The organism is Pseudomonas sp. P1_C12, assembly GCF_056406435.1.
Genome location: NZ_JBFUAE010000007.1, coordinates 1 through 56,617 on the forward strand (window position 1 = coordinate 1; position 56,617 = coordinate 56,617).

Genomic DNA, 56,617 nt, shown 5'->3' on the forward strand with positions numbered 1-56,617 from the left:
GGAGCAAGCTCCTGTCATCCGCTCGACTTGCATGTGTTAGGCCTGCCGCCAGCGTTCAATCTGAGCCATGATCAAACTCTTCAGTTCAAACATCTTTGGGTTTTGAGAAAACCCTAAACTTGGCTCAGCAATCGTTGGTTACATCYTTGATTTCTCGCGGAGTAACTTGTGATGCTGATAATCTGTTGACTAGCAGTCTGACTCCACAAGCACCCACACGAATTGCTTGATTCAGTTGTTAAAGAGCGGTTGGTTAAGAKCTTTCGTCTCAACCGAGGCGCGCATTCTACAGCAGCCTCATTTGCTGTCAAGTGGTATTTTTCAGAAGTTTTCCAAGTTTCCTTTTCAACTTCAACCACTTGCGCTTCAGATCTCTCGTCAGCGGGAGGCGAATTCTACAGCGTTACACGCTGCTGTCAACACCCCTTTTTCAACTTCCTTTTGGCTTCGATGACCTGAAGCAACCTGCTGCCGAAAACTGCATAACTCATTGTTTACCAAGGAGTTTTCCGTTTCGACTGCGCCGGAAGTGGGGCGAATTATAGGCTTCCAGAATCTGCCGTCAACAGCTATTTTCACAAAACTGTCATATAGCTAAAAAAGCCCCAAAAACAAAAGGCCGACCCGTTGGGTCGGCCTTCTTTACCCTTCTACTTACAAGCTAGGGAAAGCGAACTGCGAAGCCTCATGGCTCGCACGCTGCGGCCAGCGCTGGGTGATGGCCTTGCGGCGGGTGTAGAAACGTACACCATCCGGGCCATAGGCATGCAGGTCGCCGAACAGCGAACGTTTCCAGCCACCAAAACTGTGGTAAGCCACCGGCACCGGCAGCGGTACGTTGACGCCGACCATGCCGACTTCGATCTCGTCGCAGAACAGGCGCGCCGCTTCCCCGTCACGGGTGAAGATGCAGGTGCCGTTGCCATACTCGTGATCGTTGATCAGTTGCATCGCCTCTTCCAGGCTGTTGACCCGGACGACGCACAATACCGGCCCGAAAATCTCTTCCTTATAGATGCGCATTTCTGACGTGACGTTGTCGAACAGGCAGCCACCCAGGAAGAAGCCTTCCTCATGACCGGCCACGGTCAGGCCACGACCGTCCACTACCAGTGTCGCGCCAGCTGCTACGCCGTCTTCCACGTAACCGCTGACCTTGTCCCGCGCTTGACCAGTAACCAGAGGGCCCATGTCCAGACCGCAGGAAGTACCGGCACCGATCTTCAGCGCCTGGATTTGCGGAACCAGTTTGGCCACCAGAGCATCGGCAACCTGGTCGCCGACACACACGGCCACGGAGATCGCCATGCAGCGCTCACCGCAAGAGCCGTAAGCCGCGCCCATCAGTGCGCTGACAGCGTTGTCCAGATCTGCATCCGGCATCAGCACCGCATGGTTCTTCGCACCACCCAGGGCCTGAACGCGTTTACCGCGCTTGGTGCCTTCGCTATAGATGTATTCGGCAATCGGGGTCGAACCGACGAAGCTCAGTGCCTTGACTTCCGGCGCTTCGATCAATGCGTCCACTGCAGTCTTGTCACCGTGCACCACGCTCAGTACGCCTTTGGGCAAACCAGCTTCCAGCAGCAACTGGGCAATCAGCAGCGTCGAGCTCGGATCACGCTCGGACGGTTTGAGGATGAAGCAGTTGCCGCAGACAATGGCCAGCGGGTACATCCACAGCGGCACCATGGCCGGGAAGTTGAACGGCGTGATACCGGCCACCACGCCCAGTGGCTGGAAGTCCGACCATGCATCGATGTTCGGGCCGACGTTGCGGCTGTATTCGCCCTTGAGGATTTCCGGCGCCGCGCAAGCGAACTCGACGTTCTCGATACCGCGCTTAAGTTCACCAGCGGCGTCTTCCAGGGTCTTGCCGTGTTCTTCGCTGATCAATTGCGAGATGCGCGCTTCGTTCTGTTCCAGCAGTTGCTTGAAGCGGAACATCACTTGGGCCCGCTTGGCCGGTGGCGTGTTGCGCCAGGCCGGGAATGCAGCCTTGGCGGCGTCGATGGCGCTCTGGATGGTTTCGCGGGTCGCCAGCGGCAACTTGTGAATAGCCTGGCCGGTAGACGGGTTGAACACATCAACCGCGCGACCGTTCTCAGTCACCAGTTCGCCATTGATCAAATGCGGAATAGCGCTCATGGAAGCTCCTGAAAAGTTGTCCACAGGCGCCCGTTTCGGGACGCCTGTTGTTTGAATACATATATAGAGGGAGAAATCAGTCGATCTTGCTCAGCACTTCGCCGACCGCGTCGAACAGGCGATCCAGGTCCTGCGGCTTGCTGTTGAAGGTTGGGCCGAACTGCAGGGTGTCGCCGCCGAAGCGCACGTAGAACCCGGCTTTCCACAGCGCCATGCCGGCTTCGAACGGACGCACGATCGCATCGCCGTCACGAGGGGCGATCTGGATCGCGCCAGCCAGGCCGAAGTTGCGGATGTCGATGATGTTCTTGGTGCCTTTGAGGCCGTGCAGCGCATTTTCGAAATGCGGTGCGACTTCAGCCACGCTCTGCACCAGGTTTTCCTTTTGCAGCAGGTCGAGTGCTGCCAGGCCCGCGGCGCAAGCCACCGGATGCGCGGAATAGGTGTAGCCATGGGGGAATTCAACCGCGTATTCAGGCGTCGGCTGATTCATGAAGGTCTGGTAGATCTCGGAGCTGGCAATCACCGCGCCCATCGGGATCGCACCGTTGGTGACTTGCTTGGCGATGCACATCAGGTCCGGGGTCACGCCGAAGGTGGTGGCGCCGAACATGGTGCCGGTACGGCCGAAACCGGTGATCACTTCGTCGAACACCAGCAGGATGTTGTGCTGGTCGCAGATTTCACGCAGACGCTTGAGGTAACCCTGTGGTGGAACCAGCACGCCAGCGGAACCGGCCAATGGCTCGACGAAGACCGCCGCGATGTTCGACGCATCGTGCAGTTCGATCAGCTTCAACAGTTCGTCAGCCAGGGCGATACCACCCTGCTCCGGCATGCCACGGGAATAAGCGTTGCTTGCCAGCAAAGTGTGCGGCAGGTGGTCGACGTCCATCATCGCCTGACCGAACAGCTTGCGGTTGCCGTTCACGCCGCCGAGGCTGGTGCCGGCGATGTTCACACCGTGGTAACCACGGGCACGGCCGATCATTTTGGTCTTGGTCGACTGGCCCTTCAGGCGCCAGTAAGCACGGACCATCTTCACAGCGGTGTCAGCACACTCGGAGCCCGAGTCGGTGAAGAACACGTGGTTCAGGTTGCCCGGGGTCAGGTCGGTGATTTTCTCAGCCAGCTGGAAGGACAACGGATGGCCGTACTGGAAACCTGGCGAGTAGTCGAGGGTGCCCAATTGCTTGGAGACCGCTTCCTGGATTTCCTTGCGGGTGTGCCCGGCGCCACAGGTCCACAGACCGGACAGCGAGTCATATACCTTGCGGCCCTTGTCGTCGATCAGCCAGCTGCCTTCGGCGCCAACGATCAGGCGCGGGTCGCGCTGGAAGTTACGGTTGGCGGTGTAAGGCATCCAGTGAGCATCGAGCTTGAGCTGGCTGGCCAGGGAAGTCGGGGCGTTTTCAGGCTGGTTCATGGGCGTAACCTCGCAAGGCAATAAGCGGCGTAAGGATTGAAAACCGTTGTTGCAGCTAAATTGCCACGGGGATAAAGTCGGTGAAATCCAACTTTTCTAATGTTCAGTCAGCCAACCACTAAACTTTGAGTAACCCGCATGAGCACTCGCCGTCCCGATCCGCTGGCCCAGGTCAGCGACTTTGATATCCGCCTGCTGAGGATTTTCCGCAGCGTGGTGGAATGCGGCGGCTTCTCTGCGGCGGAAACCGTGCTGGGCATCGGTCGCTCAGCGATCAGCCAGCAGATGAGCGATCTGGAGCAACGCCTCGGTTTACGCCTGTGCCAACGGGGACGTGCCGGGTTTTCCCTGACCGAAGAAGGCCGCGAGGTCTATCAATCGGTGCTGCAACTGTTAAGTGCGCTGGAAAGCTTCCGCACCGAGGTCAATGGCCTGCACCAGCACTTGCGCGGCGAGTTGATCATTGGCTTGACGGACAACCTGGTCACCCTGCCCCACATGCGCATCACCCATGCCCTCGCGCAATTGAAAGAGCGCGGCCCGGACGTGCAGATCCAGATCCGCATGATCGCGCCCAATGAGGTCGAACAAGGCGTGCTTGACGGTCGCCTGCACGTCGGCGTGGTGCCGCAGGCCAGTGCGCTCTCGGGGCTCGAGTATCAACCGCTGTATAGCGAGCGATCGCTGTTGTACTGCGCGGTCGGCCATCCGCTGTTTTATGTCGATGACAAGCAACTGGACGACGAACGCCTGAACAGTCAGGACGCCATCGCACCCACCTTCCGTTTGCCAGCGGAGATCCAGGCTCACTACCAGGCGCTCAATTGCACCGCCAGTGCCTCGGACCGCGAAGGCATGGCGTTCCTTATCCTGACCGGGCGCTACATCGGTTACCTGCCGGATCACTACGCGAGTCTTTGGGTGCAGCAAGGTCGGTTGCGCGCGTTGAAAGCGAAAACGCGCTTCTATGACCTCAGCCTGGCGTCGGTTACACGCAAGGGGCGTCGCCCGCATCTGGTGCTGGAGAGTTTTCTCGAGAGCCTGGCCGCGACGCGTTAATGATCCTTGCGCCACATAAGGACTTGTCTGAATCCGGTGGGTACGCTATCAACGCACTGGCCGTCCCACCCATCAGTTCGGAAATGCTTATGACCTTTGAAGTCCCAGCCCACGGCGGCAAACCCGTCAGCCGCATTCGTCAGAAAAACGAAGAGACCATCATCAAAGCCGCCGAAGACGAGTTCGCCCGTCACGGGTACAAAGGCACGAGCATGAACACCATCGCCCAGAATGCCGGGTTGCCCAAGGCAAACCTGCATTACTACTTCACCAACAAACTCGGTTTGTACGTGGCGGTGCTAAGCAACATCATCGAGTTGTGGGACAGCACCTTCAACACCCTCACCGCCGAAGACGATCCGAGCGAAGCATTGACTCGTTACATCCGCGCGAAAATGGAGTTCTCCCGACGCCAGCCACAAGCCTCGCGGATTTTCGCCATGGAAGTCATCAGTGGCGGTGAATGCCTGACCGAGTACTTCAACCAGGATTATCGCGCCTGGTTTCAGGGCCGTGCGGGCGTGTTCCAGGCGTGGATCGACGCCGGTAAAATGGACCTGGTCGATCCGGTGCACCTGATCTTCCTGTTGTGGGGCAGCACCCAGCATTACGCCGATTTCGCCACGCAGATCTGCCGCGTAACCGGGCGCACCAGGTTGACTAAACAGGACATGGAAGACGCCGGGGACAACCTGATCCGCATCATTCTCAAGGGCTGCGGCCTGCAACCTGCCATTTAAGTAGCCATTCAGGTACGTATGCCTTTTACCCTCAGCGGTTTTTACGAATACCGCGAAGAGATTCGCAAGAGCCGCTTCATTACCTTCGCCGCGCCAGTCTCCAGCCCGGCCGAGGCCCAGGCGTTCATTGAACAGCACAGTGACTTGAATGCCTCGCACAACTGCTGGGCGTGGAAACTCGGCGATCAGTATCGCAGCACTGATGATGGCGAGCCCGGCGGTACGGCCGGCCGGCCGATGCTAGCGGCGATCGAAGCGCAGGATTGCGATCAGGTCGCGGTACTGGTGATTCGCTGGTATGGCGGCATCCAACTGGGCACCGGTGGGCTCGCCCGGGCCTATGGCGGTGGTGCAAATAAATGCCTGCAAGCGGCGCCAAAGATTGAGCTGATCAGCCGGGTGCCGCTGCGTTGCGCTTGCGGATTTGCCGAGTTGGCCCTGGTCAAGCTGCGGGTGGCGGAGGCAGGTGGATTGGTTGTGGATGAAACCTTCACCGCCAATGGTGTCGAGTTGCAATTGGCTGTGGGCGATGCGCAGATCGACACCTTGCAGTCACAACTGGCCGATTTGAGTCGCGGACGCATTTTGTTACAGCGCTAAAAGGCTTCCGCACAGGCTGCAATTTTTTGGGGCACGCCGCTTTTCCACTTATTCCATATTTGCCCACATCTGCTGTGCACCCGGCTGTGGATAACCTGAGCACATACGGCTGTAACCCTTGTGTCATACGGCTTTGCGAACTTTGTTCAATTTTCGTCCAATCCGCCATCAAGCAAATCAAATACAAATAAAAACAAACAGTTACGACGGTTTATCGCCTTTAGAAGAAAGCCACTCAGTGCTTATGCCCGTGCTTTGAGCTTGCGCACAAATACTGTGGAGCAATCTGTGGATAACCCGTTCATGGCCGTCTCGGCGCCCTGCACGGTATGGCTTGTGGTCAGTTGCTCATTTTTTGAGCAAAAGCGCACGAGCAAAATCAGGGCTTGATTTGCACCATTGCCCCCATGTGGTGCCGGGCTCTGCGTGGCACATTTGAAAGCTGCGTACTCAACGCCTCGGCTCACAGGACTTCGAAGTTTTCCTGACCAAGTGGCCAGAAAATTGCTTTATCCACAGGCACAAGTCCAACAGCACCGAGCCTGTCATGCCCAATCCCGCTCCAATTCCTGATCCGATTCCGCGCCTGCAACTGCGCAAAATCACAAAACGCTACCCCGGTTGCCTGGCCAACGACGCCATCGACCTGTCCATTGCCCCTGGCGAGATCCATGCCCTGCTCGGCGAAAACGGCGCGGGCAAAAGCACGCTGATGAAAATCATCTACGGCGTCACCCACGCCGATTCGGGCGAGGTGATCTGGCAAGGTCAGCAGGTGAGCCTGCGCAACCCGGCCCAGGCGCGCGGTCTGGGAATCGGCATGGTGTTCCAGCATTTTTCGCTGTTCGAAGCCCTGAGCGTGGCGCAGAACATTGCCCTGGCCATGGGCGCGGCGGCAGGCACACCCAAACAGCTTGAGCCGAAGATTCGCGAAGTGTCCCGCCGCTACGGCATGGCGCTGGAACCGGAGCGACTTGTCCACAGCCTGTCGATCGGTGAACGGCAAAGGGTGGAAATCATTCGTTGCCTGATGCAGGACATCCGCCTGTTGATTCTCGATGAACCGACTTCGGTGCTGACGCCGCAAGAGACCGACGACTTGTTCGTCACCCTGCGCCGGCTCGCTGCCGACGGCAGCAGCATTTTGTTCATCAGCCACAAGCTCGGGGAAGTCCGCGCGTTGTGCCACAGCGCAACAGTTTTACGAGGCGGTCGGGTGGCCGGGCATTGCGTGCCGGCCGAGTGTTCGGATCAGCAACTGGCGCGCTTGATGGTCGGTGAAGCAGCGGAGTTGATCGCAGACTATCCGAAGGTTACTGGAGGTGATGCGTTCCTTGATGTCCGTGGCTTGTCCTGGCACAACCCGGACCCGTTCGGCTGCTCGCTTGCCAACATCGACCTTGAAGTGCGCGGCGGTGAAATTGTCGGCATCGCCGGTGTCGCCGGCAATGGCCAGGATGAGTTGCTGGCCTTGCTCAGTGGCGAAGCACTGCTGCCCCGCAACGCCAGCGCGACGATCCGATTTGGCCAGGAGCCAGTCGCCCATTTGCGTCCCGATGCTCGCCGCCAACTCGGCCTGGCGTTCGTCCCCGCCGAACGCTTGGGTCATGGCGCGGTGCCGGAGCTGAGCCTGGCGGACAACACGCTGCTGACCGCTTTCCAGCAGGGATTGGTGAGTAACGGCCTGATTCAGCGCGGCAAAGTCGAAGCACTGGCCGAGGAAATCATCCACCGTTTCGGCGTCAAGACACCCGATAGCCAGGTGTCGGCCCGCAGCCTGTCCGGAGGCAATTTGCAAAAATTCATCCTCGGCCGGGAAATCCTTCAGCAACCGAAACTGCTGGTGGCCGCGCATCCAACCTGGGGTGTGGATGTCGGCGCCGCCGCCACCATTCATCGCGCCTTGATTGCCTTGCGCGATGCCGGCGCGGCGATCCTGGTGATGTCCGAAGACCTCGACGAACTGTTCCAGATCAGCGACCGCCTCGGCGCCTTGTGCGGCGGTCGGCTGTCGGCGCTCCACGCCACAGTGGATACGCGCCTGAGCGATGTCGGCGGCTGGATGGCCGGCCAGTTCGGTGCCCCTCAATCACTCGCATCCGCCACGCGCTAACGGAGTGTCACATGCTGCTTTCTCTTGAACCCCGTGGCCAGCAATCGCGCCTGATGCTGTGGTGCTCGCCGTTGCTGGCGGCGGTCCTGACCCTGGGCTGTGGATCACTGTTTTTTATCGCGCTCGGGCACGACCCGCTACTGACCTTGCACACGCTGCTTATCGCACCGGTCAGCGACCTGTACGGCGTCTCTGAACTGTTGGTCAAAGCCCTGCCGATTCTGCTCTGCGCCCTGGGCCTGGCCGTCGCGTATCAGGCGCGTATCTGGAACATCGGTGCCGAAGGTCAACTGCTGCTCGGCGCGTTGGCCGGCAGTGCGCTGGCGGTGAACATCATCGATATGCAAAGCCGCTGGGCGCTGGTGCTGATCCTGCTCACAGGCACCCTGGCGGGTGCCGCGTGGGCCGGCCTGACGGCGTGGTTGCGCACGCGCTTCAACGCCAATGAGATCCTGACCAGCATCATGCTCAACTACATCGCACTGAACCTGTTGCTGTTCTGCGTTCACGGCCCTTTGAAGGATCCCGCCGGGTTCAACTTCCCCGAGTCAGCGATGTTCGGTGACGCCAGCCGCATGCCGCTGTTGATGGAGGATGGCCGGGTGCATGCCGGGGTGTATTTCGCCCTGCTCGCGTTGGTGGCGGTCTGGGTGTTGTTGCAAAAAAGCTTTGTCGGTTTTCAGATCAAAGTGCTCGGGCTGGACAAACGTGCCGCCGGTTTTGTCGGCTTTCGCGAGAAGCGCCTGATCTGGCTCGCGCTGTTGATCAGCGGTGGCCTGGCTGGGCTGGCGGGTGTGTGCGAAGTCACCGGCCCCATCGGCCAGCTGGTGCCGCAGGTCTCGCCGGGCTACGGCTATGCGGCGATCACCGTGGCGTTTCTCGGCCGCCTGAATCCTGTCGGCATCCTGTTTTCCAGCCTGTTGATGGCGCTGCTGTACATCGGCGGCGAAAGCGCACAAATGAGCCTGAACCTGCCGCAAGCGATTACCCAATTGTTCCAGGGCATGATGCTGTTTTTCCTGCTGGCCAGTGATGTGCTGATTCTCTACCGACCGCGCTTGAACCTGCGCTGGACCCGTCGCGCCCAAGCCACCGCCGCACAAGCAGGAGCGCTGTGATGGATATCGATCTGCTGAGCAATATTTTCTACGCCATGGTCCGCTGCGGTACGCCGTTGCTGCTGGTGGCGCTGGGGGAACTGATCTGCGAGAAAAGCGGCGTCCTCAACCTGGGCCAGGAAGGCATGATGCTGTTTGGCGCGGTGATCGGTTTCATCGTCGCGTTCAACACCGCAAACCTGTGGCTCGGCGTGTTGCTGGCGATGCTTGCCGGGATACTGTTGTCGTCTCTCTTTGCCTTGGTGGCTCTGGTGTTCAACGCCAATCAGGTGGCCACCGGGCTAGCCCTGACGATTTTCGGTGTGGGCCTGTCGACCTTTGTCGGTGCGGCGTGGGTCGGCAAACCGCTGGCGGGTTTCGAGCCGATGGCGATTCCGTATTTGAGTGAGCTCCCGCTGATCGGACGGATGCTGTTTGCCCAGGATCTGCTGGTGTATCTGTCGTTCGCGTTGTTTGCATTGGTGGCCTGGGTGATTCTGAAAAGCCGCATCGGGCTGATCATTCAAGCGGTCGGCGAAAATCCCGACGCCGCCAGCGCCATGGGCTTGCCGGTTTTGGTTGTACGCACGTTGACGGTGTTGTTCGGCGGCGCAATGGCAGGGTTGGCCGGGGCTTATCTGTCCCTGGCGTACACGCCGATGTGGGCGGAGAACATGAGCGCCGGGCGCGGCTGGATTGCCCTGGCGCTGGTGGTGTTCGCCAGTTGGCGGGTGTGGCGCCTGCTGCTCGGCGCGTACCTGTTCGGGCTCGCCAGCATCCTGCACCTGGTGGCGCAGGGGTTGGGGCTGGCGATTGCGTCCAGTCTGCTGGCGATGCTGCCGTATGTCGCGACCATTGTGGTGTTGGTGCTGTTGTCCCGGGATGCGCTGCGGACACGGTTGTATGCGCCGGTGTCGTTGGGGCAGCCGTGGCAGGCTGGGCATTAGTGGTTGTTTGGGCGGACGCCATCGCGAGCAGGCTCGCTCCTACATAATCGCGTCTTGAGCAATTATTGTGTCTGACGCAAACCCTGCTCGCGATGGCGTCCGCACAGGCAACACCTGAGCCACGCCCCACGCCAATTCAAACACCAGAAAAACCACCAGCAGCGAACTCGCGCCATGGATCAGGGCATAGGCCTGCCAGGCCGAGAACAGGAATCTGCCCACGGCGTCATACCGCCCATAAACCTGCTGCGGATCACGAATCCGCAGCACCGACCATACGCAGACAATCGACCCCAGCAGATTCGCCATCAACATGTGCGCCGGTTCGAACGGTGGCAGCTCACCGGGCAAACTCAACGCCTGACTCACGCCCATCAAAAACCCATGCAACGCTGCAAAACTCCACGGCGTGACAAACGCGAGCATCACGATCAAGTCATACCAGGCACTACCTTGCACCAACCGGCGATATTGCGTTGTAGTCCACATCGACATTGCTCCATCAATTCAGGGAGCAACAAGGCTAAAGCCTGGAGTATGCTCCAGGGTCAAGCCCCCTCGAGACGTCATGATGCGTATCGGTGAATTAGCCCAGGCCAGCGCCGTCAGTCGCGACACGCTACGCTTTTACGAGCAGCGCGGATTGATCGCGGCGCAACGCAGCGCCAACGGGTATCGCGACTATCCGCCAGACATGGTGCAACTGGTGCAGTACATCAAGACCGCACAACGGCTGGGCTTTACCCTCGGCGAGATCGGCAACAGCGTCGCTGCAATCTGGCAGTCGCCCGATCCGGACAGCGCCGTCACGCAACTGCTGCAAGACAAACTCAAACTGATCGAAGCCCGCATGGCCGAACTCGGCGCGCTGCGCGGCGAGTTGCAACAACGGCTCGGGCAACAGTGTCCATTGAATCCACGATCCTGAACTTTCAAGGAAGCCACTCATGTCCAAGGCAAAAACCGCACTCATCATCGGCGCCTCCCGGGGGCTTGGCCTCGGGCTGGTTAAAACCCTGTTGGCCGATGGCTGGCAAGTCACCGCCACCGTGCGCGATCCGCAAAAAGCCGAAGCCTTGCAGGCCCTGGGCAAGGTGCGGATCGAAAAGCTCGACATGGACGATCAGCAAGCGGTGTCCACCCTGAGCCAGCAACTCAAGAGCGAAGTGTTTGACCTGTTGTTCGTCAATGCCGGGGTCAAGGGACCGGAGGTGCAGACGCCGAACGGTGGCGCGACAATGGCCGACGTCGGTCAGCTGTTTTTCACCAACGCCGTGGCGCCGCTCAACCTGGCCCAGCGCTTTGTCGAGCAACTGCGCCCGGACACCGGCGTGCTGGCATTCATGAGCTCAGTGCTGGGCAGCGTGACCATGCCCGATGCGCCGGAGCTGGCGTTGTACAAGGCCAGCAAGGCGGCGTTGAATTCCATGACCAACAGCTTCGTCACTCAGTTGGGCGAAACCAGACTCACCGTGCTGTCGCTGCACCCGGGCTGGGTGAAAACCGACATGGGGGGTGACGGCGCGGACATCGACGTGGAAACCAGCACCCGTGGTCTGGTGGATCAGGTGAATGCGTATGTCGGCCAGGGCGGGCATCATTTCATCAACTACCGGGGTGAAACCATTCCCTGGTAAACGCCATCCTTACTGTAGAAGCGAGCTTGCTCGCGATGGTGTGTCAGCCGACAGCTATGTAGCTGATACTCCATCGCGAGCAAGCTCGCTCCTACAGGGGTTACTCTTCGTCTGGTCGGGTCGGGCTTGCCCGCCAGAGCGTTTTGATCGACACTGCGCACCTCGCCTCCCCGGCGAACCTGGATCAGCAGACAGGGCAACACTGAGCTGGCAACCCTGAACCCAACTTTCAGAGGAGCCGGCCAACATGCCTGCGACCCGTACCTGGTTAAAAAATCCCCTCGCCATTTTCACGGCCAACGGTCTCGATGCCCGTGGCGGTCTGGTGCTGCAAGACGGTTTGATCGTCGAAGTGCTCGGCGCCGGTCAACAACCGTCCGCACCGTGCAACGAAGTGTTCGATGCCCGCGAGCATGTGATCCTGCCGGGCCTGATCAACACCCATCACCACTTCTATCAAACCCTGACCCGCGCCTGGGCGCCGGTGGTCAATCAGCCGCTGTTCCCCTGGCTGAAAACCCTGTACCCAGTCTGGGCACGCCTGACGCCGGAAAAACTCGCCCTCGCCACCAAGGTCGCGTTGGCTGAATTGCTGCTGTCCGGTTGCACCACTGCCGCCGACCATCACTACCTGTTCCCGGAAGGTCTGGAAAACGCGATCGACGTACAAGTTGAAAGCGTTCGCGAGCTGGGCATGCGTGCCATGCTGACCCGCGGTTCCATGAGCCTCGGTGAAAAGGATGGTGGCCTGCCGCCGCAACAAACCGTGCAGGAAGGCGAAGTGATCCTCGCCGATAGCCAGCGGCTGATCGCCGAGTACCACGAACGTGGTGACGGCGCGCAAATCCAGATCGCCCTGGCACCGTGCTCGCCGTTTTCGGTGACACCGGAAATCATGTCGGCCAGTGCCGAACTGGCGAACAAACTCGACGTGCGCCTGCACACCCACCTGGCAGAAACCCTCGACGAAGAAGATTTCTGCCTGCAACGCTTCGGCCTGCGCACCGTGGATTATCTGGACAGCGTAGGCTGGCTCGGCCCGCGTACCTGGCTGGCCCATGGCATCCATTTCAACCCGGATGAAATCGCCCGTCTCGGCGCTGCCGGGACAGGCATCTGCCATTGCCCAAGCTCAAACATGCGCCTGGCCTCGGGCATTTGCCCGAGCATCGATCTGACCGATGCTGGTGCCTTGCTTGGTTTGGGCGTGGACGGTTCGGCGTCCAACGATGCCTCGAACATGATGCTCGAAGCGCGTCAGGCCCTGTACATCCAACGCTTGCGCTACGGCGCCGAGAAAATCACCCCGGAGCGCGTATTGGGTTGGGCGACCAAGGGTTCGGCGAGCCTGCTGGGCCGTACCGATATCGGCGAATTGGCGGTGGGCAAGCAGGCGGACCTGGCGATGTTCAAGCTCGATGAGCTGCGCTTCTCCGGCAGCCATGATCCGGTCTCGGCGTTGCTGCTGTGTGGTGCCGATCGCGCGGATCGAGTGATGGTCGGCGGCAAGTGGCGGGTGATCGATGGGCAGGTCGAGGGGCTGGATCTGAAGGGGTTGATTGCTGAACACAGCCAGGCGGCGCGGCAGTTGATCGCCGGGACCTGATACAACACCGATTAAAACTGTGGGAGCGAGCCTGCTAGCTCCCACATTGGTTTTGTGGAGGGTCAAGGCCATCTGGATTGGCGCACCAGTGGGTGGCAGCAGTGCAAGGGCATGCACTTTTATCGGACTTCAAAGACCCATCGCGAGCCAGCTCGCGATGTCATCACCGCGGATTCATGTTTTGTTGTCTTGTTGGTCAGCAATTTGCATTGCTCTGTGCAAGCCCGAGAGCCCAGCCAACCTCACAACAAAATGGAGTTCCAATTCATGCACAACCGTCCGTTGAAGAAGCTGCTTTGCGCCGTTGCGGCGGCCATCGGTCTGAGCGCCGGTCTGACCGTCAGTGCCAACGAACCGCTGAAAGTCGGCTTCGTCTATATCGGTCCGATCGGTGACCACGGCTGGACGTATCAGCATGAACAGGGGCGCAAGGAACTGGCAGAAAAATTCGGTGCGCAGATCACCACCAACTACGTGGAAAACGTCGCCGAAGGCGCCGACGCCGAGCGGGTGATCCGCAACATGGCCAAGGACAAATACGACCTGATCTTCACTACCTCCTTCGGCTACATGAACCCGACGGTGAAAGTTGCCAAACAGTTTCCCAAGGTGACCTTCGAACACGCCACCGGCTACAAGCAGGACAAGAACCTCGGCACTTACCTGGCGCGCACTTATGAGGGCCGCTACGTCGGCGGCTTCCTTGCGGCGAAGATGACCAAGACCAAAAAAGTCGGCTACGTCGCCTCGTTCCCGATCCCGGAAGTGATCCGCGACATCAACGCCATCCAGCTGGCCCTGAACAAGTACAACCCCGGCACCGAGATCAAGGTGGTGTGGGTCAACTCATGGTTCGATCCGGGCAAGGAAGCGGATGCCGCCAACGCGTTGATCGATCAGGGTGTGGATGTGGTGTTCCAGCACACCGACAGCCCCGCCCCGATCCAGGCCGCCGAACGTCGCGGTGTGTATGCGGTGGGCTACGCTTCGGACATGGCGCACTTCGGACCGAAAGCGGTGCTGACCTCCATCGTCAATGACTGGGGCCCGCACTACATTCAGGCGACCCAAAGCGTGATCGACCATGACTGGAAATCCCTGGACTACTGGGGCGGTTTGAAAGAAGGCACCGTTGAGCTGCCGATCAGCGATCTGGTGCCGGCGACGGTGAAGAGCGAAGCCGAGCAGCTCATCGCCGACATCAAGAGCGGTGCGCTGCAACTGTTCACCGGGCCAATCAAGGATCAGGCCGGGGTCGAAAAAATCCCGGCGGGCGCGAGCGCGACCACGGCGCAACTGGCTTCGATGAATTACTACGTGGAAGGCATGAAGGCCGAGATGCCGAAGTAATTCCCGGCCACCACTTGCGCCGAGTTCCTGCTCTCGCGTTTCGCCGATACCTACGCTTATCGACGGGAACTGAAAGCGGTGTGATGAACCGCCTGGTCAGGTTTTACCAATTGTTGCGGCAACCCTCTGTAGAATGGCGACCATTGCACCTGATGAGAAAAGAATTATGTACGACTGGCTGAACGCCCTGCCCAAGGCAGAATTGCACCTGCACCTGGAAGGCTCGCTGGAACCCGAACTGTTGTTCGCCCTGGCCGAGCGCAACAAGATTGCCCTGCCATGGAACGACGTCGAAACCTTGCGCAAGGCGTATGCCTTCAACAACCTGCAGGAGTTCCTCGACCTGTATTACCGGGGTGCCGATGTGCTGCGCACGTCCCAGGATTTCTATGACCTGACCTGGGCGTACCTGCTGCGCTGTAAAGAGCAGAACGTGATTCACACCGAACCGTTCTTCGACCCGCAGACCCATACCGACCGTGGCATCCCGTTCGAAGTGGTGCTCAACGGTATCGCCGCTGCGCTGAAGGATGGCGAGCAGCAACTGGGTATCACCAGTGGATTGATCCTGAGTTTCCTGCGCCATCTGAGCGAAGACCAAGCGCAGAAAACCCTCGACCAGGCGCTGCCGTTCCGCGATGCGTTCGTCGCCGTGGGCCTGGACAGCTCCGAGATGGGCCACCCGCCGAGCAAGTTCCAGCGCGTGTTCGACCGCGCCCGTCACGAAGGCTTCCTGACCGTAGCCCACGCCGGCGAAGAAGGCCCGCCCGAGTACATCTGGGAAGCCATCGACCTGCTGAAAATCCAGCGCATCGACCATGGCGTGCGCGCCATCGAAGACGAACGCCTGATGCAGCGAATCATCGACGAGCAGATCCCGCTGACCGTATGCCCGTTGTCGAACACCAAGCTTTGCGTGTTCGATCACATGTCACAGCACAACATTCTCGACATGCTGGAGCGCGGCGTAAAAGTGACCGTGAACTCCGATGACCCGGCGTACTTCGGTGGCTATGTCACCGAGAACTTCCATGCGCTGCACACCCACCTGGGCATGACTCAGGATCAGGCCAAACGCCTGGCGCAGAACAGCCTCGATGCGCGGCTGGTGAAACCCTAGGCAGCACCGCAAATCCAACTGTAGGAGCTGGCTTGCCAGCGAAGGCGCCCCCCCACTCAACCATGATGCTGAATGTGGCGCCGTCTTCGCTGGCAAACCAGCTCCTACAGATTGGGGTAAGGTTTTAAAGCGCCATTTCCAGTTCGGTTTCCTGGGCAAAGCGATGGATCTCGCGTTGGCCGGAGGCCGTCACCTGCAAGGCTCGGGAATCGTTGGGCAGGCTCAACCACCCCGACTGCATGAACAGCTGCAACAATGCCGCGCCCAGCGAGCCGCCCATGTGCGGGCGTCTTTCGCTCCAGTCAGGGCATGCGCAGGCAACCCTGCCGTTGTGATGGGCCAGCGCCTGGATGAACACTCCCCGTGCCGCCAACCCCGTCGCGCCCTTGAGCGTGACCGTGACCCGCTGATCAAACTGTTCGATCCAGCCTGCCTCCAGCAGTCGCTGATACAGATCGGCGGACAGGGTGCCCCCCAAGTGATCGTCGCACAGTCGGGCACTCAGCAATGACGAACGCACCGCCCGGGGTTTGACGAGAGGCGCATTGCGCTTGAATACGTCCGGAATACCCTGGGGTGCGCTGGCGAAGGTCGCGCTGGCCAGTGCTTCGATTGCCGCCCCGACCTCGGGCGCGGCCAGACGGAAGAAGCGTTTGCGGCCGCGGCTTTCAACCTTGAGCAGACCTCCAGCGGACAAACGTCCCAGGTGTGCACTGGCCGAAGACGGTGACAGGCCAGCCAGCAATGCCAACTCTTCGGTTGCTCGCGCCGAACCATCCATCAAGGCCCACATCATTGCGCTGCGCTTTGGGTCAGCCAGCAATGTGGCGATCTGGCTGATGCAAGGTGCATGTTCCATGTATTCACTCCCTGTTGAATCGTTTCGTTTACTGCCCAGAAACATCTTGACCAGTAATGTGTCGTCGGCCAATCCGTGGAGACTGTCATAAACCCGGCGACGCCTTGCTCACTCATTTGCGCTGCCTGGCCGACGCTGCGAAGGCCAGAAGGATGACCGTGCAGCCGGACCGACTCGAACGTGGACCCGCCATTGGGGGATCGACGCTACCTACATGATGAGGGCGCTAGTATATGCGGGTTGGTCGCGGGATCCTGTACTCCGCCCGGCATAGGTGGTGATCGTTCCTGAGAGAAATTTCTCTTTTTTCGTGCGACTAATGATCGATATCCGAAAAACCTGGAAATTGACTGCTCAAAAGTTCACATCGGCTGACAAGCATTTCACGCAAGAGATTCACCGGCTTACTCAATTGCGCGCGATGGGCGCACAATAGATTCAGCGGGGCGCGCTCACAGAGCAGTTCCGGCATCAGCACCTTCAAGCGGCCGGCCAGTACATCGGCGGCCACATCGAGCCAGGACTTGTAAGCGATCCCGGCACCTGCCACGGCCCAAAGGCGCACGACATCGGCATCGTCACTGAAGCGATCGCCGCTGACGGTCAGGCTGACTTCACGTTTGCCGTCGTGAAAACTCCAGTGGTCGTGGACCCGGCTGCCGAGCATGTACAACAGGCAATTGTGCTGTGCCAGTTGCTCCAGATGCCGCGGCTCGCCATGCCGAGCCAGATAGCCGGGAGCGGCGCACAACACCCGGCGGTTCTGCGGGGCGATGGGCAGCGCTACCAGGCTGGAGTCCTCCGGTTCACCGTAGCGCAGGGCAATGTCTACCGGTTGGCGAAACAGATCGGCGATGCGGTCCCCCAGCAGCAGGCGCACGGTGAGTTTCGGATGCTCGCGTTGAAACTCGTCGAGCCAGGGCAGCAGCAGGTTGCGGCCAAAGTCCGATGGCGCCGACAGTTGCAGAACCCCGCTGACCTGGTCCTGACCACTGGCCAGCAATCGCCGGCCCTCGTCTAGATTGCTCAGGGCCGCGCGAGCGTATTCGAGAAAGCCCTCGCCTTCGGCGGTCAAGCGCAGGCTGCGGGTCGAACGGGCCAACAAACGGGCGCCGAGTTGCTGTTCGATGCGCTTGAGCGCCGCACTGGCCACGGCTGCCGACATGTCCATGCCCCGTGCGGCGGCGGACAGACTGCCCAGGTCCGCCGCCCGGACAAACAACTGCAAGTCATCGAAACGCAGCATCAAGAGCACCGATTATCAAAAAAATATTGAAAGAGACTGCTCTTTTAGCCGGTTTTATCTTCGGGAGAAATAGCCAATCATCTGCCCCATCGAATCTCTTCTCTATTAGTGTTCAGGAGCCGCCCATGAAAGCCATTGCCTACTACGCCTCTTTGCCGATCAGTGACGACAAAGCTCTGCAAGACATCGAATTGCCGGACCCGGTTGCCGGTCCCCGCGACTTGCTGGTAGAAGTCAAAGCCATCTCGGTCAACCCGGTGGACACCAAGGTGCGCCAGAACGTCCAGCCCGAAGGTGGCGCGGCCAAGGTGTTGGGTTGGGATGTGGCCGGTGTGGTCAAGGCGGTGGGCAGTGAGGTGACGCTGTTCCAGGCCGGCGACAAGGTGTATTACGCCGGTTCCATCGCGCGTGCGGGCGGCAACAGCGAGTTGCATGTGGTGGACGAGCGCATCGTCGGCCACATGCCAAAGACCCTTGGTTTCGCCGAGGCCGCGGCCCTGCCACTCACCGCGATCACGGCGTGGGAACTGTTGTTCGAGCGCCTGCAAGTGCGCGAAGGCAAAACCGACGAAGGCCAGAGCCTGTTGATCGTCGGCGCGGCGGGTGGCGTGGGCTCGATGCTTACGCAGCTCGCTCATCAACTGACGGCCCTGAAAGTCATCGGCAGTGCTTCACGTGCGCAGACCCAAAGCTGGGTGAAGGAACTGGGAGCCGATCTGGTGATCGACCATAGCCAGCCACTGAGCGAAGCACTCAAGCATGCCGGTGTGGATCAGGTCACCCATGTCGCCAGCCTGACCCAGACCGATCAGCACCTGGACCAACTGGTCGAGGCATTGGCGCCCCAAGGCAAGCTGGCGCTGATCGATGACCCCAAGTCGCTGGACGTGACCAAGCTCAAGCGCAAGAGCCTGTCACTGCACTGGGAGTTCATGTACACCCGTTCGCTGTTTGAAACCGCGGACATGATCGAGCAGCACAACCTGCTCAATCGCGTCGCCTGGCTGATCGATGCCGGGACCCTGAAAACCACGGTGGGCGGACACTTCGGCACGATCAATGCAGCCAATTTGCGCCGTGCCCATGCCCTGCTGGAGAGTGGCAAAGCCAAGGGCAAGATTGTGCTGGAAGGGTTCTGAGGCGCTGAAAAAAACCATCGCTGATTTCATCGCCTTCTGCGTTTTTTCGTCTGCGACCGGGACGTCCCGGTCGCAGACGACCCCTGTGGGCGCCATCAAAAAGCCTTGTTTTTTTTAGTTACAAACCGTCAGTCCGACAGTTGACCCTTGTCACAATGGTGCTCGTATTCAGGACTACAATCGAATCTCCTGCGAGGCAGCCTTTTACGAGACATCTTTTACGAGACATCCTTTACGAGAGGAGTTCAGCTATGAAGATCCTGATAAAAGAACTGGCAAAGTCCCAGTGGCAAGTTCGCTTAGACCAACATGCTGTGACGTTCCGCAGCGAAGCAGAAGCTCGCGCTTTCACCCGTACTCTTGAAGCCCGCATCCAGGCCCCTCACCCCATTCCCGTCCTCCACCCGCAGCGTGCAGCCGGCTGACTCCGGCCTCAAACCTGGGCTTGCGCCAGCGCCCGGGCATTTTGCAAGCGCCGGGTGAGCATCGCCGCGCTCACCACCAGAATTCCACACAGGCTGATGACCATGGCCATCGGCACGGCGCTACCGTCGTGCAGCACGCCCACCAGCGCAGAGGCACCGGCAGCCACGCTGAATTGCAGGCAGCCGAGCAGCGCCGACGCGCTGCCGGCCCGTCCGCCCTGCCCGCTCATCGCGCAGGCCGCGGCGTTGGGACTGATGCAACCGAGGCTGGCGATACAGATGAACAATGGAATCAGCAGCGGCCACAGGTGTGCCGGGTGCAGGGCGCTGACAGCGAGCAGGGTCAAGCCGGCCGCCAGATAAACCCACACCGCGCGCGCCAGCAAGAACATCGGGCCACGTTTGGCCAGTAACCGCGCATTGACCTGCGCCACCAGAATGAAACCCGCCGCATTGGTGCCGAACAGCCAGCCGAAATGCTCGGCTGGAACGCCGTAGAGCTTGATGATGATGAAGGGTGAGCCGGCGATGTAGGCAAACATCCCGGCGATGGCGATGCCCCCGGTCAAGGCATGGCCAAGAAATATCGGGTCAGCCAGCAACCGGCCGTACTGACGCAGCGCACCCGACAACGGTTGACGCGGTATGTGGGCTGGCATGCTTTCCGGCAATCCCGTCGCAACCGCGAGCCCCGCCAGCGCACTGAAAGCGGTCAAGGCCAAGAAGATCGACTGCCAGCCTGTCGTGTTGACCAGCAACCCACCCAGCAATGGCGCGAGGATGGGGGCAAGCCCCATCACCAGCATCAGTTGCGAAAAGACTTTCGCCGAACCCACCGCATCACACTTGTCGCTGACCACCGCCCGGGAAATCACCATCCCCGCGCAGCCGCCCAGCGCCTGGACGAAACGCGCGCCGATCAGCCATTCCAGATTCGGCGCATAGGCGCACGCCACGGAGGCAACGGTGAACAGGCCGACACCGGTGAGCAACGGAATGCGTCGCCCGAAACGATCCGCCACCGGACCATAGGCCAACTGACCGATGGACAAGCCAAGGAAGTACGCCGCCAACGTCATCTGAACGTGATTTTCGTCCGTCCCGAAAGCCAGAGCCATGGCCGGGAAGGCCGGTAGATAGAAGTCGATCGCCAGCGGACCGAAAGCGCTCAAGGCGCCAAGTATCAGAATGGTACGCAAGTTCATCAGGCATCCAGTGGGGCAGAAGTCGGCAGCCCGACAGTCTAGCCGCACATGGACGCCTTGAACATTCCGGTAGCTCGCTAACTATCAAATTCAGACCAGTTTGATGCCGTAACCCTCTTCGCTGATCGCCTCGATCACTTGCTGGGCGGTCAGCGCACTTTCGACACCGACCTCCCTGGCCGCCAGATCAACCCGCACACTGGCCGCCGGGTCTTTGGCCTGGACCGCCTGAGTGATGGCCTTGACGCAGTGACCACAAGACATGCCTTCAACGTTGAACACTTGCATGGGATGACTCCTTTTCCGAGGTTGAACCCAGTTTTGAGCTTGCCACCATGGCAAGGTCAAGTTCTGAAGCTAGCTGCCGGGCTGGCAATCGGCGCGACGCTCGGCCAAGCTGCGTCCATCAATGACTCGAACTCAGGAGATTCAGCCATGCGCTGGTCAGTTTTCAGCCTGTTTGGTTTTCTCAGCCTTTTCGCCGCCGTGCCTTCGGCCAATGCTGCCGGTCAGGATTATGGCGTGCTGATCATTTCCCGCGAGCGCCTGGAAGTCGCGACCAGTTGCGAAATCGGTGTGTACATCCAGGATCAATTGGCGGCGCGGCTGTTTCAGGAGCAAAGCACCTCGTTCAACCTGCCGCCCGGCATCGTCTCGCTGCGCCTGAAACTGCTGCCGGGCCAGGTCCCGGGTTGCAATCCGGGCATGCTCGCGCCGGGTTCGCAGGATATCCAGCTCAAGGCTGGCGATGTGCTCAAGTACCGGATCGCGATGACGCAGGAAGGGATGTCCCTCAAACGGGCCGGTCTCGGTTATTGATCGGTGACTTGATCTGAAACATGGCACTTGACCTTGCCAGCATGGCAAGGTTGATCCTGTGGTCATCTACTACAGGGAGTGCGACCGATGTCCGAATCCACCACGTTCGACCTGCCGATTGCCGGTATGACCTGCGCCAGTTGCGCCGGACGGGTCGAGCGCGCCTTGAGCAAAGTCATTGGCGCCAGTGCCGTCAGCGTCAACCTCGCCACTGAACAGGCGCGGGTGCAGGCACCCAGCGACAGCTTGCCTGCCTTGATGGATGCCGTAGCCAAGGCCGGCTACAGCGTGCCGCAGCACAGCCTGGAACTGAGCATCGACGGCATGACCTGCGCATCCTGCGTCGGTCGGGTCGAGCGTGCGCTGGGCAAGGTTGCGGGCGTGAAAAGCGTCAGCGTCAACCTGGCCAACGAACGCGCCCACCTTGAACTGCTCGGCCAGATCGATCCGCAAACCTTGATCGCCGCAGTGACCAAGGCTGGCTATAGCGCCAGCATCTGGGAAGTCGAACACCCGTCGACCGACAACCAGCAACAACGCCTGCATCGCGAACGCCAGGCCTTGATCATCGCCATTGCCCTCGCCTTGCCACTGGTATTGCCGATGCTGCTACAACCCTTCGGCGTGCACTGGATGCTCCCGGCCTGGGTGCAATTTGCCTTGGCCACGCCGGTGCAATTCATCTTCGGCGCACGGTTTTACGTCGCCGCGTGGAAAGCCGTGCGCGCCGGGGCCGGCAACATGGACCTGCTGGTTGCCCTGGGCACCAGCGCCGGGTATGGCTTGAGCCTGTACGAATGGGCCACCGCCGCCGGGCGCATGCCGCATCTGTATTTCGAAGCTTCGGCGGTGGTGATCGCCCTGGTGCTGCTGGGCAAGTACCTGGAAAGCCGCGCCAAGCGCCAGACCGCCAGCGCCATCCGTGCCCTCGAAGCCTTGCGCCCGGAACGGGCGATTCGGGTGATCGATGGCCACGAGCAAGACGTCGCCATCAGCACCCTGTGCCTCAATGACCTGGTGATGGTCAAACCCGGCGAACGCTTCCCGGTGGACGGCGAAGTGGTTGAAGGCCAGAGCCATGCCGACGAAGCTCTGATCAGCGGCGAGAGCCTGCCGGTGCCCAAGCAACCCGGCGACAAAGTCACCGGTGGCGCGATCAACGGTGAAGGCCGGTTGCTGGTGCGTACCCAGGCCCTCGGTGCGGAAACCGTGCTGGCGCGGATCATCCGTCTGGTAGAAGACGCCCAGGCCGCAAAAGCACCGATCCAGAAACTGGTGGATAAAGTCAGCCAGGTGTTCGTGCCCACCGTGCTGCTGATTGCCCTGGCGACCCTGATCGGCTGGTGGCTGTATGGCGCGCCGATGGAATCCGCGCTGATCAATGCCGTGGCGGTGCTGGTGATCGCCTGTCCGTGCGCCCTGGGCCTGGCCACGCCGACGGCGATCATGGCCGGCACCGGCGTGGCGGCTCGCTACGGGATTCTGATCAAGGACGCCGAAGCACTGGAGAGTGCCCATGAAGTCAGCGCTGTGGTGTTTGACAAGACCGGTACCCTGACCTCCGGCGCCCCACGCATTGCTCATCTGAGCGCCATCGACGGTGATGAGGCGAGCCTGCTGCAACTGGCCGGCGCCCTGCAACGCGGCAGTGAGCATCCGCTGGCCAAGGCTGTTCTGGATGCCTGTACCGAGCGTGGATTGAAGGTGGCCGATGTCGGCGACAGCCAGTCCCTGACCGGCCGCGGCATCGCTGGCAACCTCGAAGGGCGTCGCCTGGCGCTGGGCAATCGGCGTCTGCTGGAGGAAAGCGGCTTGAATGCCGGGTCGTTTGCCGACTCGGCAATCGCGTGGGAAAATGAAGGCCGGACCTTGTCCTGGCTGATCGAACAATCCCCAAAACCGCAGGTGCTGGGCCTGTTCGCCTTCGGTGACACCCTCAAGCCCGGCGCGCTGCAGGCGGTACAACAACTGAGCGCACGGAACATCAGTAGCCATCTGCTGACCGGCGACAATCGCGGCAGCGCCAACGTGGTGGCCGAGGCACTGGGCATCCACGATGTGCACGCCGAAGTGCTGCCGGCGGACAAAGCCGCCACAGTCGCTGCACTGAAACAAACCGGGGTGGTGGCGATGGTCGGCGATGGTATCAACGACGCCCCGGCACTGGCCGCCGCCGACATCGGCATCGCCATGGGCGGCGGCACCGACATCGCCATGCACGCGGCCGGCATCACCCTGATGCGCGGCGATCCGCGGCTGGTGCCGGCAGCACTGGAGATCAGCCGCAAGACCTACGCCAAGATTCGCCAAAACCTGTTCTGGGCCTTCGTCTATAACCTGATCGGCATTCCGCTGGCGGCGTTCGGCTTCCTCAATCCAGTGCTGGCCGGTGCGGCGATGGCATTGTCGAGCGTCAGCGTGGTGAGCAATGCGTTACTGTTGAAAACCTGGAAACCCAAGGACCTGGAGGATAACCGATGAACATCGGCCAAGCGGCCCGCCACAGCGGCCTGAGCGCAAAGATGATCCGTTATTACGAATCCATCGGCCTGCTCAAGGCGGCCCATCGCACCGACAGCGGTTATCGGGTGTACGGCGATGACGACCTGCACACGCTGGCGTTCATCAAGCGCTCGCGGGACCTGGGGTTTTCCCTGGAAGAAGTCGGCAAGTTGCTGACCCTCTGGCAAGACCGCCAGCGCGCCAGCGCCGATGTGAAAGCGTTGGCCCGCCAGCACATCGATGAGTTGAACCAGAAGATCCGCGAGCTGGGTCAGTTGCGCGACACCTTGCAGGACCTGGTTGAGCACTGTCAGGGCGATCATCGGCCGGATTGCCCGATCCTGAAGAATCTGGAATCGGGGTGTTGCCCCTGATCACAAATCACCCTGTAGGAGCTGCCGCAGGCTGCGATCTCTTGATCTTGCTTCTAAAAAAACAAAATCAAGAGATCGCAGCCTTCGGCAGCTCCTACAGAGGCGCACAAAAAACCCGGCCGAAGCCGGGTTTTGCTTTAACCGATCACTGCATCCAGGGCGGAGGCGGTTCTTCGGTCTTGCCCGGCGGCGCATCGTCCGCCGCGCGCACGGCTTGCTTGCGCTCTTCATCCAGGCGCGCGGCCTCGATCTCGCGCATGATTCCGCCCACGTCGGCCAGCTCTTCCGTGTCGGCGAACTCGCCGGTCAGGACACTGGCCGGGTGCAAGGTGCCAGCTTCGTACAAGGCCCACATTTCCTTGGCGTACTTGGTCTTCTTCAACTCCGGCGCAAACCGCCCGAAGTAGGACGCCATGTTGCCCACATCGCGCTCCAGCATGCTGAACGCGTGGTTGTTGCCCGCCGCGTCCACTGCTTGCGGCAGGTCGATGATCACCGGGCCGGTCGGCGTCAGCAGCACGTTGAACTCGGACAAGTCGCCGTGCACCAGACCGGTACACAGCATCAGCACGATCTGGGAAATCAGATACGCGTGATACTCGCGGGCCTGGTCCGGCTCCAGCACCACATCGTTCAGACGCGGCGCGGCATCGCCGTATTCGTCGGCCACCAGCTCCATCAGCAGTACGCCTTCGAGGAAGTCGTACGGCTTGGGCACCCGCACACCGGCATTGGCCAGGCGGAACAGCGCCGCCACTTCGGCGTTCTGCCAAGCGTCTTCGGTTTCCTTGCGGCCAAACTTCGAGCCCTTGGCCATCGCACGGGCCTGACGGCTGTTGCGCACCTTGCGGCCTTCCTGGTATTCGGCCGCCTGACGGAAACTGCGTTTATTCGCCTCCTTGTAGACCTTCGCGCAACGTAACTGGTTACCGCAGCGCACCACATAAACAGCTGCTTCTTTACCACTCATGAGTGGGCGCAGCACCTCGTCGACCAGACCGTCCTCGATCAGGGGTTCAATGCGTTTTGGAGTCTTCATCAGCTTTTATTGTGGGTCCTTTATTACCAAACACGCGAAAGTCATTCGTTATACGGCAATCCACCCACGGGGGGGAGGGGTTACCGACTTATGAGTATTGCACAAGCGCACAATGTGCCGATTTCATCAGGAAAAACCGACGACCGTCACGGCTCGCTCCAGATCATAGCCGAGCCTGCGTCACTTGTTGTGCAAGGGTATTGAGGGCAATAGCGACAGGAGCTGACATCACAACTCACACCTTCCGTAGGATTTTTCCCATCGGGCCTCAATTTCCTCCGACAACAGCCGAAGTCCTTAGTGACAAAGTGATTTGTCCGACAATCGCTCCCCCAATAATGGCGATGCCGCACTCAAGGACCCGGGTTGACCAAGAACGTTTACGCCTGCCAATAAACCGCGAGTCATCTGCACTGCGTGGGCCTATAAGAAAATCTGGAGCGCGGATGAACATCAAACAGAAGTTGACCTGGGCGTTTGCAATCATCGCCTGCCTGCCCGTGGTGCTGGTCGCCACCCTCGTTGTGCTGAACCTGCGCAGTGATGCCAGGGACGAATTCGTCGACGGCAGTGCCCGCGAGATTCGTCAGGTCAGCAACGCCATGCAATTGTTCTTTGACGGCATCAGCCAGAACGTCGATTACCTGGCCAAGCAGCCGCTGATCCGAAACTCCGACGACAGCCTCAAGACTTACATGGCCGCCAACGCCGAGAGCGTCCCTCAGGGCGAGGCGGACAAGAAAGTCTTCACCCTGCTCCAGGACTTGGGCAACAGCCACCCGGCCTACGCCTACGCCATCCTCGGCACGGCGGCGGGCGGCTACGTGTCGTGGCCGGATGATCCGAAGTTGAACAATTACGACCCGCGCCAGCGCCCCTGGTACAAGGCGGCCCAGGCCAAACCGGGCAAGCCGTTGCGCACCGAGGCCTATTACTGGGCCCAGGACGACGCGACCTACGTCAGCACCGTGCGCACCATCGACAACAAGTTGGGCACCAACGGCGGTGTGGTCAGCATCGACGTGACGCTCAAGCAGCTCACCGAAATCGTCAAGCAGATCAAGCTCGGTGAAACCGGCTACCTGATGCTGCTGGAAAACACCGGCATGGTGCTGGTGGATCCGAAACAACCGGAACACAACTTCAAACCGCTGAATAGCCTTGGCGACGGCTACGCGCAACTGGCCAAGGCCGGCAAGGGCCTGGTGGAAGTGGAGTTGAACGGCGAACACTACATGGCCAACGTCTGGCCGTCGGAGCAACTGGGCTGGACCTTCATCGGCCTGATCAAGCAGGACGACGTGATGAGTTCCGCGACCCAGTTGACCTGGTTGATCGCCATCATCGCCGCCGTCCTGGCCGTCATCTTCGCCATCGTCGGCGCCAGTTTTGCCAGCCTCATCGTGCGCCCGATCCGCAGCGTGGCCAGCGGCCTGGAAGGCATCGCCCAGGGCGAAGGCGACCTGACCCAGAACCTGCAAATCCGTGGCAACGACGAAACCGCGCAACTGGCCAACTGGTTCAACCAGTTTCTGACGGCGATTCGCAACCTGATCCAGAACATCGGCGGTGCGGCGGGCAAGATCCTCGACACATCGAAGAGCTCGACCCAGGTCTCCAGCGACATGGCCGAAGCCGCCGGACGCCAGCGTGAGGCAGTGGACATGGTCTCCACGGCGTTCCACGAAATGGTCGCCACCGCCAACGAAGTCGCGCGTTCTTGCAGTCAGGCGGCGGAGTCTGCCGACAGTGGCCAGCGCCAGGCGCGCGAAGGTCAGCAGCAGATCGATGCGGCGGTGAACAGCGTTGATCGCCTGAGCCAGGAAATCGAACAGTCGGCCCAGTCGATGCAACAGCTCGAACGCGACAGCAACGACATCCAGTCGATCCTGGGGACCATCCGCTCGATCGCTGAACAGACCAACCTGCTGGCGCTGAACGCCGCGATCGAAGCGGCCCGTGCCGGTGAACAGGGGCGCGGCTTTGCCGTGGTGGCTGACGAAGTGCGGGCCCTGGCCAAGCGCACGGCCGACTCCACCGCAGAAATCGACGGGCTGCTGGGCAACCTGGCCAAACGCACCAGCCAGGTGACCCAGCAGATGCACGCCAGCCTGGAAGTGTCCCAGCAATCGGTGACGCGCATCGGCGAGGCGCGCAACAGCTTCGGGCAGATTCGTGAGTCGGTGGACGTGATCCGCGACATGAACACCCAGATCGCCACGGCGGCGGAACAACAGCATCAAGTGGCCGAAGACATCAACCGGCACATCAGCCAGATCCATGGCGATGCGCAGTTGGTGGCAGAACTGGCCAACTCGGCGCGCCTGGATTCCCAGAGCCTGGCCGGGTTGTCGAATGAGCTGGACGGGTTGGTGCGCAGGTTCCGTACCTGATCCCTATTGTCGGGTGGCCGCTTCGCGGCCATTCGCTGGCAAGCCAGCTCCTACACGTGTTGCGCAGCGGCCCAACCTGTAGGAGCTGGCTTGCCAGCGAAGGCGATCTCACGGTCGAAACAGAAACAACGGCATTCTTGTTCAACGTTCGAGAATGGCAGTCACCCCCTGCCCGCCCGCCGCGCAGATCGAAATCAGTCCCCGTCCCTTGCCCGCCGCATCCAGCAACTTCGCCAGGTTGGCGACGATGCGCCCGCCGGTGGCGGCAAACGGGTGCCCCGCCGCCAGGGAACTGCCTTTGACGTTGAGTCGGCGGCGGTCAATCGAGCCCAATGGCGCATCGAGGCCGAGACGGGTTTTGCAATACTGCGGATCTTCCCAGGCCTTCAATGTGCACAGCACTTGCGCGGCGAAGGCTTCGTGGATTTCGTAGTAGTCGAAATCCTGCAAGGTCAGGCCATTGCGCGCTAGCAAACGTGGCACGGCGTAGACCGGCGCCATCAACAACCCTTCGGCACCGTTGACAAAATCCACCGCCGCCGCTTCGCCGTCGCGCCAGTAGGCAAGAATCGGTAACCCGCGTGCCTTGGCCCATTCCTCATTGCCCAGCAGCACCAGTGACGCGCCATCGGTCAGCGGCGTGGAGTTGCCTGCGGTCAGGGTGCCCTTGGCGCTTTTCTCATAGGCTGGTTTGAGCGCGGCGAGCTTTTCCAGCGTGGAGTCCGGGCGCAGGTTGTTATCGCGAGTAAGGCCCATAAATGGCGTCATCAGGTCGTTGTGCCAGCCCTCGGCGTAGGACGCGGCCAGTTTCTGATGGCTCTCGAGCGCCAATTGATCCTGTGCCTGGCGAGGGATGTTCCAGGTCTGGGCCATCAGCTCGCAATGCTGGCCCATGGACAACCCGGTGCGCGGCTCGCCATTGCGCGGGAATTCGGGGATCAGATGCTTGGGACGCAACTGCAGGAAGGTTTTCAGTTTGTCGCCGGTGGTTTTCGAGCGGTTGGCTTGCAGGAGGGTTTTGCGCAGGCCCTCGCTGACACTGATCGGCGCATCCGAGGTGGTGTCCACGCCACCGGCAATGCCGCAGTCGATCTGGCCCAGGGCAATCTTGTTCGCCACCAGCAACGCCGCTTCCAGCCCGGTGCCGCACGCCTGCTGGATGTCATAGGCCGGAGTGGCCGGCGACAGTCGCGAACCGAGTACGCACTCGCGCGTGAGGTTCATGTCCCGCGACAACTTGAGCACGGCCCCGGCGACCACTTCGCCGATGCGTTGGCCGTGCAGGTTGTAACGTTCGATCAGGCCTTCGAGGGCGGCGGTGAGCATCACCTGATTACTGGCCGTGGCGTAGGGGCCATTGGAGCGGGCGAAGGGAATCCGGTTACCGCCGATAATCGCGACGCGGCGCAGTTGGGTCATGAAATGCTCCTGATGAAATAGCCAAAATTGAAACTACCCCCTGTAGGAGCTGCCGAAGGCTGCGATCTTTTGATCTTGATTCCAAAAAGCCAAGTCAAAAGATCGCAGCCTTCGGCAGCTCCTACAATGACCAAGCGTAGGCCTTATCTCGTGGATCGAACGACTGATAGCCATTCATGGTCCACACTTTGATCCCCAGCTTTTGGAGCGTGTTCCATGTCTGACCGCTATATCGACTTCGCCAATTCGTCCATCGGCCATCGCCTGCTCGGCGCCCTGGGGTTGCCGGCGCCGACCAGGCTGGAGCGCTGGCAAGCAGGCCGACTGCGGCCCGTGGTAGGTGCGTTGTTGATCGGCGGCGGGCCGTTGGCGGAACACGTCAGCGCCTTCGCCAACCGCCTGACCGACGTGATCTACAGCTACGGCACCGAGCCTTCGATGGCCACGGCCTGGATTCCCGGCCATGGACCGAAACTCAAGGCTGTGGTGTTCGATGCCAGTGACCTGCTGCACACCGACCAGCTCAAGCAACTGCGCGAGTTCTTCCAGCCGCTGATGAAGAACCTCGAACACTGCGCGCACCTGGTGATTCTCGGACGCGATCCGCAAAGCCTGCGCGACCCGTTCGCCGCCAGTGCGCAGCGTGCCCTGGAAGGTTTCAGCCGTTCGCTGGCCAAGGAGTTGCGCAGCGGTGGCACCTTGCAATTGATCTACGTCGGCGAAGGTGCCGAGGCGCAACTGGAAGGCCCGCTGCGGTTTTTCCTCTCACCGAAAAGCGCCTTCGTGTCCGGGCAGGTCATTCGCTTGAATGCGTGCTCAACGCCAGTCACCGACTGGACACGCCCGCTCGCCGGGCCCAAGGCACTGGTCACCGGCGCAGCACGCGGTATCGGTGCCGCCATCGCGGAAACCCTGGCCCGTGATGGTGCCGACGTCATCCTGCTCGACGTGCCCCCGGCCAAAACCGATCTCGAAGCCCTCGCCGCACGCCTCGGTGGGCGCAGCATCACCCTCGACATCTGCGCCGAAGACGCCGCCGCGCAGTTGATCGAACAGTTGCCCGACGGCCTTGACATCGTGGTGCACAACGCCGGCATCACTCGTGACAAAACCCTGGCCAACATGACCCCCGAATACTGGGACGCCGTGCTGGCGGTCAACCTCAATGCGCCGCAAGTGCTGACCAAAGCCCTGCTCGACAGCGGCACCCTGCACGACAACGGCCGGGTGATACTGCTGGCGTCCATCAGCGGCATCGCCGGCAATCGCGGGCAAACCAATTACGCCGCGAGCAAGGCCGGGCTCATTGGCCTGGCGCAAGCCTGGGCGCCACTGCTCCACGAGCGCGGCATCAGCATCAACGCCGTGGCGCCGGGCTTCATCGAAACGCAGATGACCGCGCACATTCCCTTCGGCCTGCGCGAAGCCGGACGGCGCATGAGTTCGCTTGGCCAAGGCGGCTTGCCACAAGACGTCGCCGAAGCCGTGGCCTGGCTCGCGCAACCGGGCACCGGCGCGTTTACCGGGCAAGCGTTGCGCGTGTGTGGGCAAAGCGCTCTGGGGGCTTAAGGATGATCACCGACTGGCACACACTCAACCGCGAACCCAGCTTGCCGGGGTTGTACGCACGAGCGGCGACACGGCGCAAAATCACCGGCACCACCCTGCCCGATTCGGGCTTGCGTTGCTGGGTCGAAGTCGATCCCAAGCGCCTGTCGGCCTATCGCAAGGTCTGTGGTTTCGCCGACAACGGCCTGCTACCGCCGACCTACCCGCACATCCTCGGGTTTGCCTTGCAGATGCAGTTGCTCACGGCCAGGGACTTCCCGTTCCCGCTGCTGGGCCTGATACACCTGAGCAATCGCATTCGTATACTGCGCCCCATGGGCGGGGTGAATCGGGTGCGCGTCAGCGTACAAGTGCAGAACCTGCAACCCCACGCCAAAGGCGCGACGTTCGATTTGTTGACCAGCCTCGACGATCAGTTGGGGCCGTTGTGGGAAGCAGAAAGCCGGATGCTCTGTCGCGGCGTCAAACTCGAGGGTGAACCGCCGGAAGAACCTCTGACAACCAACCTGGCCTTGAGCGAAATCGAGCACTGGAAAGCGCCCTCGGACATCGGCCGGCAATACGCCAAGGTGTCCGGCGACTACAACCCGATCCACCTGAGCACGGCCAGCGCCCGACTCTTCGGTTTCCCGACCGCCATCGCCCACGGCTTGTGGAACAAGGCGCGCACGCTGGCTGCGCTGGCCGGGCACCTGCCAGCGGCGAATGTCGAGATCGCGGTGCAATTCAAGAAGCCGGTACGGTTGCCCAGTGAAGTGACGTTGCTGGCCAGTGCGCCGGGACCTAGCGGGGATCTGCAGTTGGTGGGCGCCGGGGATCTGGAGCATATGGTCGGGCAGTGGCGGCCGGTTGCCTGACAAGGCTGATGTCTGTGGCGAGAGGGCTTGCACCCTCGCCACAAAAGCTGCGTGGTCAGTCTTGCGGATCGAGATTATCCAACGCCCGGTTCACCGCCAGCTCACCCAGCATGATCACCTGCGCAATCCCCAGCATCGTATTGCGCTGCGAGCCTTCCAGAAACCCCGCGAAATCACTCGCCATCACACTCGCCGACGCCAGTGATTCACAGGCGTGGGCCAGCAGGGTTTCAGTGTCGATGTCCGGAGCGATGACGAACATCGTGCTGGGCTTGTGGGTGACAGGTTGCCTAGGTGGATTGAGGTAGTGATCGAGGGCGCGGTCGGCGGCTTCGTGGAGTTTGTTTGAGTGGGGGGATTGATAGGGGGAAACCTCGTCGGTTTCGGGGGGATTTGGGGTGGGTTTGAACATGGTGAAGCTCCATTCTTGGATTTGGAGTTCGCCATCACTGCGACCAAGCAGAAGGGTGGCGAACCGTACGCAGGTTGGTCGACCAGGGAATGGAAACCCGGCAGGGCCTGGGCCCTCCCACGCACAGCTCGCCATTAAGCAAGCACAAAAATGCCGCTCGCGCGGCACTGTGCGCCATTCTAAACCCGGGCGACCAAACCCGATCACTGATTTTGCAGCGACAGACAAAGGCTAGAGATCGCGCTTCTGACGGACAACCTGAAAAACATGTCGGAGGTTTCCTCGGGACTTGAGGAAAACTACACAGGATTGGTCGGCTGACAGGCCGTCTTCGCTGGCAAGCCAGCTCCTACAGTTGATCAGAGTATGCCTGCAAGAGATTGGTCGGCTGGCAGGCCGCCTTCGCTGGCAAGCCAGCTCCTACAGTTGATCGGCGTACACCGACGCTTTTCACCACTCATCAGGCCGAGCGTTAGCTCGCCTGCAGCTTTTGATCTTGATTTACCCGCCCCCTCGGGAGGCTGAGTGGAGGTGTTCATCCGGGGATGGGCGCGCAGCGCCGTTCGACGCAGTCGAACTCATTGCATGTAGGTCGTCGCGAAGCAGACCGGAGGGCAATGCCCCCGGATGAATACCGGAGCGAAGGAACGCCGAGCCTAAGCGAGGGGCCGTACGTAAGGGGCGAGACCTTTGGTTCCTTTGGGGCGTTTGCCAAAGGGACTCGCCGTAAGGGCGAAACCATAAGCCGCCGTTACCGCAGCAATGGATATGTACACCATCCAAAAAAAACCCCTGTGGATGCACAGGGGTTGAGAGGCCGGCTGATTCTAGGATGCGTGCGGCGGGTAGTTGGCCAATATCCGCGTGACCGTTTGCCAGATCGCATCGCGACGATCCGTCGGGTTCGGCGTGCGACTGAGTATCTGTTCGTCACTGCCGCGCCACACCAGTTTGCCGTCCTTGCCATCGAGCAGGTCGATCTGGATGGTCGCCACTTTGTAGCTGACATTGCGGGTTTCGTTGTACATGGGGGCGCCGTAGTAGCCATACCAAGGGTTACCCCAGCCGCCGCCGTAATTGGTGGTCACCTGTTGTTGCCGCTCTTCGACAATCAGGTAGGTCTGCACATTCAAATCGCCCTTGGCGCCTACAGCAGCCGGACGCAGACCGCGCTGATCCAGTTGATCGGCAACCGCCTGACGGACGCGCTGTTCGGTCAGGTCGCTCTTGATTCGAGGATCATCGGGACGGTATTGCAGGGCGGGTTCTTTCCAGGTCCAGCTGCGATAGGCAGCAAAGTCGCGGCTGGCGTCGAAGTCATGATTGACCTGGTTGGCGGCGCAGGCACTGAGCAGCGCGGCCACTGCCAGTAAAACAAAACGGCGGAACATGATGATTCTCCGGTAGAAGACATGATCCTGTGGAATGCTTCTTATCTACAAGAAGCTAACTAGGAGGATACGCCGACATTGCCTTTTCCACAGCCTCCCGTATGGTATCGGCGCGCTCGCTTTCGCTGCCCCGGTTGCCGGTTTCAGCACTGGAGCTCCATATCGGCTGACCACTTTTGGCGTCAAACATGTCCACCTGCACGACCACGACCTGTTCCCGATAGGTACGGATGATCGGCACGGTGGCATATCCGCCATATCCAGGGCCGTAGCCGTTGTAGCCACCATAACCGCCGCCGTAATAGTCGTCCCGAACCTGACGCAAGCGGGTTTCCATCCGCAGGTCGGCGCTGACAAACAGGTCCGCCGGACGATTGTCATGCAGCGGACGCAAACCCCGCTGATCCAGCGCATTGCTGACCGCTTCGGCGATCTGCGCCGAGTCGGCCCAGGCGGTGCCCGGTGGCAGATGCCCATCGAGCCAGGCCCAACTGCGATAACGTCCATAGTCACGCGGCGCTGCCGGGTAAGCGCTGCGATCAAAAGTATTGGCGGCCTGGGGTGGCGCCGATGGCAAAGGGTTGGAAGTGGCCACATAGGGGTTGCTGCCCTGACAAGCGGCCAGCCCCACGCAGAACACCAGCACACCTGAATGATTTTTCATTTCGTGCTCCGATCAGACAGGCCGACAGATCCAGTGCAAGTAACGCCCAAGCCCGGCAAAGCTTGGATGACGGCGATGGGCCAGTTCCATTTCGAGCAGGTCCACCAGTTCGGCACGGGCCTGGAATTCCACCGGCATGTAATCGTGAAAAACTCGCACGCCACTCTGTATTTCGACCTTCCACAGGCCTTCAAGTTGCGCCGCCAGCTCGCGCGGATCAAGGGGCTGCTGCGGGGTCAGGCTCTGCTTTTCACCGGCCATGTCGTTCTTGCGCATCTTGCGGAAATGGCCTTTGAGCAAGTTGCGATAAATCAGCGCATCGCGGTTGTAGAACGCCAGGGACAGCCAGCCATCCGCCTTGGTCAGTTGATGCAGCACCGGCAGGATGGCGTGGGGCTCGGCCAGCCATTCCAGCACCGCATGGCACAGCACCAGATCGTAAGGTTTGGTGAGCTGCCCGAGCAGTTCCTGCCAGGGTGCCTGAATGAATGTGGCGCTCTGCCCGGCTTCGGCAAAACGCTGGCGGGCGCCTTCGAGCATCGGTTCGGCAGGCTCGGCGAGGGTCACCTGATGGCCGCGCTCGGCCAGCCACAACGACATATGGCCAAGGCCGGCGCCGATGTCCAGAACGCGCAGCGGCCGGTCGGGCAAGGTTTCGGCCAGATCGGCCTGCAACACCGCCAGACGGATCGCACCTTTGGCACCGCCGTAGATTTTTTCGGCGAAACGGGTCGCCAGTTGATCGAAATGACGGTCGCTCATCAGTTGAACCTCCGTTCGCTGTCCGCCAGTTTGCTGCGCACCACGGCATCCATGTCCAGGCCCAGCTCACTGCACAACAGCAACAGATAAAGCACAATGTCACCGACTTCCTGCCCGGCGTGGACGAGTTTGTCCGCCGGCAACTGGCGTGACTGGTCTTCGGTCATCCACTGGAAAATCTCCACCAGCTCGGACATTTCCACGCTCGCGGCCATGGCCAGGTTCTTCGGGCTGTGAAATTGCCGCCAGTCATTGCGGTCACGGATGGCGTGCAGGCGTTCGGTCAGTTCAACAAGGTTCATCGGGCTCTCCTGAAGGCGTATAGCTTCGGGGGGATCACAGGTGAAGGCAAGGGGCAGAAGATACATGCTCATCTGTGCAACCCTCTATGCTTGTGGGAACTCGGCAGCATGATCGACAGCCCAAGACTCAATTCTCTTTAATCAGGACGTTCACTCCATGCAGGTAGAAGGTTTTTCCGAATGGCTCGGCCAGGTACTCGGCTCGATCATCCGCTTCATCGTTGATGGCCTCAGTGGGCTGTTCAATCTGTTGAGCAACGCCAGCAGCAACTTTATCGAAGGCTTGTCCCAAGCGCTGGGCATGGATACCTCGGTCGTCAGCATCGTGACCCTGATCCTCGGGCTGCTACTGCTGTGGTCGGCGATCCGCGCCTTTCTCAATGCGTCGTTCATCATGGGGATTATCTGGTTGGTGCTGGGGCTTTGGTTGCTCAGCTGGATCATCCACTGACACCATCAATTCCTGTAGGAGCCGGCTTGCCGGCGAAGGCGTCCTCCAATATTGCATCGCACTTGCGGACGCCTTCGCTGGCAAGCCAGCTCCTACATTGGAGCGCGGCATATCCGGAATGTGCCGCTACAATGCCTGCTCCCAAGGAGCCTGCATGTCCAACCTGACCGCCGACTGGCGCGACCGCCCTACCCATCGCCGGGTCTGGGCACTCGCCGCGCCGATGATTCTTTCGAACATTTCCGTACCGCTGGTGGCACTGGTCGACAGCACCGTCATCGGTCACCTGCCCCATGCCCATCAACTTGGCGCCGTCGCGGTCGGGGCCAGCCTGTACACCTTCCTCGCCTGGGCCATGGGCTTTCTGCGCATGGGCTCCACCGGGTTCGCCGCCCAGGCGGCGGGGCGCGGGGATGGCGCGGCCTTGCGGCAGATTCTGTTGCAAGGCCTGCTGCTCGCCATCGGCCTGGCCGTGGTGTTGGGTGCGGTGGGCGTGCCATTGAGCGCGATCGCATTGCACTTCATGCAACCGTCGGCTGAGCTCGATCAACTGACCCGCGAGTTCTTCCACACCCGCCTGTTCGGCCTGCCGGCGGCGCTCGCCAGTTATGCACTGGTCGGCTGGTTTCTCGGCACCCAGAATGCCCGGGCGCCGCTGGCGATTTTGCTGACCACCAACCTGGTCAACATTGCCCTGAACCTGTGGTTCGTCCTCGGCCTGGAATGGGGCGTGGTCGGTGCGGCCAGGGCCTCGGTGATTGCCGAATGGACCGGTGCACTGATCGGTTTGCTGATGACTCGCAAAGCCCTGCGCGCCTACCCCGGGCCTATCGTTTGGGCGGCATTGGCGCTGTGGCAGAGTTGGCGGCCATTGCTGGCGGTCAACCGTGACATCTTCATCCGCAGCCTGGCGCTGCAATCGGTGTTCTTCCTGATCACGGTGCAAGGCACGCGGCTGGGCGACGCCACGGTCGCCGCCAACGCTCTTTTGCTCAATGGCCTGCTGCTGACCGCCCACGCCCTCGATGGCCTGGCCCACGCCGTCGAAGCCCTGTGCGGACATGCGCTTGGCGCCCGCGACCGCGATGCCCTGCGCCGTTCATTGGTGGTGGCTGGTGGCTGGTCGTTGCTGGCGAGCCTGGGGTTCGCCGCGCTGTTTCTGTTCGCCGGGCATCTATTCATCGAAATGCAGACCAACATTCAGAGCGTACGCGACACCGCATTCATCTACCTGCCCTACCTCGCCGTGCTGCCGCTGATTGCCGTCTGGAGTTACCTGCTCGACGGTCTGTTCATCGGCGCCACCCGCGCCAGGGAAATGCGCAACGGCATGCTGCTGACCGTGGCGCTGGTGCTGCCTATCGGCTGGGCACTGCAAGGCGGGGGCAACCATGGCCTGTGGATAACCTTTTTGTTGTTCATGCTCCTGCGCAGTCTGACCCTTGGCGTGATTGCCTGGCGCCTGCGCCGTCACGATGGCTGGTTCGCTGGCAGCACTCACTGAACGGGGCGACCTCATGACCCGGGTGGATCGTTCTGCCACAAGTGACGCAGGCTATCGAGGCGTTCCTGTTGAGTCCGCCCCGGCAACGGCTGCACGGGCACGGCGTCGGGATACTGCAAGCGCAGCCATATCCAGCCATCAAGCACCGGGCGCTCGCTGAAACCCAGCGCCACCCCTTCTTGCACATAGGCCCACAGGCGAGAGAAATCGGCACCGGTGGATTGGCTCCAGCGCCAGGCCTGCTGCTCGAGCAGGCAGGTTTGCAGTTTTTCCTGTTGCCCGGCGCTGAGGTTCTCCTCGACTGCCAACGGGCTGACCGCCAGCCTCGGGTTGGACAAGCGCTGCCAGCCCTCACATCCCATCGCGCGGTCGGCCCAGCTGCCACCGAACCAGCGCAACTGGTTGATGGGCCCGAGCCAGCGACTCAGTTCAACGGCATCGCTGGCATCGAAGAAATAGCTTGCCGTGATCGGGTTGTAGTAGCTCAAAAGGGCCCGGTGCAGGCCAAGCGTGACCGTGAGCATGCGCCGCAAATGCGCCAGCAACGACGCAGCGCTGGCCTCGCTGACCATCAGCAATCCGGGCCAGCGTTGTCCGTCGACGATGCATAAATCGGCCAGTGCCGGGCAGGTGCGCAGATCGACCAGGACCGGTCCCTGCTCATGCAGCGCATGCCACTCCGTGCCTTCGAACAACCCTGACCACCGGGCTTGCGCAAACATCTGCCGAAGTGTGGCACCCGCCTGCGGCGTGCCCGGCACATCCAGCAACAGCCACTGCGGGGGTGCCTCGGGCGTGCGTGTGGCGATCATGCTCCAGAGCTCTGGCCAAGCTGCGTCGCCAGACGACAGGTGCACAACGCCTGTGCGCAATGGTTGAAACTGCCACCGCCGGGCAGCAGGCACAACACCAGCAATGGCTCCCCCGACCGCAACCATTGCTCCAGGCCCTCATCATGGGTGCAGCCGGGCTGGGGGGTGTCAGCGTCCGTCACTTCGACCGTTGCCGGCGCATGCAGCAGCCCGGTTATCTGCGGTTGATCGGGATCGCCTTCGACAAAACCCACGACCAGTTCAGTCCCTTCCCGCAATGGCAAGAACGTCGATGCCTGCAGTTGCCTGGCCAGGGGTAACCAGCAATGGCTGGGCGCAGCCCCTTCGCCCTGATAAAGCCAGTCGAACTGCACCGGTACCGGCCTTGCCGGGTCGGGGCTTGGTTCATCGACCTCGACGACCCACGCCCGTTGCAGGCTATGCATTTGTGGTTTGACCGTCACACAGGGCGGCGCGAAGGGTGTCGGCCACTGCAGGGCACGGGCCTGATTGTGGTAAGGCGTCGCCGTATCCTGACTGCCCCAATGCTCAACGTGGGTTAGCAACCAGAGGCGATTGCATTCGGCAACCGGATGACCGGACAGCGGCATCAGCCGACCGCTGCGCAGGGTCACCAGGTCTGTCCGGCATTCGGCACTCTGCGCCGCTGTCCCACCGCAGTGCTGACGTTCGAACTGCCGCACCGCCGGCCGATCGCCCTCGCTGCGCAATACCGCAGGTTCGCCGGTTGGAAAATGCTGATGATCATCCCCAAACACCACACAGTGCCCGCGAGCCCGGTGTTCGAAGCGGTAGTGAAGCCGTTCCTGGGCGCACAGTCGCTGCAGAAACTGCAGATCCGACTCTCGATATTGCGTGCAGAAATCCCGGGGCGGGTATTCGCCGCTCAGCGCCAAGCGTCGATCTTTGCCGGTAATGCCGTGCTCCTTGAGCACCCGGTCGAGTATTTGCGGCACTGAAAGGGCGCTGAAAATTCGTTGGCTGAAGCGCTGGGCCAGGCATGCCAGTTTTGGCCCCAGACGCACCTGGCAGAGCCGGGGTCCCGAGGCATGATCACGCTGGACGAGTTCATGCAATTGTCCATGCACGTGGCTTCCAGCTGGTCCGAAATGCAACGAGGCCGGGCGGTACAGCAAACTGGCAAGGTCAAGCACCGGGTCATCGATCAGCAGTTCCAGGTCGAACACGAACGGCTCGCTGATGGCCTCTTTACCGGTAAAGGCCAGGACCTCAAAGGAGTCGGGCAGACCTGCTACATCCAGACGAAATGACGGTTCGCTGACTGGATTGAACATCGGCGTTTCTCTACAGGAGGGGCGGTCGGGGATTCTCGCTGAGAGACATGGCCGAGTAGAGTGCCGAAATACAAATTAGGAAATAACCTACGCGAAAAGGAGACCAAATGCTTTGGGTGGCCGAGGACGCGGGAAATTTCGCCTGGAATAGGAGAATTGCCGCACCAGGTCATCTGAAATTTCCGCGGCAAACGGAAAATTTTCAGACAACCTGATGAGCATGGCGCTTACCTCAGGAAGACAGGTAAGACGAACGGGTCAGCCCCAGACGCAAGGCATCGAGGAACTGCGTGCGCTCGGTGGCGCTGATGCGGGCACTGGCACACTTGTCGCGGTAGTGAGTCATCAGCTCCTCCGGCGACAAATGCACGTAACGCAGCATGTCTTCGATGGTGTCGTGGGTTTCGATACCCGCGTGGTACACGCTACCGTCGGCGTTCTGATAGATGTTCACCGAGTCGGTGTCACCGAACAGGTTGTGCATGTCGCCAAGAATTTCCTGGTAGGCGCCCACCAGGAAGATCCCCAGCAGATAGTCTTCACCTTCATTCAGACCGTGCACCGGCAAGCTGGTCTCGATGCTCTGCTCGTCGACGTACTGCTTGATCTTGCCGTCGGAGTCGCAGGTCAGGTCTTGCAGCACGGCACGGCGCAGCGGCTCTTCGTCGAGTCGGTGCAGCGGCAGGATCGGCAGGACCTGGCCGATGGCCCAGGTGTCCGGCAGGCTCTGGAATACCGAGAAGTTGCAGATGTACTTGTCAGCCAGCTTGTCGTTGAGTTCGTCGAGCACCTGACGGTGAGAACGCTGACGGGCTTTCAACGAGTTGTGCAGGCGGCGGCAAACGGCGAAGTAGCATTGCTCGGCCAGGGCTTTTTGCGCCAGGGTCAGCTTGCCATCGGCGTATTGAGTGGCCACGTCGCTCATGTAGTGCGTGGCGCGCCAGTAAGTCTCGGTGACCATTTCGATGTCGGTCGGGCCGAGCAGGTCAACCAGCCACTGCACGGTTTCCGGCAGCTCTTCCTTGTTATCGATCTTCGGCACGTCGTCGTTGTGTTTCTCGACGTCGGTCACCTGCACCACCAGCATGGCGTGGTGAGCGGTCAGGGAGCGGCCGCTTTCGGAGAAGATGTTCGGGTGCGGCAGGCTCTGCGCGTCGCAGAACTCCTTGAGCATCCCGACGACGACACCGGCGTAATCGTCCATGTCGTAGTTGATCGAACTGGCGTTACGCGAGTGAGTACCGTCGTAGTCCACGCCCAAACCGCCGCCGACGTCGATGTGATCCACCGGCAGGCCAAGGTTGCGCAACTCGCCGTAATAACGGATCGCTTCCTTGAAGCCGTGCTGGTAGTCCGCCAGGTTGGCGATCTGCGAGCCCATGTGGAAGTGCAACAGGCGAATGCCCTGATCCAGACCGGCAGCGCGGAAACGCTCGACCACCGACAGCAGTTGCGCCGCCGACAGGCCGAACTTGGATTTTTCACCACCGGTGTCTGCCCACTTGCTCGACGCCAGGGACGACAGACGCACGCGCAAGCCGACCTGCGGCTTGACCTTGAGCGCCGCCGCTTCTTCGATCACCAGACCGACTTCGGATTCTTTCTCGATCACGATGAACACGTTGTGGCCGAGCTTCTGGCCCATCAGCGCCAGACGGATGAACTCGCGGTCCTTGTAACCGTTGCAGACGATGGTGCCGCCCTTCGGCGCCAATGCCAGTACCGCCAGCAGTTCCGGCTTGGAGCCGGCTTCCAGACCGATGGAAACGTTCTGGGTAGCAATGATGTTTTCGATCACCGCTTCCTGCTGGTTAACCTTGATCGGGTACAGCGCGGTGTACTTGCTCTGATATTCCAGGCGCTCGATGTTGGCGTCGAACGCACCGGTCAGCTGACGCACGCGGTCTTGCAGGATGTCGGGGAAACGCACCAGCAATGGCAAGGACAAACCGCTTTTGCGCAGTTGGTCGACTTGCTCGAACAGGTCGATAGGCGAACTGGTCGGGCCGTTCGGACGAACTTCGACGCGACCGGCGTCATTGATCGCGAAATACCCGGCCCCCCAATGGCGAATCCCGTAAACACTGCGGCTGTCCGCAACTGTCCATTGGCTGCCATCGTCTTTGCGTGTGCGTCGTACGGACATCGAAGTCCCCTATAAAGAAGTCATAGAGCGTCGCCTGGGTTCAGGCCGGCGCAGTCTAAAGTATGAAAATGACGGTTCGTCAACGAGGGGGTAGACCTCGCTGACCGCAGTGAGTTTAGAAACCAGTCATGAACAGGCTCTGTGAAAACCATGGAGACGACGCCAGACCAGAATGAACGGGACTGGATCAAGCCGTGGGTGGCTTTCACAGAGGCTGCTAGCCGCCGGACTTCTTCGCCTTGAAACCGAGCTTGATCAGTTCTGCCAAGAGTAGCTCGACATGATCGCCCTGGATTTCGATGACACCGTCTTTCAACGCGCCACCGGTACCGCAACGTTTCTTCAACGTCGTGGCCAGTTCCTTGAGCGCGTCTTCAGCCAATGGCACGCCGGTGATGGTGGTCACCGTCTTGCCGCCACGGCCCTTGCTTTCGCGACGCACGCGTGCAATGCCGTCACCGGCCGGGATAACGGTCTGTTTGCAGATGCAGGCGTCCACCGGTTTACTGCATTCCGGGCAATGACGACCTGCGTCGGTGGAAAATACCAGGCCGCCCAGGGCGGCGAAGGATGCGGCTTTTTTGGCCACCGGCAATCCTCTTCGGAGGACAAAGACTGGTCGCAGCACTCGGGAAGGCTATCGACCGCGAAGCCCCACTCAGGCAGGGGCAGCGCTACTGAAACGGTACGACTCTTTGTAGGAGCTGACGAGTGCAACGAGGCTGCGATCTTTTTATTTCGACGCAAAAGCAAAGTCAAAAGATCGCAGCCTGCGGCAGCTCCTACAACGGGCAATACCGGTTCAGTTTGAAAAGTCGCGCAGTGTAACGGCAAAAACGCCGATTGCTAAGAGCCAATCGGCGCCAATTTATAGCTGTTTTGCGACGTCGATCCGGTGTGAGCGCAAATAGCGCTTCAACGCGGCCAGAGAGTCCGGGCAATAAGGCTTTTGCCCGATTTCCAGCATGACCTGATCAATGGGGATAAAGCGCGCTTCCAGCACCTCTTCCGGTTGCAGGATCAACGGGCCGTCCCATACCGCCGAGAACGCCGAACACCACAGGCGATTGCCGGTGTCCTCGAAGAAAAAATGGTCATGAGCGGTCAGTTCCACGCCACTCACTCCCAGCTCTTCCTCCAGCTCCCGGGCCGCCGACTCGGCGTAGGTTTCACTGGCGAGCACCATGCCGCCCGCCGCCACGTCCCAGAAACCGGGATAGATCGCCTTGCTCAGGGTGCGCCGGTGCACGCACAACTCGCCAGCGGAATTGAACAACATGATGTAGGTGCCACGCCCGATCAGCCCGCGCTCGCGCAAGTCGGAACGGACCAGGGCGCCGAGCAGGTTGTCCTGCTCGTCGACCCAGGCGATCTGTTCGGCATCGGACGCCGCGCGGTGCGCGGCTTCCCTGGTGTTATCGACCATGACTCAGCCCTGATTGAGCAATTGACGCAAATCGATCACCGCGGCGTTGGCCCGGGAAATGTAGTTGGCCATGACCAGCGAGTGGTTGGCCAGTACGCCGAAGCCACTGCCGTTGAGGATCATCGGGCTCCATACCGGCTCCTGCGACGCCTCCAGTTCACGAATGATCTGGCGCACGCTGACCGTGGCGTTCTTCTTTGCCAGTACGTCGGCGAAGTCGACTTCAATGGCGCGCAGCAAATGCGACAACGCCCAGGCCTGGCCGCGGGCTTCGTAGAACACGTTGTCGATTTGCAACCATGGGGTTTCAACGATTTCTTCGTCGACCTGCGGCGCCACGCCCGGTGCTACCACCTCGGTTTTCAACGCGGTGTTGAGCTTGACTCGGCCCACACTGGCCGACAGCCGTTGCGACAGCGAACCCAGACGGGTGCCGACATCACCCAGCCAGTTGTTCAGGTTATCGGCGCGGGCATAGAACAGCGCGCTCTTCTGGTTCGGATCGGACAGGCGCGCCTGATAGCGACTCAGAGAATTGATGCCTTCCTGATATTCGGACTCGCTGGATGGCAGCACCCAGCTCTTGTTGTCGAAGTTGAAACGCGGCTCGGCCTTGGCCAGGTCGGCGTCTTCGGCGGACTGCGACTGCGAACGGGCGAAGTCTTTACGCATTGCCCGGCTCAGGTCGCGGACCTGCACCAGCACACCGTATTCCCAGCTCGGCATGTTGTCCATCCACAGGCCTGGCGGAAATCGGTCGTTGGAAATATAGCCGCCCGGCTTGGTCAGCAAGGTGCCGGCGACGGTCTTCAGGGTTTCCACTGTGGTGTAGCCAACGACCATCTGCTTGCCTTCTTTCTCGGCCGCCAGTTGAGCGGTCTGCTGGACCGGGAACAGCGCCGGCTCCTGGCTCCAGTACCAGCCCAGGACACTCGCCACCAACAGGTAGATGCCCAGCAAAGTGGCCAGCGCCCGGCTGAACAACAGACCGCCCAGATAACTGCGGGTCTCCGACTTCGGTTCAGCGGCACGTTCAGGCGCACTGCCTGTGCGGTTCTTCCAGTCCAGCATGGCGATATCCTTTCAAGCTCTTGAGGTCAACGGTTCGACCACAACCATACAACAACGTGCCTTGGCCCGGCACCCGCCATCGCACCGATGCGGAAAATTACCGGTCTTGCGGATGAAAAGAGTTCCTGCCCACCAGATGACTGTGTTGCCGTCGAAATCCTCCTAATGGTTTGGATGACACGCCCCAAGGGAATCCCTGCTCCCTGAGGCCAATAAAAACTGGCCGATCCGCACCGCTCAGACCGCCGTAAATGACCAATGGTCTGTCACCCGCCAATTGCTGCCCTACGCCCGTCAAGCGCCCTGATTCACGGCACTTCGCCTCCGCACACGGCGACTAAACAGCCCAGAATCAGACCGATCGATCACAAATTGAATGAAGCGACATTGCAGATTATTGACGTACAGCACTCATGTAATGGAAAAGTGGTGCTAGCATAGAGCCACCAGTCGACCTCAGCGTGCACCCTAACTAGTAGTCAGGATATGACCGAGCCAGAAGACCCCAGCCGCGAGCGCCTCAAGCACCACTTTGCCCAGCGGGTAATTCATCAGGCTCGTCAGATTCTTGAGATATGGCAGCGCCTGCAACGCAGTGAGTGGTCCACCGCCGACCTGTCGGAATTGAGCGAGGCCAATCTGCGTCTGCTGCGTTTCGCCGAGCGTTTCGAACAACCGGAACACACGCAATTGGCACGTCACATCGGTCAGTCCCTGGAGGCGGTCGACGCCAATCGCGGACGCCTGAGCAGCGGCCTGATCACCGACCTCAATCGCTTGATGCAGCGCCTGTCACGTACCGGCCTGCGCCATGGCGACCAACTCGATCAGACCTTCCTGCCACCGCTGCGCAAGCCCGTCTATGTGATGCTGCAGGATCACGGCCGCGCCGAGCGCCTGGCCAAACAACTGGAATTCTTCGGGCTCAGTGCCCAGTCCCTGGACAGCGTAGACGCGTTTCGCTCATCGATGGTCGAGCGCTTGCCGGCGGCGATTGTCATGGACGTGGATTTCAGCGGCCCCGGCGTCGGCCTGAAACTGGCCGCCGAAGCCCAGGAAGGCCTGGACCATCGCTTGCCGCTGCTGTTCTTCAGCCTGCACGAAACCGACACCCCGACCCGCCTCGCCGCCGTGCGTGCCGGCGGCCAGGAGTTCCTCACCGGTACCCTCGAAGCGTCGAGCCTGCTGGAGAAGATCGAAGTCCTGACCTGCGTTGCCCAGTACGAACCTTATAAAGTGCTGATCATCGACGACTCCCGCGCCCAGGCCCTGCACACCGAGCGCCTGCTCAACAGCGCAGGGATCGTCACCCGGACGTTGATCGAGCCGATCCAGGCCATGGCCGAACTGGCGGATTTCCAGCCGGACCTGATCATCCTAGACATGTACATGCCGGCCTGCACCGGCACGGAACTGGCCAAGGTGATCCGCCATAACGACCGTTACGTCAGCGTGCCGATCATTTACCTGTCGGCCGAAGACGACCTGGACAAACAGCTCGACGCCATGAGCGAAGGCGGCGATGACTTCCTGACCAAACCGATCAAGCCCCGGCACCTGATCACCACCGTGCGTAACCGCGCGGCACGGGCACGCAACCTCAAGGCACGAATGGTCCGCGACAGTCTCACCGGCCTGTACAACCACACGCATATCCTGCAATTGCTCGAAGACTGCTCGTTCCGCGCCCGCCGCGAAAGCAAGCCGCTGAGCTTTGCCATGCTCGACATCGACCATTTCAAACGGGTCAACGACAGCCACGGTCACCCCATGGGTGACCGGGTGATCAAGAGCCTGGCGCTGTTTCTCAAGCAACGCCTGCGCAAAACCGACTTCATTGGCCGCTACGGTGGTGAAGAGTTCGCCATTGTCATGCCGGACACCGATATCGAAGCGGCCTACAACGTGCTTGATGAAATCCGACAGCGTTTTGCCGAGATTCACTACCCCGCGCAACCCCAGGATCTGTGGTGCACCTTCAGCGCCGGGTTGGTGGAGTTATGCGAAAGCTCTGACAGCCTGATGATGGCCAGTCAGGCAGATGATGCGCTGTATCGCGCCAAACATGGCGGACGCAATCGAATACAGGCCGCTCGCACACCAAAGCAAAGTGCCACTTTTTTATCGGAGTCGACCGATACAGTCATAACCCTGTAACAGAAACGCAATAACTTCAGGCACTTACCATTTCTGCCGTTGGTAGTCCGTAATGCGCCTGAAGCTGCTGACCAATCTCAATACCCTCCTTCTGGTGGCCGTGTGCGTGGCCCTCGGCGCTACGCTGTGGTGGTCGCAGAAGGCCCTTGAGCGTCCGTATCTATTAATGGAGCGCTACCTGGGCCTGTCGCAGCAGTTTCAGAATGAAGTGGCCCGCAGCGTCGAGGATTACTTGGGCAGCGGCGATGCACTGCGCCTGAGCAGTGCCTCCCAAGGCATCGACAGCCTGAAGAAAGAACTCGGCGAATTGCCACCGGCCTTGGCCGAGACGCTGCGCCCCAGCCTGTCGACCCTTGAAGAATTCAGCAAAACCGACCTGCTGGCCGCCGGCAAACTGGCAGGCGATCCGCAGGCCTTGCTGCTACAGGCCGAGCGGGAACTGGGTGCCAGTCTCGATCAGCTCAGCCAGTACGCCAGTGGCAATGCGGCCTACCTGACGCCGCTGCTCACCGCATCGCAGCACCTGGGCAAATTGTCCCTGGCCCGGGACAAACTGGTCAGCAGCGGCCGCAGTGAACTGGCCTTCGATGTCGAACGCGAAGTGGCCAACATCCGCACCCAGGCAGAGAAACTCGACGCCCTGCCCTTGCTGGGCGTGACCACCAGCAACGAGTCGAACACCGACGATTTCGCCTCGATGATGGGCCTTGAGAACAAGGAAAAAACCGTCGCCGAAGATGCTGGTGTCGGCCTCAAGCGCGAACTCAACAGCCTGCTCACCCGCTATCCGGCCGAGCTCACGCGCACTCGCGATCAAATCCAGAAACGCGCCGACCTCAGCGCCGCGACTCACGTGAAAATCGCCGACGTGCAACAGGCCATTGCCGGGCTGGAACCGGTGGTGCGCGCCCAGCATGGGCAGATCCAGGGTGAAGTGCGGCTGATGCAAGGTGTGATGATCGGTTTGATTCTGTTGATCGCACTGCTGATAGACACCCTGCAGCGCAAACTGGCACGGACCCTGACGAACCTCGCTCCGGCCCTCTCGACCTGGGCCGAAGGCGACTTCAGCCACGACATTCAACTGGGTAACACCAACCGCGAACTGCATGACATTGAAGCGTCGCTCAACCGCTTGCGCGCCTATCTGGTGGACTTGGTGGGGACCATTCGCCGCAACGCCGAACAGGTGGCCGGCAGCAGTCGCACCCTGGCTGACCTGAGCAACGACTTGCACAGCGGTGCCGAGCATCAGGCCGGCGACACGGCACTGATCCGCGATTCCCTCAGTGAGCTGGAAGCGACCATCCAACAAGTCGCCGGCGATGCCAGCCAGGCCGCCGATGCCAGCCGCCACGCCGGCCTCGCCGTGGAGCATGGACAGAAAGTCATCGGCCTGAGCCTCGCCGGCCTGCATGCGCTGGTGAATGAAGTGCAAGGCAATGCACAAATGATCGAACACCTGGCCGAAGAGTCGGCCACCATCGGCGGCGTGTTGACGGTGATCCGCTCGATTGCCGACCAGACCAACCTGCTGGCCTTGAACGCCGCCATCGAGGCGGCCCGGGCCGGGGAAATGGGCCGAGGCTTTGCCGTGGTGGCGGAAGAGGTGCGCTCACTGGCGCAACGTACAGCCGGGGCCACGGCGGAAATCCAGACGCTGATCGCAGGGCTGCAAACCGCCGCACGGCAATCGGTGGAAGGCATGCGCGCCCAGGTCGAACACGCCGAGGCCACGGCCAACCAGGCCCAGGCCGCCGATGGTGCGCTGGATAAAATCGTCGGGGCGATCCAGACCATTTCCGACACGGCGGTCCGCATCGCCGATGTCACAGCCCAGCAAAGCGGCGCTGTCAGCGAGATCCGCGACCACAGTGAGCGGATTCACCAGTTGGGTGGGGATAACCTGCTGCGTATCGGCGAAGGGCGTGAGCAAGGGGAGAACCTGCTTGTACTGGGTGGGCGATTGCATACGGCCGTTCAGGCTTTTCGCGTCTGACAGACCGCCTTCGCTGGCAAGCCAGCTCCTACAGGTGCGCGGAGTTTCTGTAGGAGCTGGCTTGCCAGCGAAAGCGTCAGTTCAATCACCACACATCCTTGGCTCTGCACACCGCACTACTGTCCGCTATCATCCCCCCAATTCCGATACGCGAGATCGTCATGCGCCGTTTGCTTTGCCTGCTGTTTTTAGTGTTCGCCCTGCCGGCCAGCGCCACTGGCTTGCTGGAGAATCGCCCCAGTTCGACCCTGGGCTCGATCAACAACAGCGCCGACTTCCTGCCGGTGCGTGAAGCCTTCCAGTTGAGCCTGGTAGACAGCACGCCGCAATCGATCAAGCTGCGTTTCGTCGCCACCGAAGGTTATTACCTCTACCGCCACCGCTTTCAATTTCGCACCGACCCGGCCGATGTCGTCCTCGGCGCTGCGAAACTGCCCGAGGGTCAGAAAAAGCACGATGAATACTTCGGCGACGTCGAGGTCTACCACGGCATTCTCGACGTCGAGTTACCACGCACCGATCAGCGCGCCTTCACTCTGGCCGTGACCTATCAGGGTTGCGCCGACAAAGGTTTGTGCTATCCACCGGAAACCGAGCGTTTGAGCATCGACGGCAGCGGCGCTCCGGCGACGGCTTCTCCATGGAGCTGGCGTGAACTGGCGCTGTTTTTCCTCGCGGGCCTGGGCCTGACGTTCACGCCATGCGTGCTGCCCATGCTGCCGATCCTGTCCGGCGTGGTGCTGCGCGGCCAGGTCGGTGGCTGGCGCGGTTTCAATCTGTCACTGGCTTATGTGCTGCCGATGGCCGCCTGCTTTGCCCTGCTCGGTGCGCTGATGGGGCTATTCGGCGCCCAGCTCAATCTGCAGGCGCGGCTGCAATCGGCCTGGGTACTGGTGCCTTTCGCGATGTTTTTTGCGCTGTTCGCGTTGGCGATGTTCGGCGTCTTCGAACTCAAATTGCCGCACGCCATCAGCAGTCGCCTGGACCGCATCGCCGGTCGCGCCAAAGGCGGCTCACTGTGGGGCGCTGCGGTGTTGGGCGTGGTCTCCAGCTTGCTGGTTTCACCCTGTGTTTCGGCGCCATTGGCCGGCGCGCTGTTGTACATCAGCGCCAGTGGCGATGCGCTGGGCGGCGGCTTGAAACTGTTCATGCTCGGCCTCGGCATGGGCGCACCGCTGTTGCTGGTGGCCACCGGTGGCGCAGCCTGGCTGCCGAAAAGCGGTCCGTGGCTGGTCTACGTGAAAAACGCGATTGGCGTGTTGTTGCTGGGACTGGCGATCGGCCTGCTCAGCCGGGTCTTGCCCGGCCAGGTCAGTTTGCTGTTGATCGGGCTTCTGGCCGGTGGCGTCGGCTTGTTCATGGGCGCGCTGGAGTTCGTCTACAAGCCGCCGCGCAAGCGTCTCGGGCAGTTGCTCGGAATGTTCCTGGTGTTTTACGCCCTGGCCTGCTGGTACGGCGCGTTCAGCGGCCAGACCGACCCCTTCAATCCGATTGGCCAGCCGCACGTCGTCGAGGGCAACCAGCCTGTACAAGGCACCAGTGTCTGGCAAACCGTCAGCACTTCCGCCGATCTGGACCGCGTGCTCGCCGAGGCCCGGTCATCCGGCACACCGCTGCTGCTCGACTGGTACGCCGACTGGTGCATCAGCTGCAAAGTCATCGAACATGAGGTGCTGGACGACCCTGTCGTCATCGAACGCCTCAAGGGTTACCGGCTGATCCGCTTCGACATCACCGCCAGCAACGCCGAGCAACGCACCCTGCTCGACCGTTACCAGTTGTTCGGTCCTCCGGCGCTGATGTTTTTTGGCAAGGATGGTGTCGAACGCGCCGATGTACGGGTGATCGGCGAGATCAACGCCAGGGACTTCGCCGAACGTGTTGCCAGGGCGAATGACCACATTTAATCAAGCAGTCATATATTTCGCGCAAACATCGGTCATCGTGCTGGCTATTGCAGAGAACTGGACAGTCACAAAGGCTTTGCGGCATAGTCGCCGGGTTCTGACAATTGCTCACAGATAACATAGGAACCGCCGATGGCGACGTTACTCGTTCTGCACGGACCCAACCTGAACTTGCTCGGCACTCGTGAACCGGGCACCTACGGCGCCACGACGCTGGCGCAGATCAACCAGGACCTGGAACGCCGTGCCCGCGAAGCCGGTCACCATCTGCTGCACCTGCAAAGCAATGCCGAGTACGAATTGATCGACCGCATTCACGCTGCCCGCATTGAAGGCGTGGACTTCATTCTGATCAACCCAGCAGCTTTTACACATACAAGTGTCGCATTACGTGACGCGCTGCTGGCGGTGAGCATCCCATTCATCGAAGTGCATTTGTCTAACGTGCACAAACGCGAACCTTTCCGCCATCACTCTTACTTCTCCGACGTAGCGGTGGGAGTGATCTGCGGCCTTGGCGCCAGCGGTTATCGACTGGCCCTGGAGGCCGCCCTGGAACAGCTTGAACAACAAGTTAACCGCCCCTGACCGACCCTTGGGAGTTGATGATTCATGGATATCCGTAAAGTTAAGAAACTGATCGAATTGCTGGAAGAGTCCGGCATCGACGAGCTCGAGATCAAGGAAGGCGAAGAGTCCGTACGCATCAGCCGTCATAGCAAGACCCCGGCTCAGCAGTACTACGCACCAGCTCCAATGCATGCTCCGGCTGCCGCGCCTGTCGCTGCCGCCGCTCCGGCTGCCGCTGCCGCACCTGCTGCTCCGGCCGCGCCAGCACTGAACGGCACCGTTGCCCGTTCGCCGATGGTCGGTACTTTCTATCGCAAGTCTTCGCCAACCTCGCCGTCCTTCGTGGAAGTCGGCCAGACCGTGAAGAAAGGCGACACCCTGTGCATCGTTGAAGCCATGAAGATGATGAACCACATCGAAGCTGAAACCAGCGGTGTGATCGAATCCATCCTCGTCGAAGACGGCCAGCCGGTTGAGTACGACCAACCGCTGTTCACCATCGTTTGAACCGCGGAGAGCCTTTGATGACTGCGAAGTTGGAAAAAGTTCTGATCGCCAACCGCGGTGAGATCGCCCTGCGGATCCTGCGCGCCTGCAAAGAAATGGGCATCAAGACCGTCGCCGTTTACTCCAAGGCTGACAAGGAACTGATGCACCTGGGCCTGGCAGACGAATCCGTCTGCATCGGTCCGGCATCGGCCGCCCATTCCTACCTGCACATTCCGGCAATCATTGCCGCGGCCGAAGTGACTGGCGCCACCGCCATTCACCCGGGCTACGGTTTCCTTGCGGAAAACGCCGACTTCGCCGAACAGGTCGAGAATTCCGGCTTCGCGTTCATTGGCCCGAAAGCCGAAACCATTCGCCTGATGGGCGACAAGGTATCGGCCAAGCACGCCATGATCGCTGCCGGCGTACCGACTGTTCCGGGTTCTGACGGCCCGCTGCCGGAAGACGAAGAAACCGCTCTGCGCATCGGTCGCGAAGTCGGTTACCCGGTGATCATCAAGGCCGCTGGCGGCGGCGGTGGTCGCGGCATGCGCGTTGTGCACAAAGAAGAAGACCTGATTTCCTCGGCGAAACTGACCCGCTCCGAAGCAGGCGCGGCGTTCGGCAACCCGATGGTCTATCTGGAAAAGTTTCTGACCAACCCACGTCACGTGGAAGTCCAGGTACTTTCCGATGGCCAGGGTCACGCTATCCATCTGGGCGACCGCGACTGCTCGCTGCAACGTCGTCACCAGAAGGTTCTTGAAGAAGCGCCGGCACCGGGCATCGACGAGAACGCACGTGAGGAAGTACTCGCACGCTGCGTCAGGGCGTGCATCGATATCGGCTACCGTGGCGCAGGCACTTTCGAGTTCCTGTACGAAAACGGTCGCTTCTACTTCATCGAGATGAACACTCGTGTCCAGGTAGAGCATCCGGTTTCGGAAATGGTCACCGGCATCGACATCGTCAAGGAGATGCTCAGCATCGCCGCCGGCAACAAGCTGTCGTTCACCCAGGATGACGTGGTCATCCGCGGTCACGCACTGGAATGCCGGATCAACGCCGAAGACCCGAAAACCTTCATGCCGAGCCCGGGCACGGTCAAGCATTTCCACGCTCCAGGCGGCAACGGCGTTCGCGTCGACTCGCACCTGTACAGTGGCTATGCCGTTCCACCGAACTACGATTCGTTGATTGGCAAGCTGATCACCTACGGCGCAACCCGTGACGAAGCCATGGCGCGCATGCGCAATGCGCTGGACGAAATCGTGGTCGACGGGATCAAGACCAACATCCCGTTGCACCGCGACCTGACCCGCGATGAAGGCTTCTGCAAAGGGGGCGTGAACATTCACTACCTCGAGCACAAGCTGGCTGGCGAGAAGCACTAAGCTTCGACCCCATCAACAAGGCCGCCTTCGGGCGGCTTTGTTGTTTGCGGGAAAGAAAGATCAAAAGATCGCCCGAGCGCGGACCGAGCCTGCGGCAGCTCCTACATTTGGAATGCATTCCCCTGTAGGAGCTGCCGCAGGCTGCGATCTTTTGCTTTTGCGCCATGGTCGTGTTCTGCCGCGCGCTCGCGTAAACTTGCGCGCTTCTCGCAGCCCGCTAGGCTGCAATCAACATTTTTCAAAGGTGCCCGCCATGCCTTGGCTGCAAGTACGTCTCGCCATCAGCCCAGAACAAGCCGAAACCTATGAAGACGCTTTCCTTGAAGTGGGCGCCGTGTCGGTGACCTTCATGGACGCCGAAGATCAGCCGATCTTCGAGCCAGAACTCAACACCACGCCGCTGTGGTCCCACACGCACCTGCTGGCCCTGTTCGAAGGTGGCACCGAGCCAGGCCCGGTACTGGCCCATCTGGAGCTGCTGACCGGCAGCCCGCTGCCCGAGCACCACAGCGAAGTGATCGAAGATCAGGACTGGGAACGCAGCTGGATGGACGGTTTCCAGCCAATGCGTTTCGGCCAGCGCCTGTGGATTGTGCCGAGCTGGCACGCCGCGCCGGAACCGGATGCCGTGAATTTGCTGCTGGACCCGGGCCTGGCGTTTGGCACCGGCACCCACCCGACCACCGCGCTGTGCCTGGAATGGCTCGACGGTCAGGATCTGAAAGGCTGCAACGTGCTGGACTTCGGTTGCGGTTCGGGGATTCTGGCGATTGCCTCGCTGTTGCTCGGCGCCAGAGAGGCCGTGGGCACCGATATCGACGTGCAGGCACTGGAAGCCTCACGCGACAATGCCGGACGCAACAACATTGCCGATGAGCTCTTCCCGCTGTATCTGCCGCAAGACTTGCCACAGGTTCAGGCTGACGTGCTGGTGGCCAACATTCTCGCCGGCCCGCTGGTCTCCCTGGCGCCGCAGTTGTCCGGCCTGGTCAAGTCCGGCGGTCGCCTGGCGCTGTCGGGCATCCTCGCCGAACAGGGCGACGAAGTCGCAGCCGCCTACGCCAAGGACTTCGATCTGGACCCGATCGCCAATCGCGATGGCTGGGTGCGCATCACTGGCCGTCGGCGCTAGAATGGCCGTCTGCATAATCCGGATCGCCGCATGACCGATAGCTTCGTCACTCAGTGCCCGCATTGCCAAACCAGCTTCCGCGTCAGCCATGCCCAGTTGAGCGTGGCGCGTGGTGTGGTTCGCTGTGGCTCCTGCCTGCAGGTGTTCAATGCCGCCAGGCAGCTGCTTGAGCAGGCCGGCAAGGAACCACCGGCAGCGAAGCCGCTCCCGCCTGCGCAGCCCCTCGAAGCAGCGCCGCCGCGCGCCATCAGCCAAAAGCAATGGAGCGCCACCGAGCTGGACCTGGACAGTCTCGACCTCGACGAAGAACTCGCCCGGCTCGAACAGAGGGAGATCCAGCCGACCACCGAGCTCGGCCGCCATCGCGACGACTCGCTGAGCGCCCGTCGTGACAGCACCGGGCAGGATGACGAGGAGTCGTGGTCCGACAGCCTGTTCAGTGAGTCGGCGGCCGATCGTGCGCAACTCGACGAACCACTCGACAGCCTTGAATCGCCAGAGCCGACGGTCGAACCGAGAAAAGCCTCGCGCACCGAACCTTCGCTGTCCCTGGAACCGGTTGATCTCGACGACGAGCAGCAACCACCCCAGCTGCGCCTGAACGACCCGCTCGATGCGCCGCTGAGCCACGAACGCCTGTCGGCCGCCGACGAGAACGAAATCGACGACGACCTGCCCTCGATCGAACCGCTGCGCAAGCGGCGTGAACGCAGCGAGCCGGGCGTGCGTGCCGAAGTGCTGCAAGATCTGACCGACGACCCGCTGCAACTGGACTGGCAAAAACGCCGCTCGCCCTGGGGCCGACGGCTGTTGTGGTTGCTGCTGGTGCTGATTGCCGCTGGCGCCCTCGCCGGCCAGTACATCGCCTACCATTTCGACGAACTGGCGCGACAGGATCAATATCGCCCGTGGTTCCAGCAACTGTGCCCGCAAATCGGCTGCACCGTGCCCTCCAAGGTCGACATAGCGAAAATCAAGAGCAGCAACCTGGTGGTGCGCAGCCATCCCGAGTTCAATGGCGCCCTGGTGGTCGATGCGATCATCTATAACCGCGCGCCCTTCTCCCAGCCCTTCCCGCTGCTGGAACTGCGCTTCGCCGATCTCAATGGCCACCTGATCGCCAGTCGCCGCTTCAAACCCGGCGAGTACCTCAATGGCGATCTCGAAGGCATGGCGGAAATGCCTCCGCAAACGCCGATCCACATCGCCCTGGACATTCTCGACCCCGGCGCCAAGGCCGTGAACTACAGTCTGAGCTTCCACTCTCCGGAGTGAAACGCTCCATCGCTCCCCGATTGACGTCGGCTTTCTGAATCCACCCGGCAAACCAAACCACGGGTAATAACAGAATAACTGTTCAGAATTTGTTCAATTCAGCCTTTATCCAGTCATCGAGAGCGGGTATCATGCCAACCCTTTTTCGAACTCCCATGATCCGGCCCCACAACAGGGAAGTCCTATGTCGGCGGTACGCATCGGCCCATACACATTACATAACAGCTTGATTCTCGCCCCCATGGCGGGCGTCACCGACCAGCCCTTTCGTCAGCTGTGCAAGCGCTTGGGCGCGGGACTAGTGGTCTCGGAAATGGTCACCAGCGACATGAGTTTGTGGAACACCCGCAAGTCGCGCATGCGCATGATCCACAAAGGTGATCCCGAGCCACGCTCGGTACAGATCGCCGGTGGGGACGCGCAGATGCTGGCGGACGCCGCCCGTGCCAACGTTGAAATGGGCGCGCAGATTATTGATATCAACATGGGCTGTCCGGCAAAAAAAGTCTGCAACAAGGCTGCCGGTTCCGCACTGTTGAAGGATGAATCCCTGGTAACCGAGATCCTGCAGGCCGTCGTGGCTGCGGTCGATGTGCCGGTTACCCTGAAGATCCGGACCGGTTGGGACCGGGACAACAAGAATGGCCTGACGGTGGCAAAGATCGCCGAGCAGGCAGGCATTACGGCGCTGGCGGTGCATGGCCGCACCCGTGCCGACCTGTACACAGGTGTTGCCGAGTACGACACCATTGCCGCGATCAAGCAGGCGGTGTCGATTCCGGTCTTCGCCAACGGCGATATCGATTCGCCGGAAAAAGCCCGGTACGTGCTCGACGCGACCGGTGCCGATGGTTTGTTGATTGGCCGGGCTGCCCAGGGGCGGCCATGGATTTTTCGCGAGATCGACCATTTCCTGCGTACCGGCGAGAAGCTCCCGGCGCTGGAACTGATCGAGGTGGAACGCATTCTGCTAGAGCATCTGGCCGCCCTGCACGCCTTCTATGGCGATGTCATGGGTGTGCGCATTGCTCGAAAGCATGTGGGCTGGTATCTCGCAACCCTGCCGGGCGCCAGGGAGTTTCGCGCCCACTTCAATCGTTTGGATGGTACGGATACACAATGCGCCAACGTTCGGGCGTTTTTCGCCGAGCGTTACAAGAGCCTGACAGGGGACGGAGAGTGGGTGGCCGCATGACGATGATGACCGAGACTTTAGTGAGTGGAACAACACCCGTGAGCGACAACGTAAATTTGAAACAGCACCTCAATACGCCAAGCGAAGAAGGCCAGACCCTTCGCGGGAGTGTCGAGAAGGCGCTGCACAATTATTTCGCCCACCTTGAGGGCGCTGCCGTCACGGATGTGTACAACCTGGTGCTCTCCGAAGTCGAGGCTCCCCTGCTCGAGTGCGTGATGAATTACGTCAAGGGCAACCAGACCAAGGCCAGCGAGATGCTCGGACTGAACCGAGGCACGCTGCGCAAGAAACTCAAGCAGTACGATTTGCTGTAAGCATTCAATCAAACCAGAAAGGCGCCCGCGTAAACCGGTCGCCTTTTTTGCTGACTTCCTTTGCTTTTGATGGAAATTGAGATGACCGACCAGACTACCCGCCTGCCGATCCGCCGCGCCTTGATCAGCGTTTCCGACAAGACCGGGATCCTCGAATTCGCCAAGGAGCTTGAAGCCCTGGGCGTCGAGATCCTCTCCACCGGCGGGACGTTCAAGCTGCTGCAGGACAACGGCGT

At 60.8% G+C, this 56,617-nt stretch carries 52 protein-coding genes, 1 rRNA gene and 1 pseudogene (1 of these 54 cut by a window edge); 33 read left to right on the forward strand and 21 right to left on the reverse strand.

Translation table 11 applies throughout. The annotated features are described in order from the left end of the window. From AC1D19_RS14090 to aptA, 3 genes are all read right to left on the reverse strand, one after another. A 16S ribosomal RNA gene (locus AC1D19_RS14090) occupies positions 1-87 on the reverse strand; the annotation flags it as partial. 567 nt (positions 88-654) lie between these two features. Continuing rightward, positions 655-2,148, reverse strand: coding sequence for a CoA-acylating methylmalonate-semialdehyde dehydrogenase (locus AC1D19_RS14095; protein ID WP_477763586.1), 1,494 nt, complete (start codon positions 2,146-2,148; stop codon positions 655-657). 76 nt (positions 2,149-2,224) lie between these two features. Next, a complete protein-coding gene (aptA, locus tag AC1D19_RS14100; protein WP_477755393.1) occupies positions 2,225-3,574 on the reverse strand; it encodes an omega-aminotransferase AptA in 1,350 nt (449 codons plus the stop codon). Positions 3,575-3,712: 138 nt separating this feature from the next. Here aptA and AC1D19_RS14105 point away from each other — a divergent pair, with 138 nt between their 5' ends. The 6 genes from AC1D19_RS14105 (at position 3,713) to AC1D19_RS14130 (ending at position 10,130) form a co-directional block, all read left to right on the forward strand. Beyond that, a complete protein-coding gene (locus AC1D19_RS14105; RefSeq protein WP_477763587.1) occupies positions 3,713-4,633 on the forward strand; it encodes a LysR family transcriptional regulator in 921 nt (306 codons plus the stop codon). A gap of 89 nt (positions 4,634-4,722) precedes the next feature. Then, positions 4,723-5,373 (forward strand): TetR/AcrR family transcriptional regulator, encoded by a 651-nt coding sequence (locus tag AC1D19_RS14110; RefSeq protein ID WP_477755395.1) that lies wholly within the window; start codon positions 4,723-4,725, stop codon positions 5,371-5,373. An 18-nt stretch (positions 5,374-5,391) separates the two neighbouring features. Next, positions 5,392-5,973, forward strand: coding sequence for an IMPACT family protein (locus tag AC1D19_RS14115; protein ID WP_477763588.1), 582 nt, complete (start codon positions 5,392-5,394; stop codon positions 5,971-5,973). A 547-nt stretch (positions 5,974-6,520) separates the two neighbouring features. Beyond that, positions 6,521-8,086: an ABC transporter ATP-binding protein gene (locus AC1D19_RS14120; protein ID WP_477763589.1), complete on the forward strand. Its 1,566-nt coding sequence runs from the start codon at positions 6,521-6,523 to the stop codon at positions 8,084-8,086. A gap of 11 nt (positions 8,087-8,097) precedes the next feature. Beyond that, positions 8,098-9,204 carry an ABC transporter permease gene (locus AC1D19_RS14125; protein ID WP_477763590.1) on the forward strand — a complete coding sequence of 369 codons (1,107 nt, stop codon included), beginning with the start codon at positions 8,098-8,100 and terminating at the stop codon, positions 9,202-9,204. After that, positions 9,204-10,130, forward strand: coding sequence for an ABC transporter permease (locus AC1D19_RS14130; protein WP_477763591.1), 927 nt, complete (start codon positions 9,204-9,206; stop codon positions 10,128-10,130). Before AC1D19_RS14125 ends, AC1D19_RS14130 begins: the two co-directional genes overlap by 1 nt. A gap of 39 nt (positions 10,131-10,169) precedes the next feature. Here the strand turns inward: AC1D19_RS14130 and AC1D19_RS14135 are convergent, their stop codons facing one another. Next, positions 10,170-10,619, reverse strand: a complete 450-nt coding sequence (locus AC1D19_RS14135; RefSeq protein ID WP_477763592.1) for a hypothetical protein — start codon at positions 10,617-10,619, stop codon at positions 10,170-10,172. Positions 10,620-10,701: 82 nt separating this feature from the next. Here AC1D19_RS14135 and AC1D19_RS14140 point away from each other — a divergent pair, with 82 nt between their 5' ends. The 5 genes from AC1D19_RS14140 (at position 10,702) to AC1D19_RS14160 (ending at position 15,843) form a co-directional block, all read left to right on the forward strand. Further along, positions 10,702-11,058 (forward strand): MerR family transcriptional regulator, encoded by a 357-nt coding sequence (locus AC1D19_RS14140; protein WP_477756714.1) that lies wholly within the window; start codon positions 10,702-10,704, stop codon positions 11,056-11,058. Between the two features lie 19 nt (positions 11,059-11,077). Then, positions 11,078-11,767, forward strand: a complete 690-nt coding sequence (locus tag AC1D19_RS14145; RefSeq protein ID WP_477756712.1) for an SDR family oxidoreductase — start codon at positions 11,078-11,080, stop codon at positions 11,765-11,767. Between the two features lie 247 nt (positions 11,768-12,014). After that, complete coding sequence (locus tag AC1D19_RS14150) at positions 12,015-13,373, forward strand: 8-oxoguanine deaminase (protein ID WP_477763593.1); 1,359 nt, start codon at positions 12,015-12,017, stop codon at positions 13,371-13,373. A gap of 267 nt (positions 13,374-13,640) precedes the next feature. After that, entirely contained in the window at positions 13,641-14,723 is a 1,083-nt protein-coding gene (locus AC1D19_RS14155; RefSeq protein WP_477763594.1) for a BMP family ABC transporter substrate-binding protein, read from the forward strand. A 166-nt stretch (positions 14,724-14,889) separates the two neighbouring features. Further along, positions 14,890-15,843, forward strand: coding sequence for an adenosine deaminase (locus AC1D19_RS14160; protein ID WP_150727777.1), 954 nt, complete (start codon positions 14,890-14,892; stop codon positions 15,841-15,843). A gap of 124 nt (positions 15,844-15,967) precedes the next feature. Here the strand turns inward: AC1D19_RS14160 and AC1D19_RS14165 are convergent, their stop codons facing one another. Together AC1D19_RS14165 and AC1D19_RS14170 are read right to left on the reverse strand one after the other, a co-directional pair. Next, the gene (locus AC1D19_RS14165) at positions 15,968-16,702 is read right to left on the reverse strand and encodes an ArsR/SmtB family transcription factor (protein ID WP_477756682.1); all 735 of its coding nucleotides are present in this window, start codon (positions 16,700-16,702) and stop codon (positions 15,968-15,970) included. Positions 16,703-17,018: 316 nt separating this feature from the next. Next, positions 17,019-17,948, reverse strand: a complete 930-nt coding sequence (locus AC1D19_RS14170; protein WP_477756857.1) for a LysR family transcriptional regulator — start codon at positions 17,946-17,948, stop codon at positions 17,019-17,021. 125 nt (positions 17,949-18,073) lie between these two features. On the opposite strand from AC1D19_RS14170, the gene AC1D19_RS14175 reads away from it, so the two are divergent. Beyond that, the gene (locus tag AC1D19_RS14175; RefSeq protein ID WP_477760721.1) at positions 18,074-19,087 is read left to right on the forward strand and encodes a zinc-binding alcohol dehydrogenase family protein; all 1,014 of its coding nucleotides are present in this window, start codon (positions 18,074-18,076) and stop codon (positions 19,085-19,087) included. A 251-nt stretch (positions 19,088-19,338) separates the two neighbouring features. Beyond that, positions 19,339-19,512 carry a hypothetical protein gene (locus AC1D19_RS14180; RefSeq protein ID WP_007996470.1) on the forward strand — a complete coding sequence of 58 codons (174 nt, stop codon included), beginning with the start codon at positions 19,339-19,341 and terminating at the stop codon, positions 19,510-19,512. A gap of 8 nt (positions 19,513-19,520) precedes the next feature. On the opposite strand, the gene AC1D19_RS14185 is transcribed toward AC1D19_RS14180, so the two are convergent. Next, positions 19,521-20,717: a multidrug effflux MFS transporter gene (locus AC1D19_RS14185; protein ID WP_477763595.1), complete on the reverse strand. Its 1,197-nt coding sequence runs from the start codon at positions 20,715-20,717 to the stop codon at positions 19,521-19,523. A 90-nt stretch (positions 20,718-20,807) separates the two neighbouring features. Then, positions 20,808-21,005 (reverse strand): heavy-metal-associated domain-containing protein, encoded by a 198-nt coding sequence (locus tag AC1D19_RS14190; RefSeq protein WP_477756151.1) that lies wholly within the window; start codon positions 21,003-21,005, stop codon positions 20,808-20,810. 147 nt (positions 21,006-21,152) lie between these two features. Between AC1D19_RS14190 and AC1D19_RS14195 the strand changes: the two genes are divergently transcribed. The 3 genes from AC1D19_RS14195 (at position 21,153) to cueR (ending at position 24,412) form a co-directional block, all read left to right on the forward strand. Then, a complete protein-coding gene (locus AC1D19_RS14195; RefSeq protein ID WP_477763596.1) occupies positions 21,153-21,536 on the forward strand; it encodes a hypothetical protein in 384 nt (127 codons plus the stop codon). 87 nt (positions 21,537-21,623) lie between these two features. Next, positions 21,624-24,017 (forward strand): heavy metal translocating P-type ATPase, encoded by a 2,394-nt coding sequence (locus AC1D19_RS14200; RefSeq protein WP_477763597.1) that lies wholly within the window; start codon positions 21,624-21,626, stop codon positions 24,015-24,017. Beyond that, entirely contained in the window at positions 24,014-24,412 is a 399-nt protein-coding gene (cueR, locus tag AC1D19_RS14205) for a Cu(I)-responsive transcriptional regulator (RefSeq protein WP_477763598.1), read from the forward strand. The genes AC1D19_RS14200 and cueR overlap by 4 nt, the downstream gene beginning before the upstream one ends. 145 nt (positions 24,413-24,557) lie before the next feature. Here the strand turns inward: cueR and AC1D19_RS14210 are convergent, their stop codons facing one another. After that, positions 24,558-25,451 carry a PA4780 family RIO1-like protein kinase gene (locus AC1D19_RS14210; protein WP_477756189.1) on the reverse strand — a complete coding sequence of 298 codons (894 nt, stop codon included), beginning with the start codon at positions 25,449-25,451 and terminating at the stop codon, positions 24,558-24,560. A 446-nt stretch (positions 25,452-25,897) separates the two neighbouring features. Between AC1D19_RS14210 and AC1D19_RS14215 the strand changes: the two are divergent. Beyond that, positions 25,898-26,986: pseudogene (locus tag AC1D19_RS14215) on the forward strand (cache domain-containing protein); the annotation flags it as partial. A 129-nt stretch (positions 26,987-27,115) separates the two neighbouring features. After that, the gene (locus AC1D19_RS14220; RefSeq protein WP_371317838.1) at positions 27,116-27,844 is read left to right on the forward strand and encodes a methyl-accepting chemotaxis protein; all 729 of its coding nucleotides are present in this window, start codon (positions 27,116-27,118) and stop codon (positions 27,842-27,844) included. 141 nt (positions 27,845-27,985) lie between these two features. Here the strand turns inward: AC1D19_RS14220 and AC1D19_RS14225 are convergent, their stop codons facing one another. Next, positions 27,986-29,263, reverse strand: coding sequence for an acetyl-CoA C-acetyltransferase (locus AC1D19_RS14225; RefSeq protein ID WP_477763599.1), 1,278 nt, complete (start codon positions 29,261-29,263; stop codon positions 27,986-27,988). Positions 29,264-29,479: 216 nt separating this feature from the next. On the opposite strand from AC1D19_RS14225, the gene AC1D19_RS14230 reads away from it, so the two are divergent. Then, positions 29,480-30,832 carry a 3-oxoacyl-ACP reductase gene (locus AC1D19_RS14230; protein ID WP_477763600.1) on the forward strand — a complete coding sequence of 451 codons (1,353 nt, stop codon included), beginning with the start codon at positions 29,480-29,482 and terminating at the stop codon, positions 30,830-30,832. A gap of 2 nt (positions 30,833-30,834) precedes the next feature. Continuing rightward, the gene (locus tag AC1D19_RS14235) at positions 30,835-31,689 is read left to right on the forward strand and encodes a MaoC family dehydratase (protein WP_477763601.1); all 855 of its coding nucleotides are present in this window, start codon (positions 30,835-30,837) and stop codon (positions 31,687-31,689) included. A 55-nt stretch (positions 31,690-31,744) separates the two neighbouring features. On the opposite strand, the gene AC1D19_RS14240 is transcribed toward AC1D19_RS14235, so the two are convergent. The 5 genes from AC1D19_RS14240 to AC1D19_RS14260 all read right to left on the reverse strand — a co-directional run bounded on the left by AC1D19_RS14240 (position 31,745) and on the right by AC1D19_RS14260 (position 35,220). After that, the gene (locus tag AC1D19_RS14240; RefSeq protein WP_477763602.1) at positions 31,745-32,101 is read right to left on the reverse strand and encodes a DUF6124 family protein; all 357 of its coding nucleotides are present in this window, start codon (positions 32,099-32,101) and stop codon (positions 31,745-31,747) included. 827 nt (positions 32,102-32,928) lie between these two features. Further along, complete coding sequence (locus AC1D19_RS14245) at positions 32,929-33,492, reverse strand: DUF4136 domain-containing protein (RefSeq protein ID WP_477754455.1); 564 nt, start codon at positions 33,490-33,492, stop codon at positions 32,929-32,931. 55 nt (positions 33,493-33,547) lie between these two features. Continuing rightward, positions 33,548-34,156, reverse strand: coding sequence for a DUF4136 domain-containing protein (locus tag AC1D19_RS14250; protein ID WP_477763603.1), 609 nt, complete (start codon positions 34,154-34,156; stop codon positions 33,548-33,550). A 12-nt stretch (positions 34,157-34,168) separates the two neighbouring features. Next, complete coding sequence (locus tag AC1D19_RS14255; protein ID WP_477763604.1) at positions 34,169-34,918, reverse strand: methyltransferase domain-containing protein; 750 nt, start codon at positions 34,916-34,918, stop codon at positions 34,169-34,171. Next, positions 34,918-35,220, reverse strand: coding sequence for a MazG-like family protein (locus AC1D19_RS14260; RefSeq protein ID WP_477763605.1), 303 nt, complete (start codon positions 35,218-35,220; stop codon positions 34,918-34,920). The genes AC1D19_RS14255 and AC1D19_RS14260 overlap by 1 nt, the downstream gene beginning before the upstream one ends. A gap of 157 nt (positions 35,221-35,377) precedes the next feature. Between AC1D19_RS14260 and AC1D19_RS14265 the strand changes: the two genes are divergently transcribed. Both AC1D19_RS14265 and AC1D19_RS14270 read left to right on the forward strand, forming a co-directional pair. Then, entirely contained in the window at positions 35,378-35,671 is a 294-nt protein-coding gene (locus AC1D19_RS14265) for a hypothetical protein (RefSeq protein ID WP_477763606.1), read from the forward strand. A 154-nt stretch (positions 35,672-35,825) separates the two neighbouring features. After that, a complete protein-coding gene (locus tag AC1D19_RS14270) occupies positions 35,826-37,175 on the forward strand; it encodes an MATE family efflux transporter (protein ID WP_477754459.1) in 1,350 nt (449 codons plus the stop codon). Positions 37,176-37,186: 11 nt separating this feature from the next. Here AC1D19_RS14270 and AC1D19_RS14275 read toward each other — a convergent pair whose 3' ends face one another. The 6 genes from AC1D19_RS14275 to AC1D19_RS14300 form a co-directional block, all read right to left on the reverse strand. Then, on the reverse strand, positions 37,187-37,987 hold the full coding sequence (locus AC1D19_RS14275; protein WP_477763607.1) for a DUF4123 domain-containing protein: 801 nt from the start codon (positions 37,985-37,987) through the stop codon (positions 37,187-37,189). Next, positions 37,984-39,303 carry a type VI secretion system Vgr family protein gene (locus AC1D19_RS14280; RefSeq protein WP_477763608.1) on the reverse strand — a complete coding sequence of 440 codons (1,320 nt, stop codon included), beginning with the start codon at positions 39,301-39,303 and terminating at the stop codon, positions 37,984-37,986. The genes AC1D19_RS14275 and AC1D19_RS14280 overlap by 4 nt, the downstream gene beginning before the upstream one ends. A gap of 232 nt (positions 39,304-39,535) precedes the next feature. Continuing rightward, positions 39,536-41,449, reverse strand: coding sequence for an arginine decarboxylase (speA, locus tag AC1D19_RS14285; RefSeq protein WP_115947750.1), 1,914 nt, complete (start codon positions 41,447-41,449; stop codon positions 39,536-39,538). 217 nt (positions 41,450-41,666) lie between these two features. Further along, a complete protein-coding gene (locus AC1D19_RS14290; RefSeq protein ID WP_007991289.1) occupies positions 41,667-42,038 on the reverse strand; it encodes a translation initiation factor Sui1 in 372 nt (123 codons plus the stop codon). A 279-nt stretch (positions 42,039-42,317) separates the two neighbouring features. Further along, positions 42,318-42,875: an NUDIX hydrolase gene (locus tag AC1D19_RS14295; protein ID WP_477754463.1), complete on the reverse strand. Its 558-nt coding sequence runs from the start codon at positions 42,873-42,875 to the stop codon at positions 42,318-42,320. A 3-nt stretch (positions 42,876-42,878) separates the two neighbouring features. Next, entirely contained in the window at positions 42,879-43,946 is a 1,068-nt protein-coding gene (locus AC1D19_RS14300) for a DUF2333 family protein (RefSeq protein WP_108219840.1), read from the reverse strand. Between the two features lie 486 nt (positions 43,947-44,432). Here AC1D19_RS14300 and gcbA point away from each other — a divergent pair, with 486 nt between their 5' ends. From gcbA to purH, 11 genes are all read left to right on the forward strand, one after another. Next, positions 44,433-46,103: a diguanylate cyclase GcbA gene (gene gcbA, locus AC1D19_RS14305; protein ID WP_477763609.1), complete on the forward strand. Its 1,671-nt coding sequence runs from the start codon at positions 44,433-44,435 to the stop codon at positions 46,101-46,103. A gap of 955 nt (positions 46,104-47,058) precedes the next feature. Further along, complete coding sequence (locus tag AC1D19_RS14310) at positions 47,059-48,102, forward strand: methyl-accepting chemotaxis protein (RefSeq protein ID WP_477763709.1); 1,044 nt, start codon at positions 47,059-47,061, stop codon at positions 48,100-48,102. A 161-nt stretch (positions 48,103-48,263) separates the two neighbouring features. After that, positions 48,264-50,009 carry a protein-disulfide reductase DsbD gene (locus AC1D19_RS14315; RefSeq protein ID WP_477763610.1) on the forward strand — a complete coding sequence of 582 codons (1,746 nt, stop codon included), beginning with the start codon at positions 48,264-48,266 and terminating at the stop codon, positions 50,007-50,009. 132 nt (positions 50,010-50,141) lie between these two features. Beyond that, positions 50,142-50,597 carry a type II 3-dehydroquinate dehydratase gene (aroQ, locus tag AC1D19_RS14320; RefSeq protein ID WP_477763611.1) on the forward strand — a complete coding sequence of 152 codons (456 nt, stop codon included), beginning with the start codon at positions 50,142-50,144 and terminating at the stop codon, positions 50,595-50,597. Positions 50,598-50,621: 24 nt separating this feature from the next. Next, the gene (gene accB / locus AC1D19_RS14325) at positions 50,622-51,086 is read left to right on the forward strand and encodes an acetyl-CoA carboxylase biotin carboxyl carrier protein (protein WP_477756861.1); all 465 of its coding nucleotides are present in this window, start codon (positions 50,622-50,624) and stop codon (positions 51,084-51,086) included. Between the two features lie 17 nt (positions 51,087-51,103). Next, positions 51,104-52,462, forward strand: a complete 1,359-nt coding sequence (accC, locus tag AC1D19_RS14330; protein WP_477756862.1) for an acetyl-CoA carboxylase biotin carboxylase subunit — start codon at positions 51,104-51,106, stop codon at positions 52,460-52,462. 253 nt (positions 52,463-52,715) lie between these two features. After that, positions 52,716-53,594 carry a 50S ribosomal protein L11 methyltransferase gene (gene prmA / locus AC1D19_RS14335; protein ID WP_477763612.1) on the forward strand — a complete coding sequence of 293 codons (879 nt, stop codon included), beginning with the start codon at positions 52,716-52,718 and terminating at the stop codon, positions 53,592-53,594. 30 nt (positions 53,595-53,624) lie between these two features. Further along, positions 53,625-54,869, forward strand: coding sequence for a DUF3426 domain-containing protein (locus AC1D19_RS14340; protein ID WP_477763613.1), 1,245 nt, complete (start codon positions 53,625-53,627; stop codon positions 54,867-54,869). Between the two features lie 184 nt (positions 54,870-55,053). Further along, positions 55,054-56,064, forward strand: a complete 1,011-nt coding sequence (gene dusB, locus AC1D19_RS14345; protein ID WP_477753241.1) for a tRNA dihydrouridine synthase DusB — start codon at positions 55,054-55,056, stop codon at positions 56,062-56,064. After that, the gene (gene fis, locus AC1D19_RS14350) at positions 56,061-56,381 is read left to right on the forward strand and encodes a DNA-binding transcriptional regulator Fis (RefSeq protein WP_015093301.1); all 321 of its coding nucleotides are present in this window, start codon (positions 56,061-56,063) and stop codon (positions 56,379-56,381) included. Before dusB ends, fis begins: the two co-directional genes overlap by 4 nt. A gap of 81 nt (positions 56,382-56,462) precedes the next feature. Further along, a protein-coding gene (gene purH, locus AC1D19_RS14355; RefSeq protein ID WP_477763614.1) for a bifunctional phosphoribosylaminoimidazolecarboxamide formyltransferase/IMP cyclohydrolase crosses the window boundary here: on the forward strand, positions 56,463-56,617 show its start. 1,453 nt of this gene lie beyond the right edge of the window; the window shows 155 of its 1,608 coding nt (coding positions 1-155); its start codon is at positions 56,463-56,465; its stop codon lies off the right edge, out of view.

Bases quoted from the DNA above. Each gene is read 5' to 3' on its own strand.
- AC1D19_RS14095 (WP_477763586.1), bottom strand. From the start codon at position 2,148: ATGAGCGCTATTCCGCATTTGATCAATGGCGAACTGGTGACTGAGAAC.
- aptA (WP_477755393.1), bottom strand. From the start codon at position 3,574: ATGAACCAGCCTGAAAACGCCCCGACTTCCCTGGCCAGCCAGCTCAAG.
- AC1D19_RS14105 (WP_477763587.1), top strand. From the start codon at position 3,713: ATGAGCACTCGCCGTCCCGATCCGCTGGCCCAGGTCAGCGACTTTGAT.
- AC1D19_RS14110 (WP_477755395.1), top strand. From the start codon at position 4,723: ATGACCTTTGAAGTCCCAGCCCACGGCGGCAAACCCGTCAGCCGCATT.
- AC1D19_RS14115 (WP_477763588.1), top strand. From the start codon at position 5,392: ATGCCTTTTACCCTCAGCGGTTTTTACGAATACCGCGAAGAGATTCGC.
- AC1D19_RS14120 (WP_477763589.1), top strand. From the start codon at position 6,521: ATGCCCAATCCCGCTCCAATTCCTGATCCGATTCCGCGCCTGCAACTG.
- AC1D19_RS14125 (WP_477763590.1), top strand. From the start codon at position 8,098: ATGCTGCTTTCTCTTGAACCCCGTGGCCAGCAATCGCGCCTGATGCTG.
- AC1D19_RS14130 (WP_477763591.1), top strand. From the start codon at position 9,204: ATGGATATCGATCTGCTGAGCAATATTTTCTACGCCATGGTCCGCTGC.
- AC1D19_RS14135 (WP_477763592.1), bottom strand. From the start codon at position 10,619: ATGTGGACTACAACGCAATATCGCCGGTTGGTGCAAGGTAGTGCCTGG.
- AC1D19_RS14140 (WP_477756714.1), top strand. From the start codon at position 10,702: ATGCGTATCGGTGAATTAGCCCAGGCCAGCGCCGTCAGTCGCGACACG.
- AC1D19_RS14145 (WP_477756712.1), top strand. From the start codon at position 11,078: ATGTCCAAGGCAAAAACCGCACTCATCATCGGCGCCTCCCGGGGGCTT.
- AC1D19_RS14150 (WP_477763593.1), top strand. From the start codon at position 12,015: ATGCCTGCGACCCGTACCTGGTTAAAAAATCCCCTCGCCATTTTCACG.
- AC1D19_RS14155 (WP_477763594.1), top strand. From the start codon at position 13,641: ATGCACAACCGTCCGTTGAAGAAGCTGCTTTGCGCCGTTGCGGCGGCC.
- AC1D19_RS14160 (WP_150727777.1), top strand. From the start codon at position 14,890: ATGTACGACTGGCTGAACGCCCTGCCCAAGGCAGAATTGCACCTGCAC.
- AC1D19_RS14165 (WP_477756682.1), bottom strand. From the start codon at position 16,702: ATGGAACATGCACCTTGCATCAGCCAGATCGCCACATTGCTGGCTGAC.
- AC1D19_RS14170 (WP_477756857.1), bottom strand. From the start codon at position 17,948: ATGCTGCGTTTCGATGACTTGCAGTTGTTTGTCCGGGCGGCGGACCTG.
- AC1D19_RS14175 (WP_477760721.1), top strand. From the start codon at position 18,074: ATGAAAGCCATTGCCTACTACGCCTCTTTGCCGATCAGTGACGACAAA.
- AC1D19_RS14180 (WP_007996470.1), top strand. From the start codon at position 19,339: ATGAAGATCCTGATAAAAGAACTGGCAAAGTCCCAGTGGCAAGTTCGC.
- AC1D19_RS14185 (WP_477763595.1), bottom strand. From the start codon at position 20,717: ATGAACTTGCGTACCATTCTGATACTTGGCGCCTTGAGCGCTTTCGGT.
- AC1D19_RS14190 (WP_477756151.1), bottom strand. From the start codon at position 21,005: ATGCAAGTGTTCAACGTTGAAGGCATGTCTTGTGGTCACTGCGTCAAG.
- AC1D19_RS14195 (WP_477763596.1), top strand. From the start codon at position 21,153: ATGCGCTGGTCAGTTTTCAGCCTGTTTGGTTTTCTCAGCCTTTTCGCC.
- AC1D19_RS14200 (WP_477763597.1), top strand. From the start codon at position 21,624: ATGTCCGAATCCACCACGTTCGACCTGCCGATTGCCGGTATGACCTGC.
- cueR (WP_477763598.1), top strand. From the start codon at position 24,014: ATGAACATCGGCCAAGCGGCCCGCCACAGCGGCCTGAGCGCAAAGATG.
- AC1D19_RS14210 (WP_477756189.1), bottom strand. From the start codon at position 25,451: ATGAAGACTCCAAAACGCATTGAACCCCTGATCGAGGACGGTCTGGTC.
- AC1D19_RS14220 (WP_371317838.1), top strand. From the start codon at position 27,116: ATGGTCTCCACGGCGTTCCACGAAATGGTCGCCACCGCCAACGAAGTC.
- AC1D19_RS14225 (WP_477763599.1), bottom strand. From the start codon at position 29,263: ATGACCCAACTGCGCCGCGTCGCGATTATCGGCGGTAACCGGATTCCC.
- AC1D19_RS14230 (WP_477763600.1), top strand. From the start codon at position 29,480: ATGTCTGACCGCTATATCGACTTCGCCAATTCGTCCATCGGCCATCGC.
- AC1D19_RS14235 (WP_477763601.1), top strand. From the start codon at position 30,835: ATGATCACCGACTGGCACACACTCAACCGCGAACCCAGCTTGCCGGGG.
- AC1D19_RS14240 (WP_477763602.1), bottom strand. From the start codon at position 32,101: ATGTTCAAACCCACCCCAAATCCCCCCGAAACCGACGAGGTTTCCCCC.
- AC1D19_RS14245 (WP_477754455.1), bottom strand. From the start codon at position 33,492: ATGTTCCGCCGTTTTGTTTTACTGGCAGTGGCCGCGCTGCTCAGTGCC.
- AC1D19_RS14250 (WP_477763603.1), bottom strand. From the start codon at position 34,156: ATGAAAAATCATTCAGGTGTGCTGGTGTTCTGCGTGGGGCTGGCCGCT.
- AC1D19_RS14255 (WP_477763604.1), bottom strand. From the start codon at position 34,918: ATGAGCGACCGTCATTTCGATCAACTGGCGACCCGTTTCGCCGAAAAA.
- AC1D19_RS14260 (WP_477763605.1), bottom strand. From the start codon at position 35,220: ATGAACCTTGTTGAACTGACCGAACGCCTGCACGCCATCCGTGACCGC.
- AC1D19_RS14265 (WP_477763606.1), top strand. From the start codon at position 35,378: ATGCAGGTAGAAGGTTTTTCCGAATGGCTCGGCCAGGTACTCGGCTCG.
- AC1D19_RS14270 (WP_477754459.1), top strand. From the start codon at position 35,826: ATGTCCAACCTGACCGCCGACTGGCGCGACCGCCCTACCCATCGCCGG.
- AC1D19_RS14275 (WP_477763607.1), bottom strand. From the start codon at position 37,987: ATGATCGCCACACGCACGCCCGAGGCACCCCCGCAGTGGCTGTTGCTG.
- AC1D19_RS14280 (WP_477763608.1), bottom strand. From the start codon at position 39,303: ATGTTCAATCCAGTCAGCGAACCGTCATTTCGTCTGGATGTAGCAGGT.
- speA (WP_115947750.1), bottom strand. From the start codon at position 41,449: ATGTCCGTACGACGCACACGCAAAGACGATGGCAGCCAATGGACAGTT.
- AC1D19_RS14295 (WP_477754463.1), bottom strand. From the start codon at position 42,875: ATGGTCGATAACACCAGGGAAGCCGCGCACCGCGCGGCGTCCGATGCC.
- AC1D19_RS14300 (WP_108219840.1), bottom strand. From the start codon at position 43,946: ATGCTGGACTGGAAGAACCGCACAGGCAGTGCGCCTGAACGTGCCGCT.
- gcbA (WP_477763609.1), top strand. From the start codon at position 44,433: ATGACCGAGCCAGAAGACCCCAGCCGCGAGCGCCTCAAGCACCACTTT.
- AC1D19_RS14310 (WP_477763709.1), top strand. From the start codon at position 47,059: ATGATCGGTTTGATTCTGTTGATCGCACTGCTGATAGACACCCTGCAG.
- AC1D19_RS14315 (WP_477763610.1), top strand. From the start codon at position 48,264: ATGCGCCGTTTGCTTTGCCTGCTGTTTTTAGTGTTCGCCCTGCCGGCC.
- aroQ (WP_477763611.1), top strand. From the start codon at position 50,142: ATGGCGACGTTACTCGTTCTGCACGGACCCAACCTGAACTTGCTCGGC.
- accB (WP_477756861.1), top strand. From the start codon at position 50,622: ATGGATATCCGTAAAGTTAAGAAACTGATCGAATTGCTGGAAGAGTCC.
- accC (WP_477756862.1), top strand. From the start codon at position 51,104: ATGACTGCGAAGTTGGAAAAAGTTCTGATCGCCAACCGCGGTGAGATC.
- prmA (WP_477763612.1), top strand. From the start codon at position 52,716: ATGCCTTGGCTGCAAGTACGTCTCGCCATCAGCCCAGAACAAGCCGAA.
- AC1D19_RS14340 (WP_477763613.1), top strand. From the start codon at position 53,625: ATGACCGATAGCTTCGTCACTCAGTGCCCGCATTGCCAAACCAGCTTC.
- dusB (WP_477753241.1), top strand. From the start codon at position 55,054: ATGTCGGCGGTACGCATCGGCCCATACACATTACATAACAGCTTGATT.
- fis (WP_015093301.1), top strand. From the start codon at position 56,061: ATGACGATGATGACCGAGACTTTAGTGAGTGGAACAACACCCGTGAGC.